The sequence below is a fragment of the Cohnella sp. genome, from assembly GCF_041640265.1.
Taxonomy (GTDB): Bacteria; Bacillota; Bacilli; order Paenibacillales; family Paenibacillaceae; genus Cohnella.
This window is the reverse complement of the sequence record NZ_JBEQAP010000033.1, coordinates 1-57,671: the sequence shown is the minus strand read 5'-3', so window position 1 is coordinate 57,671 and position 57,671 is coordinate 1. Positions and strand designations below refer to the sequence as shown.

At 48.0% G+C, this 57,671-nt stretch carries 53 protein-coding genes (1 of these 53 running past the window's edge); 46 read left to right on the top strand and 7 right to left on the bottom strand.

Translation table 11 applies throughout. The annotated features are described in order from the left end of the window. A protein-coding gene (locus tag ACESLK_RS20420; RefSeq protein WP_373231551.1) for an aldo/keto reductase crosses the window boundary here: on the top strand, positions 1 to 826 show its 3' portion. 155 nt of this gene lie to the left of the window's left edge; only the last 826 of its 981 coding nucleotides appear in the window; its start codon lies off the left edge, out of view; it ends in the stop codon at positions 824 to 826. Next, complete coding sequence (locus ACESLK_RS20415) at positions 810 to 1,394, top strand: DUF309 domain-containing protein (protein WP_373231550.1); 585 nt, start codon at positions 810 to 812, stop codon at positions 1,392 to 1,394. Before ACESLK_RS20420 ends, ACESLK_RS20415 begins: the two co-directional genes overlap by 17 nt. On the opposite strand, the gene ACESLK_RS20410 is transcribed toward ACESLK_RS20415, so the two are convergent. Together ACESLK_RS20410 and ACESLK_RS20405 are read right to left on the bottom strand one after the other, a co-directional pair. After that, positions 1,357 to 1,935, bottom strand: a complete 579-nt coding sequence (locus ACESLK_RS20410) for a beta-class carbonic anhydrase (protein WP_373231549.1) — start codon at positions 1,933 to 1,935, stop codon at positions 1,357 to 1,359. The two genes, ACESLK_RS20415 and ACESLK_RS20410, sit on opposite strands and share 38 nt — an antisense overlap. A 20-nt stretch (positions 1,936 to 1,955) precedes the next feature. Continuing rightward, a complete protein-coding gene (locus ACESLK_RS20405; protein WP_373231548.1) occupies positions 1,956 to 2,297 on the bottom strand; it encodes an iron-sulfur cluster biosynthesis family protein in 342 nt (113 codons plus the stop codon). Between the two features lie 124 nt (positions 2,298 to 2,421). Here ACESLK_RS20405 and ACESLK_RS20400 point away from each other — a divergent pair, with 124 nt between their 5' ends. The 21 genes from ACESLK_RS20400 (at position 2,422) to ACESLK_RS20300 (ending at position 30,200) form a co-directional block, all read left to right on the top strand. Further along, positions 2,422 to 3,951 carry a carboxypeptidase M32 gene (locus tag ACESLK_RS20400; protein ID WP_373231547.1) on the top strand — a complete coding sequence of 510 codons (1,530 nt, stop codon included), beginning with the start codon at positions 2,422 to 2,424 and terminating at the stop codon, positions 3,949 to 3,951. 14 nt (positions 3,952 to 3,965) lie between these two features. Beyond that, positions 3,966 to 4,937 carry an aromatic acid exporter family protein gene (locus tag ACESLK_RS20395; RefSeq protein WP_373231546.1) on the top strand — a complete coding sequence of 324 codons (972 nt, stop codon included), beginning with the start codon at positions 3,966 to 3,968 and terminating at the stop codon, positions 4,935 to 4,937. 98 nt (positions 4,938 to 5,035) lie between these two features. Then, positions 5,036 to 5,599 carry an outer spore coat protein CotE gene (locus tag ACESLK_RS20390; RefSeq protein ID WP_373231545.1) on the top strand — a complete coding sequence of 188 codons (564 nt, stop codon included), beginning with the start codon at positions 5,036 to 5,038 and terminating at the stop codon, positions 5,597 to 5,599. A 189-nt stretch (positions 5,600 to 5,788) separates the two neighbouring features. Beyond that, positions 5,789 to 7,249 carry a putative amidoligase domain-containing protein gene (locus tag ACESLK_RS20385; protein WP_373231544.1) on the top strand — a complete coding sequence of 487 codons (1,461 nt, stop codon included), beginning with the start codon at positions 5,789 to 5,791 and terminating at the stop codon, positions 7,247 to 7,249. Positions 7,250 to 7,267: 18 nt separating this feature from the next. Then, positions 7,268 to 8,323 (top strand): type 2 isopentenyl-diphosphate Delta-isomerase, encoded by a 1,056-nt coding sequence (gene fni, locus ACESLK_RS20380; RefSeq protein ID WP_373231543.1) that lies wholly within the window; start codon positions 7,268 to 7,270, stop codon positions 8,321 to 8,323. Between the two features lie 153 nt (positions 8,324 to 8,476). Then, positions 8,477 to 10,291: a glycoside hydrolase family 43 protein gene (locus ACESLK_RS20375; RefSeq protein WP_373231542.1), complete on the top strand. Its 1,815-nt coding sequence runs from the start codon at positions 8,477 to 8,479 to the stop codon at positions 10,289 to 10,291. Between the two features lie 184 nt (positions 10,292 to 10,475). Further along, positions 10,476 to 13,127, top strand: a complete 2,652-nt coding sequence (gene mutS, locus ACESLK_RS20370) for a DNA mismatch repair protein MutS (RefSeq protein WP_373231541.1) — start codon at positions 10,476 to 10,478, stop codon at positions 13,125 to 13,127. Beyond that, the gene (locus tag ACESLK_RS20365; RefSeq protein WP_373231540.1) at positions 13,124 to 14,548 is read left to right on the top strand and encodes a S41 family peptidase; all 1,425 of its coding nucleotides are present in this window, start codon (positions 13,124 to 13,126) and stop codon (positions 14,546 to 14,548) included. The genes mutS and ACESLK_RS20365 overlap by 4 nt, the downstream gene beginning before the upstream one ends. 17 nt (positions 14,549 to 14,565) lie before the next feature. Next, entirely contained in the window at positions 14,566 to 16,500 is a 1,935-nt protein-coding gene (mutL, locus tag ACESLK_RS20360) for a DNA mismatch repair endonuclease MutL (protein WP_373231539.1), read from the top strand. Beyond that, positions 16,497 to 17,276 carry a class I SAM-dependent methyltransferase gene (locus tag ACESLK_RS20355; protein ID WP_373231538.1) on the top strand — a complete coding sequence of 260 codons (780 nt, stop codon included), beginning with the start codon at positions 16,497 to 16,499 and terminating at the stop codon, positions 17,274 to 17,276. Before mutL ends, ACESLK_RS20355 begins: the two co-directional genes overlap by 4 nt. Continuing rightward, on the top strand, positions 17,269 to 18,252 hold the full coding sequence (gene miaA, locus ACESLK_RS20350) for a tRNA (adenosine(37)-N6)-dimethylallyltransferase MiaA (protein WP_373231537.1): 984 nt from the start codon (positions 17,269 to 17,271) through the stop codon (positions 18,250 to 18,252). The genes ACESLK_RS20355 and miaA overlap by 8 nt, the downstream gene beginning before the upstream one ends. 30 nt (positions 18,253 to 18,282) lie before the next feature. Next, positions 18,283 to 18,525, top strand: coding sequence for an RNA chaperone Hfq (gene hfq, locus ACESLK_RS20345; protein WP_041065833.1), 243 nt, complete (start codon positions 18,283 to 18,285; stop codon positions 18,523 to 18,525). A gap of 196 nt (positions 18,526 to 18,721) precedes the next feature. After that, positions 18,722 to 21,217 (top strand): transglycosylase domain-containing protein, encoded by a 2,496-nt coding sequence (locus tag ACESLK_RS20340; protein ID WP_373231536.1) that lies wholly within the window; start codon positions 18,722 to 18,724, stop codon positions 21,215 to 21,217. 184 nt (positions 21,218 to 21,401) lie between these two features. Next, entirely contained in the window at positions 21,402 to 21,962 is a 561-nt protein-coding gene (locus ACESLK_RS20335) for a ribonuclease FAU-1 family protein (RefSeq protein ID WP_373231535.1), read from the top strand. 153 nt (positions 21,963 to 22,115) lie between these two features. Beyond that, positions 22,116 to 22,622 carry a YdcF family protein gene (locus tag ACESLK_RS20330; RefSeq protein WP_373231534.1) on the top strand — a complete coding sequence of 169 codons (507 nt, stop codon included), beginning with the start codon at positions 22,116 to 22,118 and terminating at the stop codon, positions 22,620 to 22,622. A gap of 71 nt (positions 22,623 to 22,693) precedes the next feature. After that, on the top strand, positions 22,694 to 23,674 hold the full coding sequence (locus ACESLK_RS20325; RefSeq protein WP_373231533.1) for an AAA family ATPase: 981 nt from the start codon (positions 22,694 to 22,696) through the stop codon (positions 23,672 to 23,674). 23 nt (positions 23,675 to 23,697) lie between these two features. Continuing rightward, positions 23,698 to 24,987 (top strand): GTPase HflX, encoded by a 1,290-nt coding sequence (hflX, locus tag ACESLK_RS20320; RefSeq protein WP_373231532.1) that lies wholly within the window; start codon positions 23,698 to 23,700, stop codon positions 24,985 to 24,987. A gap of 90 nt (positions 24,988 to 25,077) precedes the next feature. Further along, complete coding sequence (locus tag ACESLK_RS20315; protein ID WP_373231560.1) at positions 25,078 to 26,328, top strand: methionine gamma-lyase family protein; 1,251 nt, start codon at positions 25,078 to 25,080, stop codon at positions 26,326 to 26,328. 102 nt (positions 26,329 to 26,430) lie between these two features. Continuing rightward, positions 26,431 to 26,844 (top strand): MerR family transcriptional regulator, encoded by a 414-nt coding sequence (locus tag ACESLK_RS20310; protein WP_373231559.1) that lies wholly within the window; start codon positions 26,431 to 26,433, stop codon positions 26,842 to 26,844. A gap of 33 nt (positions 26,845 to 26,877) precedes the next feature. Then, positions 26,878 to 28,206, top strand: coding sequence for a type I glutamate--ammonia ligase (glnA, locus tag ACESLK_RS20305; protein ID WP_373231531.1), 1,329 nt, complete (start codon positions 26,878 to 26,880; stop codon positions 28,204 to 28,206). A gap of 131 nt (positions 28,207 to 28,337) precedes the next feature. Next, entirely contained in the window at positions 28,338 to 30,200 is a 1,863-nt protein-coding gene (locus ACESLK_RS20300) for an LTA synthase family protein (protein WP_373231530.1), read from the top strand. Between the two features lie 82 nt (positions 30,201 to 30,282). Here the strand turns inward: ACESLK_RS20300 and lexA are convergent, their stop codons facing one another. Beyond that, complete coding sequence (gene lexA / locus ACESLK_RS20295) at positions 30,283 to 30,906, bottom strand: transcriptional repressor LexA (RefSeq protein WP_373231529.1); 624 nt, start codon at positions 30,904 to 30,906, stop codon at positions 30,283 to 30,285. A 124-nt stretch (positions 30,907 to 31,030) separates the two neighbouring features. Here lexA and yneA point away from each other — a divergent pair, with 124 nt between their 5' ends. The 4 genes from yneA (at position 31,031) to ACESLK_RS20275 (ending at position 33,176) form a co-directional block, all read left to right on the top strand. Next, entirely contained in the window at positions 31,031 to 31,474 is a 444-nt protein-coding gene (yneA, locus tag ACESLK_RS20290; protein ID WP_373231528.1) for a cell division suppressor protein YneA, read from the top strand. A gap of 122 nt (positions 31,475 to 31,596) precedes the next feature. Continuing rightward, positions 31,597 to 31,782: a DUF896 domain-containing protein gene (locus ACESLK_RS20285; protein ID WP_373231527.1), complete on the top strand. Its 186-nt coding sequence runs from the start codon at positions 31,597 to 31,599 to the stop codon at positions 31,780 to 31,782. A gap of 68 nt (positions 31,783 to 31,850) precedes the next feature. Beyond that, positions 31,851 to 32,369, top strand: a complete 519-nt coding sequence (locus ACESLK_RS20280) for a hypothetical protein (protein WP_373231526.1) — start codon at positions 31,851 to 31,853, stop codon at positions 32,367 to 32,369. Positions 32,370 to 32,381: 12 nt separating this feature from the next. Beyond that, entirely contained in the window at positions 32,382 to 33,176 is a 795-nt protein-coding gene (locus ACESLK_RS20275) for an HAD family hydrolase (protein WP_373231525.1), read from the top strand. 45 nt (positions 33,177 to 33,221) lie between these two features. Here the strand turns inward: ACESLK_RS20275 and ACESLK_RS20270 are convergent, their stop codons facing one another. Continuing rightward, positions 33,222 to 33,761 (bottom strand): acireductone dioxygenase, encoded by a 540-nt coding sequence (locus tag ACESLK_RS20270; protein WP_373231524.1) that lies wholly within the window; start codon positions 33,759 to 33,761, stop codon positions 33,222 to 33,224. Positions 33,762 to 33,905: 144 nt separating this feature from the next. On the opposite strand from ACESLK_RS20270, the gene metH reads away from it, so the two are divergent. Continuing rightward, positions 33,906 to 37,361 (top strand): methionine synthase, encoded by a 3,456-nt coding sequence (gene metH, locus ACESLK_RS20265; protein WP_373231523.1) that lies wholly within the window; start codon positions 33,906 to 33,908, stop codon positions 37,359 to 37,361. Between the two features lie 259 nt (positions 37,362 to 37,620). Here metH and tlp read toward each other — a convergent pair whose 3' ends face one another. Beyond that, complete coding sequence (tlp, locus tag ACESLK_RS20260; protein WP_373231522.1) at positions 37,621 to 37,842, bottom strand: small acid-soluble spore protein Tlp; 222 nt, start codon at positions 37,840 to 37,842, stop codon at positions 37,621 to 37,623. A gap of 177 nt (positions 37,843 to 38,019) precedes the next feature. On the opposite strand from tlp, the gene ACESLK_RS20255 reads away from it, so the two are divergent. The 14 genes from ACESLK_RS20255 (at position 38,020) to ACESLK_RS20190 (ending at position 52,979) form a co-directional block, all read left to right on the top strand. Further along, the gene (locus ACESLK_RS20255; RefSeq protein ID WP_373231521.1) at positions 38,020 to 38,988 is read left to right on the top strand and encodes a metal-dependent hydrolase; all 969 of its coding nucleotides are present in this window, start codon (positions 38,020 to 38,022) and stop codon (positions 38,986 to 38,988) included. Between the two features lie 275 nt (positions 38,989 to 39,263). Continuing rightward, entirely contained in the window at positions 39,264 to 41,549 is a 2,286-nt protein-coding gene (locus ACESLK_RS20250; RefSeq protein ID WP_373231520.1) for a DEAD/DEAH box helicase, read from the top strand. Continuing rightward, the gene (locus tag ACESLK_RS20245; RefSeq protein WP_373231519.1) at positions 41,546 to 42,847 is read left to right on the top strand and encodes a ribonuclease H-like domain-containing protein; all 1,302 of its coding nucleotides are present in this window, start codon (positions 41,546 to 41,548) and stop codon (positions 42,845 to 42,847) included. The genes ACESLK_RS20250 and ACESLK_RS20245 overlap by 4 nt, the downstream gene beginning before the upstream one ends. Before the next feature lie 18 nt (positions 42,848 to 42,865). After that, positions 42,866 to 43,714 (top strand): HAD-IIA family hydrolase, encoded by an 849-nt coding sequence (locus ACESLK_RS20240; protein ID WP_373231518.1) that lies wholly within the window; start codon positions 42,866 to 42,868, stop codon positions 43,712 to 43,714. Between the two features lie 54 nt (positions 43,715 to 43,768). Continuing rightward, positions 43,769 to 44,587: an Fpg/Nei family DNA glycosylase gene (locus ACESLK_RS20235; RefSeq protein ID WP_373231517.1), complete on the top strand. Its 819-nt coding sequence runs from the start codon at positions 43,769 to 43,771 to the stop codon at positions 44,585 to 44,587. 22 nt (positions 44,588 to 44,609) lie between these two features. Beyond that, complete coding sequence (locus ACESLK_RS20230) at positions 44,610 to 45,434, top strand: deoxyribonuclease IV (RefSeq protein ID WP_373231516.1); 825 nt, start codon at positions 44,610 to 44,612, stop codon at positions 45,432 to 45,434. Further along, on the top strand, positions 45,427 to 45,774 hold the full coding sequence (locus tag ACESLK_RS20225; protein ID WP_373231515.1) for a cyclic-phosphate processing receiver domain-containing protein: 348 nt from the start codon (positions 45,427 to 45,429) through the stop codon (positions 45,772 to 45,774). Before ACESLK_RS20230 ends, ACESLK_RS20225 begins: the two co-directional genes overlap by 8 nt. Next, a complete protein-coding gene (locus ACESLK_RS20220) occupies positions 45,767 to 46,087 on the top strand; it encodes a thioredoxin family protein (protein WP_373231514.1) in 321 nt (106 codons plus the stop codon). The genes ACESLK_RS20225 and ACESLK_RS20220 overlap by 8 nt, the downstream gene beginning before the upstream one ends. Beyond that, positions 46,084 to 46,863 carry an ABC transporter ATP-binding protein gene (locus ACESLK_RS20215; protein WP_373231513.1) on the top strand — a complete coding sequence of 260 codons (780 nt, stop codon included), beginning with the start codon at positions 46,084 to 46,086 and terminating at the stop codon, positions 46,861 to 46,863. The genes ACESLK_RS20220 and ACESLK_RS20215 overlap by 4 nt, the downstream gene beginning before the upstream one ends. Next, a complete protein-coding gene (locus ACESLK_RS20210; protein WP_373231512.1) occupies positions 46,830 to 47,882 on the top strand; it encodes an SAM-dependent methyltransferase in 1,053 nt (350 codons plus the stop codon). Before ACESLK_RS20215 ends, ACESLK_RS20210 begins: the two co-directional genes overlap by 34 nt. A gap of 114 nt (positions 47,883 to 47,996) precedes the next feature. Continuing rightward, on the top strand, positions 47,997 to 49,622 hold the full coding sequence (locus ACESLK_RS20205) for a serine/threonine protein kinase (protein WP_373231511.1): 1,626 nt from the start codon (positions 47,997 to 47,999) through the stop codon (positions 49,620 to 49,622). 93 nt (positions 49,623 to 49,715) lie between these two features. Next, positions 49,716 to 50,903, top strand: coding sequence for a chromate efflux transporter (gene chrA / locus ACESLK_RS20200; RefSeq protein ID WP_373231510.1), 1,188 nt, complete (start codon positions 49,716 to 49,718; stop codon positions 50,901 to 50,903). A gap of 10 nt (positions 50,904 to 50,913) precedes the next feature. After that, positions 50,914 to 51,612: a response regulator transcription factor gene (locus ACESLK_RS20195; RefSeq protein WP_373231509.1), complete on the top strand. Its 699-nt coding sequence runs from the start codon at positions 50,914 to 50,916 to the stop codon at positions 51,610 to 51,612. Further along, a complete protein-coding gene (locus ACESLK_RS20190) occupies positions 51,609 to 52,979 on the top strand; it encodes a sensor histidine kinase (RefSeq protein ID WP_373231508.1) in 1,371 nt (456 codons plus the stop codon). The genes ACESLK_RS20195 and ACESLK_RS20190 overlap by 4 nt, the downstream gene beginning before the upstream one ends. A gap of 157 nt (positions 52,980 to 53,136) precedes the next feature. Here the strand turns inward: ACESLK_RS20190 and ACESLK_RS20185 are convergent, their stop codons facing one another. Then, positions 53,137 to 53,625 carry a C40 family peptidase gene (locus tag ACESLK_RS20185; RefSeq protein WP_373231507.1) on the bottom strand — a complete coding sequence of 163 codons (489 nt, stop codon included), beginning with the start codon at positions 53,623 to 53,625 and terminating at the stop codon, positions 53,137 to 53,139. A gap of 407 nt (positions 53,626 to 54,032) precedes the next feature. On the opposite strand from ACESLK_RS20185, the gene ACESLK_RS20180 reads away from it, so the two are divergent. Further along, the gene (locus ACESLK_RS20180; RefSeq protein WP_373231506.1) at positions 54,033 to 54,806 is read left to right on the top strand and encodes an MBL fold metallo-hydrolase; all 774 of its coding nucleotides are present in this window, start codon (positions 54,033 to 54,035) and stop codon (positions 54,804 to 54,806) included. Here the strand turns inward: ACESLK_RS20180 and ACESLK_RS20175 are convergent. Beyond that, positions 54,803 to 55,456, bottom strand: a complete 654-nt coding sequence (locus ACESLK_RS20175; RefSeq protein ID WP_373231505.1) for a thiamine diphosphokinase — start codon at positions 55,454 to 55,456, stop codon at positions 54,803 to 54,805. The two genes, ACESLK_RS20180 and ACESLK_RS20175, sit on opposite strands and share 4 nt — an antisense overlap. A gap of 181 nt (positions 55,457 to 55,637) precedes the next feature. On the opposite strand from ACESLK_RS20175, the gene ACESLK_RS20170 reads away from it, so the two are divergent. The 3 genes from ACESLK_RS20170 to ACESLK_RS20160 are packed head-to-tail and all read left to right on the top strand — an operon-like array spanning position 55,638 to position 57,332. Further along, positions 55,638 to 56,285: a trimeric intracellular cation channel family protein gene (locus tag ACESLK_RS20170; protein WP_373231504.1), complete on the top strand. Its 648-nt coding sequence runs from the start codon at positions 55,638 to 55,640 to the stop codon at positions 56,283 to 56,285. After that, entirely contained in the window at positions 56,282 to 56,761 is a 480-nt protein-coding gene (locus ACESLK_RS20165; RefSeq protein WP_373231503.1) for a low molecular weight protein-tyrosine-phosphatase, read from the top strand. Before ACESLK_RS20170 ends, ACESLK_RS20165 begins: the two co-directional genes overlap by 4 nt. After that, positions 56,751 to 57,332 carry a hypothetical protein gene (locus ACESLK_RS20160; protein ID WP_373231502.1) on the top strand — a complete coding sequence of 194 codons (582 nt, stop codon included), beginning with the start codon at positions 56,751 to 56,753 and terminating at the stop codon, positions 57,330 to 57,332. The genes ACESLK_RS20165 and ACESLK_RS20160 overlap by 11 nt, the downstream gene beginning before the upstream one ends. Positions 57,333 to 57,671: the final 339 nt, after the last annotated feature.

Sequence of the window (57,671 nt, the reverse complement as noted above, 5' to 3'; positions counted from 1 at the left end):
ATATGGTTGGGGTGAGAATGCGGGCAGAACCGAGGAGATTATTGGCCGATGGTTCGCTCAGGGCGGAGGCCGTCGCGAGAAGGTTGTGCTGGCGACTAAATTTTATGGCGATATGAGCGATAAGTCAGATGGCCCGAACTCAGAAGCGGGATTATCTGCTTATAAGCTCCGCCGCCATTTGGACGCTTCTCTTAAACGATTGCAGACTGACCATGTTGAACTATTCCAAATGCATCATGTTGATCGTAGTGTCACTTGGGACGAGCTATGGGAAGCCTTCCGCATTGTTCTTCACCAAGGTAAGATTGGCTATGTAGGCTCGAGTAACTTTGCAGGGCGCGACCTGGTAAAAGCTCAATATGAAGCCAAGTCGAACCGTATGCTTGGGCTTGTCAGCGAGCAGCACAAGTACAGCTTGCTTTGCCGCTTGCCAGAATTAGAGGTTCTGCCTGCAGCTGAAGAGCTTGGTATCGGCGTCATTGCATGGAGTCCTCTAGATGGAGGTTTATTAAGCGGACATGCCCTAAAGCCGATAGAAGGTTCGAAGAGAGCGAATAATCCAGAACGGGTAGAGAAGCATCGCGATCAATTGCATGCCTTCGAAGCCTTGTGCCGCGAGCTTGGGGAAAGCGAAGCGAATGTAGCATTGGCATGGACGCTGGTTCAACCTTCGATGACGGCACCTATCATCGGACCAAGAACGCTCGATCAATTGCAAACCGCACTGCGCGTTGTAGATATCGTACTGGATGAATCTACTTTGACGCGTCTGGACGAAATCTTCCCAGGACCCGGAGGTTCTGCACCGAATGCCTATGCTTGGTAACCATGATCTTATGTCTAAATTCGATTATCCGGAACAATATATTCATTATTTGGCAGAGTATTACGGTTCTCGTGATTATTTTGAATGCCATGAGATTATGGAGGAGTATTGGAAGGCGCATCCTCATTCGCCCTATAGAACATGCTGGCTTGTCCTGATCCGTATATCGGTTTGTTTGTATCATGCAAGAAGGGGCAACTGGACCGGAGCGATTAAACTGATGGGTAAGGCTGCAGAAGAAGCGGAAGCGGAGCTGTTCGATAAGCTGGGGTTGGATGGAGCAGAGCTGGTAAGGCGGATAAAGAATGCCGTTCATGATTGGAGTCTTGCTGCAGCCTCCTATGAGGATATAGAACTACCCATTAGAGACAGCCAATTATTAGAAGCCGCACAGCTGAAATGCCGAGAGTTGGGTTATACGTGGGCAATTCATGGTTTGGAGGCGGGGGACCAAGTGATCCATCGGCACCAGACACGAGATCGCGGCGAGGTTGTGAATGCAAGAGCAGAATCAGCTAAGCGCAAAGCGCTCAGCCGTGTAATTCCAAGTAACGATAGCCATCAATGACAACTTCAAGCTCTCCTGTTCCCGGATGGATTATCAGTCCGTGAACCGGAGTGCTCAGCGGTAAGAGAGGGTGGTTGCGAACGATATCGACACTATTCTCGACGCTCTCCCTTACGCTGTCGAAGCCTGTCAACCAACGATTCAGATTTATGCCCGAATGCCGAAGCGTGTGTATAACATGATCTTGAACTCCTCGTGCTTCCATATGAGCGACTACGTTATTAGGGTCAAGGCCGGTCATTCCGCATTCGTGATGCCCAATAATATAAACCTCATGAGCATTTAATTCATACAAGGCAATCAGAACGCTGCGCATGATGTTACCGAATGGAGAGGTAATGATTGCTCCAGCGTTCTTAATGATTTTCGAGTCGCCGTTCTTCAGGTTCATTGCCTTGGGAAGAAGCTCTGTCAGGCGGGTATCCATACAGGTGACGATAACCATACGTTTCTCCGGGAATTTGTCCGTTAAATATTCCTCGTAGCTTCTATTTTTTACAAATTCTCGGTTAAAAGCTATAATCTCATCGATATTCCGCATTGCTATTTCCTCCTATCTATCTACAGAGCGGCACTTGTTGAACGTTTATCTGTTAATTTCAATCGATTTGTATAAATTTGGCCATCGCTTGCTAATTGAAAGCTATGGTTTTTCGAATGGTAGGAGACACGTAATTGTTCGTCAAAAAAAACGGCGTGCTGCGGCACATACCAGACTTCAAAAGCATTGCTCTCCGCCTTTAATTCTCCGCTCTCAGGGGCACTTACAGCCCAAAAGGTCGGCACTCCGTTAACGGAGCATCCGCAGTCCTCTGAATCAGACACAAGCTTCCATAACCGGGTTTCAGGTCCAAAGCGCGACTTCATTTCTGCGATCGCTTCATCGCTCCAGTGTATGAACATCGGAATAAACTCCTTTCATTAAACAACAAGAATGTTAGCTAGAAATAAATCGAGTAAGTTGATTATAAATTTTACGGAGAGTATGATCAAGGAGACAATACTTAACGTTGAAAGGTTGTGCCCAATGAGTCAGCTTAAACAAGCGCAAACATCACCTTTAAAGCGCTTTAGAGAGTTAACGGGTCAAATTAAACAATATGAAGAAATTTTAGGTGTCGTCTATTGGGATATGCGAACTGGAGCTCCGCGCAAAGGAATTGAAATGCGTTCGGAAGCTGTGGGCGCACTGTCTGCCGAAACGTTCAAGCTCTCTACCTCTGCCGAGATGGGTGAACTCCTAGCCCAATTAAGTGAGCCTGCTCAAAAGGAGCAGCTGGACGATATAAACCGCCGACTTGTAGAAGAGACTGCTAAGGAATATGAGCGCAACCGCAAGATCCCTCCTGAGCTGTACCGGGAATATGTCGTCCTCACCTCTCAGGCCGAATCTGCGTGGGAAGAAGCGAAGGAAAACAATGATTTCCCCGGTTTTGTCCCTTACTTAGAGAAAATCATTGCAATCAACCGCCAATTTATCGAGCTATGGGGTGTGAAGACCACGCCGTATGATACTCTTCTGGACATGTATGAGCCGGGCCTCACAACTGTTGAGTTGGATCGACTGTTTGGCGAACTGCGGGCTAGACTTGTCCCGCTGGCAGAGCAGATTGCGAATTCCAAGCATAGGCCGGATACGACTTTTCTGCAGGGAACCTTCGACAAGGAAGCGCAGAAGAAATTCAGTAAGCTTATTCTTAAGGATATGGGCTACGATTTCGAGGCAGGACGATTGGACGAAAGCGTACATCCTTTCGCTACAGGACTGAGCACAGGTGACGTGCGGATTACGACCCGCTACTTACTCCATGATGTAACAAGCGCATTGTTCGGTACGATTCATGAAGGCGGTCATGCCCTATACGAGCAGAACATTACGCCTGAACTGAACGGTACTCCGCTGAGCACTGGAACATCCATGGGGATCCACGAGTCCCAATCTCGTCTGTGGGAGAATATGATCGGACGCAGTCTTGGATTCTGGCAACGTTACTTGCCAGATCTGCAGGCTTGTTTCCCCGGACAACTGGATGAGGTATCTGCTGAAGATTTTTACCGTGGAATCAATGTAGTAGAGCCTTCCTTAATTCGGATTGAAGCGGATGAACTGACTTATAATTTACATATCATGATTCGTTACGAAATTGAGAAAATGCTGTTTAACGATAATTTATCTCCAAGGGATCTGCCCGCTGTCTGGAATCGCAAATATCAAGAAGCGTTAGGAATTACACCGAGCAATGACGCTGAGGGCGTTCTGCAGGATGTTCACTGGTCCGGTGGAGCATTCGGTTATTTCCCTTCTTATTCGCTGGGGAACATGTACGCGGCACAAATGATGGTTATTGCACGACAGAAGATAACTACTCTGGACCAACAAGTAGCTTCCGGTATGCTGCTGCCGTTGAAGGAATGGCTCACGGAGCAAGTGTACCAGCACGGGAAGCTTCTGCAGCCGGGAGAGATCATAGAGCGTATAAGCGGGAAATCGCTGGAATCCTCTCATTTGTGTGACTACTTGGAAAATAAATATCGAGAAATATACCACCTAGAATAGCGGAGGGATTAAGGATGGGCTTCCGCGTCATCAAAACAGCGGTTGCAACATTAGCTGCCATTTATACAGCTTATTTAATCGGTGTGGATAATCCGTTGTCTGCTGGATTGCTTGCAATCTTGGGAGTGGAAACGACGCGCTGGAAGGGAATCCGAATTGTTTTTACGCGATTTATGGCTTCCGTACTAGGATTATTGATGGCCTCCATCTTGTTTCAATTTATCGGATTTCATATATGGGTGCTGGCCGTCTATATTCTAATTGCTTATCCCATACTAGCACGGACGGGATTGAAGGACGGAATCATTACGGGCTCTGTCATCGTATTCCATCTGTTCGCACGGGGCGAGGTCACGCTGGATGTAATTATGACTGAGCTCCAGCTATTAGCGATTGGACTAGGTTGGGCAACGGTGCTTAATTTAATCTATATGCCCAAGGAAAGCAAGACACTTGCTGCATTGCGCAACAGAACAGAGCAAGGCTTCTCGGATATCTTTCTCCGCCTCGCACAGCATTTACGGAATCCCGATTCTCTATGGGACGGGAAGGAAGTGCTTGAAACAGAGGCAGTAATCGAAAATGGAATAGAGGTAGCCAATCGTGCACGTGAAAATAGACTCATTCCTCAGGACGAGCCTTGGCAGCTTTATTATCAAATGCGTCAGCAGCAGCTAGAATCCATTCAGTTAATGATGGAATCCATTGCATTTGTTTCCAAGCATGTTCCACAGGCGGAGCATATAGCCTTACTGTTCGATCGACTGACCGAGGATGTGAAATCCGATTATTATGAAGGCGAAACGGAACGGATGTTAATTGAATTAGAAGCAAGCTTCAGAGGAATGCCGCTGCCTGCTACCCGCGATGAATTTGAAATTCGATCTTCACTCTTTCAATTATTAAGAGAATTACGTCGGTATTTAGCGATTGCCAGTCGTGAGAAAAAACGGAAGGCAACTTCTGCAAAAGCGGTCATACAATGAAACGTAAAGGCTCTATGCATTATTACATTTTTGTCACTCTAGACGAATGTCCTGCATAGACTTTAAGTGAATTGATCGTATGGAGGAGGTCTACCGAAATGGCTATTGCGGATAAACGGCTGCAACGAAGGGAAATCATCACGAAAGCGGTTTGCGGCAAAGGCCGTAAGTTCTCGACGATTACCCACACCGTAACGCCGCCGCACCACCCGACCAGCATCCTGGGAGCGTGGATCATCAATCACCAGTATGAAGCGGTGAAATCCGGGGACGGAATCGAGGTAATCGGGTCTTACGATATTAACATCTGGTATTCGTACAACAAAAACTCGCAAACGGATGTCGCGAAAGAAACGATCTCTTATGTAGAGCTCGTTAACTTATCGTACGTAGACCCGAAACATCGTACTTCCACGGAAGAGGTAGCTGCGGATGCAACGCAGGAGCCTAATTGCGTGGAAGCAACGATCAGTGCCAACGGTTCTTCCGTCCTCATCCGCGTCGAACGTGAATTCGCCGTGGAGATGGTGGCGGAAACAAAAGTGTACGTCGTGGTTGATCCTAACGGATCCGACGATGATGGGAAAGACGTCGACTTCGGTCTTGAAGACGATGGGGATTTCGAGGATCTCGATTCTGATTTACTGGAAGACGATTTGTAATCGGCTCGGTCGTTAGCCGGTACTTAAGTCTATGCAGAGGCTCAGCAGAATTCGAGGGCGGATGCCCTATCGTGGGCAGCAGGATAAGCCTGATTGTAACAAAGGCGAACATGGGAGAGGGTCATTCGGCTTCGGCGCTAACACGTCGTCCGCGGGAGGACCCTTTCCGTGTATGCGGAGGGATGCCGCATGATGGGCCAAACGGGTAAGTTGTGGTTGAGCATGGAAGGAAATAAACGTATTGCTTGGTTAGAGAAATTGGGGATTCCCCGGATAAATGATCTATTGAGCGCAAGTCCGGATGACTGTGTGATGTTGGTCGGCAAGCAAGGTGAGAGGGAAAGGGCAATCCAGGAGCTAACGGGGGAACATCAGGAGCTGCAAGAAAAGGGTCGGCATAACACTCCTTGGATATTAAATATACAATCGGATCAAATTTCAAGCTTACCGGCTGCGGAAATCGAGAGAAGACTCCGAAGGGAAGGCTTATCGGCAAAAATAGGTGCTTTTGACCTTAACAGCAAGCGAATAACGGTTACAATTTGGGGCTTGGAAGCGGTTGAAATGAGAAGCAGCTATTTGAACTCCTCGAGATTTAACCAACTTAAATTTGGTGCAGACCTGTCAGATCGTGCAATTCTTACTAAGGATCATGTTATTTGGAGACCGGCAGAAAGAATGTCAATTCGTGCCTTATACGTACTCGGTTTGGATTTCGGTCAAGTAGATCTGCTATTCAGTAATCAAGGGAAGCTTATCGTCATAGGTATCTCTTCAAGATTAACCAATATTGGAAATATTGGAAAGCAGCATCTTAGAGAGGTCATTACAGCATTTGCAACAGCATGGAGAGAAGAGATAACCAATGGCGTACAAGCTACTCTTGGAGCGGACCCAGAATTCGTTCTCTTGTCCACAGAAGGGCGTATCGTACCGGCTTCTCGTTACTTCTCTCCAGAAGGAGCTGCAGGCTGCGACTCCGTGCGGATTCGCGGTGAACGCAGATGGCCGCTTGTGGAGCTGAGGCCAAGACCATCAAGCAATCCTGCCGATGTTACTGCTGATATACAACGCCTGCTTAGAGTTGCGTCGCAAAGAACAGCTGGTGTTCCGCTTAAGTGGCAAGCCGGTGCATCGCCTGTACCCGGATTGCCTCTCGGCGGTCATGTGCACCTTAGCGGTATGATTCTGACTGGTGAGCGGCTGAGAGCGCTGGACAATGCAGTCGCGCTTCCGCTGAGAGTGTTGGAGCCGCTTAAGGCAGCAAAGAGGCGTCCACGTTATGGCTCGTTAGGCGATGTGCGGCGACAGCCCCATGGCGGCTTTGAATACCGAACTCCACCTAGCTGGCTCGTGTCGCCGCGTCTTGCATTGGGAGCATTCGCGCTTGCTAAAGTCGCGGCAGAGCATTCTCGCGAGCTTGCTTTCGATCGGCCGTTGGATGAGGAATGTTATCGGGATGCATTCTATGAGGGTGACCGGACGCTTCTGCTTGAGGCGGCGGAACGTATGTATGTTGCAATTAGCCGCACGGCTGGTTATGTTGTATATCGCGAGCCGATCGATTTCGTATTTGACGCTATTAAGCGAAACCGGAGCTGGGATGAGTCTGCGGACATTCGAGTAAAGTGGCGGATTCCGATTTATTGAGGGAAAGAGGCAACAGAGATGACAGAGCAGATATTTTCTTCGGAAACGAATACAGATATCACACGAAGGAAAAAAGAGCATGTCGATATTTGTCTGTATGAGGAAGTAAAAGGACAGGGAGAAGGAACCGGATTTGATCGCTATCGATTTCGCCATTTGGCGCTGCCGGAGATTGATTTCGCAGAGATCGATATTTCAAACGAATTTCTAGGCCGTTTTATGAAAGCACCGCTTATGATAAGCTCGATGACTGGCGGAACGGATGAAGCAACACGTATTAATATACGGCTGGCGGCAACCGCGGAGAGAAGAGGATGGGCTATGGGGCTCGGTTCCGTTAGAGCGTCGATAGAACATCCGCATACCGCTCCTTCCTTCCAAGTTCGCAAATATGCGCCGAATGTTCCGTTACTAGCGAATTTGGGAGCCGTTCAGCTTAATTACGGTTATGGAATTGACGAGTGCCGGAAGGCTGTCGAGCTAACGGAAGCAGATGCGCTTGTATTACATCTGAATGGATTGCAAGAGCTATTCCAGAGCGATGGGGATAGTAACTTCTGCGACCTGCTGGGCAGGATTGAACAATTATGCGAGAATGCGGAATTCCCCGTAGGTGTTAAGGAAGTTGGATGGGGGATAGACGGGGAAACAGCTAAGGCGCTTCTGGATGTGGGAGTATCGTTTATTGATTTGGCAGGTGCCGGGGGAACCTCATGGAGCCAGGTAGAAAAGTTTCGCTCCACGGATCCTATCCGAACGGCCGCTGCAGACGCTTTCGCAGATTGGGGGATTCCAACGGCAGATTGTGTCCGAGAGGCGAGAGTTGTGGCGCCTGACGCTTATTTAATAGCAAGCGGCGGACTTACAAATGGTGTTGATGCCGCTAAAGGAATTGCGCTTGGTGCTAATCTTGCATCGTTTGGGCGTGCGCTGCTTGCTCCTGCAATTCATTCGGACGAGCTAATCGATGAGCTGTTCGGAAGGATTGAGTTCGAGCTTCGGGCTGCGATGTTCGGTATCGGCGCCGTGAATTTGAAGCATCTAAGCGGTACTCGCCGACTTATACAGAAGTGAGACCGAATCCAATCAAACTATCGCGACTCTGCATTAACGCAACGGACCTCTGCAGCATTAAGGGTGCTGAGTCGCGATATGTGATATTATGATAAAATGAGACTTCAAAATACATTATTTTATGCGTCATAACCGCAACAGGAGGACTTTATTTTGTCAGTACATAATCGTAAATATTCAGGTTTTCTTTTGGTGCATTTTATTGGTGAACAGCCTGACGGCGAGCAGGTATATTTCTCCTACAGCGAGGACGGCTTGCATTGGAAAGATCTGAACGCGGGCTTACCGGTTCTGCGTTCCGAGCTGGGGGAAAAGGGCGTGAGAGATCCGTTTATAGTGCGCTCGCTTAAGGAGGACAAGTTTTATCTGATTGCCACGGATCTTTGCATTGCAAACGGAAAGGGCTGGTCCGCTGCGTCGACTGCCGGAAGCCGCGACATTATCATATGGGAATCCGCCGACCTGGTGAATTGGTCTTCGCCGTGGGCAGTCACGCTTGAAGTGCCGGGAGCCGGCTGCGTCTGGGCGCCGGAGGCGATTTATGACGAAGAGGCGGACGATTTTCTAGTGTTTTGGGCCTCCGCGACGCAGGAGCCGCAGGAAAAAGAGCGGAAACAAAAAATCTATAGCGCACGTACCAGGGATTTTCGCAGCTTTACAACGCCTGAAAAGTATATTGAACGGGAAAACCACATCATTGACACCACGATAATTGCCGAGGGCGGTACATACTACCGTTATTCCAAGGATGAAACGACTAAGAATATCCGGGTCGAAAAAGGTACATCGCTGGAAAAAGACTCATTTACCAATCTGCGCGTTCCGGTTTTGGAGGAATTGTTAGGTGTGGAAGGTCCGGAAATTTTCAAGCTCAACGACCGCGAGGAGTGGTGCCTTATTGTGGATCGCTTTGCTGAAGGAAAGGGCTACCTTCCCCTGCTGACCTCCGACCTTGAAGGCGGTGAATTCCGGGTTCTGCCGGAAGGGTCTTTCGATTTAGGGAAAACCAAGAAACGCCATGGCGGAGTTCTCCCTATTACCTTTGCTGAATGCAGCCGCCTTCTGGAGGCTTTTGGCGACGGCCATCAGGTGTTACCCGGGCAATTCGCCGACCCGGACCTTGTGAAGTTCGGTGACCGCTATTACCTCTATCCCACAACCGATGGCTTCACGGACTGGTCGGGCACGCAATTTCATGCGTTTTCTTCGGCTGACATGCGTATTTGGCGAGACGAAGGCGTGATTTTGGATCTTGCGTCGGAAGATGTACCCTGGGCTGTCGGCAGCGCATGGGCTCCGGCCATTGCCAGCAAAGACGGTAAATATTACTATTATTTCTGCGGCAAAATGAAAAGCGGAGAGAGCGCCATGGGTGTTGCGATTGCCGAGACTCCGGCAGGCCCGTTTCGCGCACAGCCGCAGCCGCTTGTTACCATGGAACTGATGAAGCGTCTTGGTATCGCCATGGGCCAGACCATTGACCCATCCGTCTTTATTGAGGATGATGGTACAGCTTACCTGCTGTTTGGAAATGCACACCCTGCAATTGTACAGCTCAGCGAAGATATGGTAAACGTAATTGAGGATACGATGAAAAATCTTGTCGGCCTGGACGACTTCCGGGAGGCGGTCACTGTTCTGAGGCGCGGCGGGCAGTATCACTTCACGTGGTCCTGCGACGACACCGGCAGCGAGGATTACCACGTGAACTATGGCACGGCGGAGCATCTTTACGGGCCGGTAACTTACCGTTACCCGGTACTTGTCAAAAATGAGGAAAAGGATATGCTCGGCACCGGTCATCATGCGATTCTCCAGGAGCCCGGCACCGATAAGTATTGGATTGCTTATCACCGGTTTGTCACGCCGCTGACTCGGTTTACACAGGGAAAAGGCTTTCATCGCGAAGTCTGCATTGACCCGCTCACCTTCGGCGAGGATGGGCTGATGCAGCAGGTGCAGCTATAGATATATAACCTGATTAATATTATGAATAGTTCGTAACATCAAACAGCCCCCATCTTGAATAAGGATGAGGGCTTTGGTTTGTTTTTCTTTTTTAAGGGATCTGACTGTCCGGGCAGATTTAGTTTTTGCTATAATAAGATATTGAACTAAATAAGCAGTCTTTAAGGATCACAGGAGGAAGAGCATGGCTGGATATACCCCTATGATGGAGCAATATCTATCGGTTAAAGAACAAGCCAAGGACGCTCTATTGTTTTTTCGTCTTGGCGATTTCTATGAAATGTTTTTCGAGGATGCGATAACCGCCTCGCGTGAGCTTGAAATTACGTTGACGGGTAGAGGAGCCGGGCAAGAGGAAAGAATCCCGATGTGCGGAGTTCCTTATCATGCCGCGGAAGGTTATATTGCTAGACTTATCGATAAAGGCTACAAGGTTGCGGTGTGCGAGCAAGTAGAGGACCCTAGAGAAGCCAAAGGCGTCGTTCGCAGAGAAATCGTTCGGATCGTGACGCCGGGTACGGTTATGGATTCGAAAATGCTTGGAGAAGCGTCGAATAACTTTATTGTGGGAGCCGCCCAGCAATTGGGGCGCTTCGGAATTGCGGCGTGCGATTTAACGACGGGTGAGCTGTATTTGACTTCATTCCCGGAATCTCGCGAGACGGTAATGAATGTGATGAACGTATACCGGCCATCGGAAGCCGTAGGGGACGAAGCCGCCATTGCTACGATGACTTCGGATAAAAATCCATCATCGAAGAGCTTAGTAACAACAGTAAGAGAGACAGTAGATGTAAGTGAGCTTACCGAGCAATTCCCGAATGAACGCTGGGACTCTCACGAACCTGTCCGCCAGAAAGCGGTGGCTCTTCTCCTCTCTTATCTGAACGAGACACAGAAGCGATCTCTAGCACACCTGCGCTCGGTTAAAGCTTACGATTCGGAATCGTATATGTCGCTTGATGCTTTCACTAGGCGTAATCTGGAATTAACGGAAACCGTGCGCGACCGTTCACGCAAAGGTTCACTTCTTTCGCTGCTGGATAGAACACGAACGGCAATGGGAGCACGCTTGCTAAAGAGATGGATTGACCAGCCTCTTCTCAATCGTGAAGAGGCTGAGCGCAGATTGGATGCGGTCGAGGCGCTAAATCAAGACTGGATGCTTCGTAAAGAGCTTCGAGACGAGCTTGGCGAAGTATATGACCTAGAGCGCCTTGCCGGAAGAATAGCATATGGCACTGCGAACGCAAGGGATTTGAATGCTCTCAAAAACTCACTGAAACGGATTCCTGCAATCCAAGCCATCTGCGGAAGTCTTAATGCTGCGCCTTTAACCGCATTAGCTGACAGAATGGATCCCTGTTCGGATATAGCGGCAGCCATAGATCGCGCGATTGCGGAGGAGCCTCCTGTATCCTTGAAGGACGGCGGATTAATCCGCCCAGGGTATGATGCCAAGCTTGATGAGCTTCGTGAAGCAAGTCAGAACGGCAAGCAGTGGATTGCCGAGCTGGAGCGGCAGGAGCGGGAAGCTACGGGTATTAAGTCGCTTAAAATCGGCTTCAACAAGGTGTTTGGTTACTATTTGGAGATCACAAAAGCCAATCTGACTCATTTACCGGAAGGTCGCTACGAGCGTAAACAAACTTTAGCCAATGCCGAGAGATATGTGACTCCTGAGCTGAAGGAGAAAGAAGCACTCATACTTGAAGCGGAAGATCGCATGTTTGATTTGGAGTATGAACGTTTTATTGCGCTGCGCGATGAAATAGCGGGGCAAATGGCTAGATTACAGCGCTTGGCTGAGAGTGTCTCGGCTTTGGACGTATTGCAAGCCTTCGCCGAAGCAAGTGCAGAACGCAGATATTCCCGCCCGAGCTGGCAAGACGGTGAAGGATATGATCTTAAGATCGATGAAGGTCGTCATCCTGTTGTAGAAGCTGTGAACGAGAATGGCGTTTTTATATCCAACGATACTTCGTTAACGGCATCAGACGGATCGATTCTGCTTATAACAGGCCCTAATATGGCAGGTAAGAGTACTTATATGCGTCAGGTGGCCATGATCTGTCTGATGGCCCAAATCGGCTGCTTCGTACCGGCGAAACGCGCGGTGTTGCCGTTCGTTGATCGAATATTCACCCGGATTGGCGCGGCCGATGATTTGGTTGGCGGACAAAGCACGTTTATGGTCGAGATGAAGGATATTCAAGTGATGACCGAGCAAGCAACGCAGAGAAGCCTTATCATCATCGATGAGCTTGGCCGAGGTACTTCTACAGATGAGGGGATGGCGATCGCGCAATCGGTCATTGAATATGTACATAATCACATTGGCTGTAAGGCTCTCGTATCCACGCATTTTCATGAGCTGGCGCATTTGGAGAGCTCCTTATCCGGACTTCGCAATGGATGTATGGCGGTGAAGGAAAGTGAGGACGGCGTTACTTTCTTGCGAAAGCTCGTACCGGGCGCGGCTGATTCCAGCTATGGCATTTACTGTGCTCAGCTAGCGGGGTTACCAGAAATCATCGTGTCAAGAGCGTACCATTTACTGAGTGAAACGGGCTTGCTTGAGTCTACATTAGTTCCAGCAGTTAGAGAGTCAGCGGCTGCGTATATTGAAACGCCAATCGTCGCTAGTACAAACGTTGAGCAAATCTCACTGTTCGGGGAAGCAGCCAAGCCAAGTAAACCGAATAAGAATACAGCCCACGACAAGCTGCTCGAAAAGCTCAGAAAGCTGGATATTATGCGAATGACGCCTTTTCAAGCGTTAGAATGGTTAAACGATGCGAAGAATCAATTGACAGAGAGTGGGGAAAGTCGATGATACGCTTCAAAAGATGGAGATTATCACTTGCGCTCATCTTATCTTTAGCTATATTCAGTGCTTGGACACCTGTCGTTTTCGGAGAAAGCACAGAACAGCTCCAAGAGGTTCGTGATCTTCTGGAGAAGTATCACCTAAGCAAGCCTGATGACGAGGATCTCAGCAATGAGGCTATTGATGGTATGGTCGATTCTCTTGATGATCCTTACACGGAATATTTCGATGAAGAAGAATGGCAAATATTCAATTCGGCGCTAGAGCAAACCTTCGTTGGAATTGGTATTGTCATGAGCGAAGACAATGGAATCGTATATATCGAAGACATCATTGCTGGTAGCCCCGCGGAATCGGCGGGATTAGTTATCGGAGACTCGATCCTATCGGCGGATGACAAGGATTTGACAGGGAAGACGGTATCCGAAATCCAAAACGAGGTTCGCGGAGTTGAGGGTTCTAATCTCGTTCTTGGTATCTCCAGGAATGGTAAAACGTTGAAATTCAATATCGAGCGTAAATCATTGCACATTCCCATCGTTACCACGCGCATGCTTGGAGACGGTGTCGGTTATTTAGCCTTGTCCGGATTTACTTCTGACGCGGCCAGCCAGGTCAAAAACCGCTTGGCTGAGCTCGAGAAAGAAGGACTTACTTCACTAGTGCTTGATCTTCGCAACAATGGCGGCGGATATGTAACGGCGGCGCAAGACATCGCGGGGCTTTTCATCAAGGATGGCGTTCTCGCCCATATGCGTGATCGGGATGGGAACGATAACCCGCTGATCGTCAGCGGGACTGCTAAGCCATATTCAGTTGTTGTTCTGGTAAATGGGAATTCAGCCAGCGCTTCTGAGCTTCTTGCAGGTGCATTGCAGGATTATGGTGTTGCTAAGATCGCGGGAACGAACACTTTTGGCAAAGGCGTTGTACAATCTCTAATTCCGCTCCAGAGCGGCGGGATGCTTAAGATTACGATTCAGGAATATTACACGCCAACAGGACGCAAGGTCGACAAAGTCGGATTGAAACCAGATATTCCGCTTGAAGGTGCTGCCGAACAGCTAATTGGGGCATTCCGCTCCGTCGGAGGCAAAATAGTTTCCCTAACCGCAGGAAAAGGTTCGTTGACGGTTAATGGTGTACGAATATCTCAACAGGATATTATTTTCAAGGAAACAAATGGTTGGTATATTAATATGAGGCTTGCCGCATATGTGCTTGGAGCTGAGCTGAAATACGACTCGAAGAAGCGTGCCGTAATCCTTACCAAAGGCACCATCGTAAAATGGATTAAAACCAATGATTCTCGACTCAAGATTGTAGACGGGCAATCGAGCATTCATGCGGGCGTTTTGAAAAAGTGGTTCTCGAACGTCAGTTATACGGTATCTGGAGATTCGGTAAAGATTACGGTAAATGAATAAAAAAGGAGTGAGTCGGCATGGGTATTATCCGTCCCCTCGATGAACATTTAGCGAATCAGATCGCAGCCGGAGAGGTGGTCGAACGGCCGGCTTCCGTACTGAAGGAATTAATAGAAAATGCAGTTGATGCGGGTGCTTCCCGCATTGACGTGGCCGCCGAAGAAGGGGGTCTGACGCTTATAAGAGTAGCAGACGATGGATCAGGAATTCAATCGGATGACGTACTGCTTGCGTTCCAGCGGCATGCAACCAGCAAGATCTCTTCCGGTAAAGATTTGTTCCAGATTTCTACACTCGGATTCCGGGGAGAAGCGTTACCGAGTATAGCGGCGGTAGCGAAGGTTAAATGCGTTAGTGCGACTGATGAGAGCGGACTAGGGCGTGTAATTGAGATTGAAGGCGGAACTCTCGTAACGAATCGGGATACGAACGCTCCCAAGGGCACGGAGATGATCGTTAAGGATTTGTTCTACAATACGCCCGCACGATTAAAATACATGAAGACGATACAGACCGAGCTCGGTCATCTGTCCGATGTCGTATACCGACAAGCGCTCGCGAGGCCGGATATTGCCTTTACGTTTGCGCACAATGGGAATAACCTGCTGCGTACGCCTGGAAATGGCGAGCTTCGTCAAGTGATTGCGGCGATCTATGGGACCTCCTCCGCGAAAGCGATGGTAGAGGTGAAGCAGGAGAATCCCGATTACACGATTTACGGATTAACCGCGCTCCCCGTCGAAACAAGGGCAAACCGTAATGCCGTTACCGTCCTGATCAATGGCCGCTACGTTCGAAGTCAAGCTGTCGTGCAACCGCTTATGCAGGCGTATCATACCTTGCTGCCATTACATCGATATCCGCTATCTGTGATACATCTGAAAATGCACCCGACGCTTGTGGATGTCAACGTGCATCCCGCGAAGCTAGAGGTTCGATTTAGCAAGGAGAATGAGCTGCGGTCGTTCGTAGAGGCAGCTGTCAAGCAGGCGTTAAGCAGTGAAGCTTATATCCCGTCAGGCGCGGCTATCCGTTCGACGAAGCCGAATACATGGGTTCAGGATCAAATTCGTTTTCAAGTGCCTGCCGAGGAAGTGACGCAGCACGAATCTGCGGCCTCTGTTCAATTAGAAGAACCTCGGATAAGGGAAAGCAAGCCTGCCTATGAGTTGGATTTGACCCAAATTCGGGACATTGCATTCTCGAATGAAGATATAACACAGCCGAGAGAGCGCAGTAATCCAACCGACAGAGGCGGTTTTTCCAAGGACCGAATAGCTCCAAGGAATCAGCAGCCTGCTGATAAAATTCCGGAGCAGGTCTGGAAGTCGGCTTTTGCTGTCCCGGATTTCAAGCCTCAGGCACCTAGCTTCCCGGAGCTAGGCTGGATCGGCCAGCTGCATGGAACCTATATCGTCGCCCAGAATGGCTCCGGCTTGTATTTAATTGATCAGCATGCTGCCCATGAGCGCATTCATTATGAGTTTTACTATGACAAATTCGGTCGTCCGGAGGAGGCTAGTCAAGAGCTGCTTCTTCCGGTCACGCTTGAATTTGCACCAGATGAAAGCTCAGTGCTAAGAGGACGTCTTGCGGCTTTTCAAAGCGCCGGTGTATACATGGAGGATTTCGGTGGCAATACCTTTATTATACGAGCGGTTCCTCATTGGTTTCCGAGCGGAGATGAGGCGGCAGTCGTCCGAGAGATGGCAGAGTGGATTATTGATGAACGAAGTGTGGATCTGCATGTGTTAAGAGAAAAGGCTGCCATTATGTGCTCCTGCAAAGCCTCAATTAAAGCGAATCAAGCCTTAACAAGGGAAGCAGGTGAAAAGCTGCTGGAACGGCTTGGAACTTGTCGTCAGCCCTATACTTGCCCGCACGGACGGCCCATTGTCGTTAGCTTTAGCACCTATGAGCTCGAGAAAATGTTTAAGCGGGTGAAGTCTTGATCGTAACAACAACGGAGCGCCCGCCGGCGGAAATCGCCCTTCGGGCGCTTCACCTTGCGACAGAGCTTCAAGCCCCCTATGTTCCAAGATCTAATAAAACGATTAAAAGCCTTTATTCCGAGCATGGAGCGGATGAAATTGTTGTCGTTAGCCGTAGAGAAGTGAGGCTATTGTCTGTAAATCAGCAGCCGTTTTTCTTCCATCCCAGCATGGCCATCGTTCGGCTCAAAAGGTTAATAACCGGCGGTACGGATACTCTTCTTACGGTATCTGACGTGAAAGCCGGCGAGACCGTAATCGATTGTACGGCTGGCCTGTGCTCCGATGCGCTCGTCTTTAGTTTCGCAGTGGGGCCGAGAGGGCGGGTCATAGCGATAGAGGCATCTCAAGTTCTCCATGTTGTTGTCCGAGAAGGCTTGCAAATTTATGAAACGGGTCTGCCGGAGGTGGACGCGGCTCTGCGGACGATTGAAACCGTTCATGGTCATCACGAGGAATTATTGCGTGAGATGAAAGACAACAGCGCGGATATCGTCTATTTTGATCCGATGTTCGAAAAGCCGATTTCAACCTCGAGTAATTTGCTTCCCCTTCGATCTCAGGCTCATAACGAACCGCTTACGGAGGAATCGGTCAAGCATGCGATTCGCATTGCCCGAAAGAAGGTAATACTTAAAGATCACCGCGATAGTGGACAATTCCAGCGACTCGGCTTTAGCCGCGTAAGAGTGTCCACGTCCGCGGTCGCATACGGGGTGATAACGATTGATGAATGAGCTGGATAAACGCCCGCCGCTGCTCGTATTGGTGGGGCCTACGGCAGTGGGGAAAACTGCTTTAAGTCTCCTGATCGCGAAAGTCTTCAACGCTGAAATCATCAGCGGGGACTCCATGCAGGTGTATCGCCGAATGGATATTGGAACGGCGAAGCTGATGCCGCAGGAGAGAGAAGGAGTTCCCCATCATCTCATCGACATCTGTGAGCCGGAGCATCCTTTCTCTGTTTCGGAATTTCAAAGCTTATGCAGTGAAAAAATTCAGGATATTTATAGTCGCGGGCGTTTGCCTTTTATCGTTGGGGGTACAGGATTATATGTGGAATCCGTCTGCTACGGCTTTCAATTCCATGATATAGGCGCGAGCAATGAATTTAGGGAAGAGATGCGCGCCTTTGCCCGTAAGCACGGAGCCCAAGCGCTGCATGATCGACTGACAAAGGTTGATGCTCATACCGCAGCTAAGCTTCATTTCAATGACGAAGGGAGAGTTATACGTGCATTAGAGGTATTTCATCTGACGGGCAAGCCGCTTTCTATCGTTCAAGAGCAATCTCGAGGAGATGATAAGAAGTCTCCCTACCGCTTGTGTTTAATTGGACTAACAATGGATCGGGCTGACTTATACCGTCGGATTGAACAACGAATTGATGAAATGCTGGATGCCGGGCTAGTAGAAGAAGTTCGCTCCTTATTGCGGGCGGGCGTCCCTAGAGATGCCATCTCGATGAGAGGACTAGGTTACAAAGAAATCACCGCTTATTTAGCGGGAGAAGTAAATTTTGCAGCTGCTGTAGAAATCCTTAAGCGGGATACCCGCCATTTTGCCAAAAGACAACTGTCCTGGTTTCGGCATATGAAAGAGCTGGAATGGGTCGATGTTGGGGACGGTGCAAAAAACACCGAACTTTTCATTCAGATCTGTGCTATAATAGCAGGAAAGTTTCAGATTGATCTTGAATATAATCTCTCATAAATATTGTGTGGCGATGGAGGTTTACGGCCAATGAACAAGTCCATTAACATCCAGGATACTTTTCTCAATCAACTTCGCAAAGACAGCATTCCGGTCACTGTTTATTTGACCAACGGGTTTCAAATCCGCGGCGTTGTCCGCGCCTTTGACAACTTCACCATCGTGATTGACAGCGAGGGACGCCAGCAAATGGTTTATAAGCATGCGATAAGCACGTTTATGCCGCAGCGTAATGTCTCCCTCATGCAGCAAGAAAGCGGATCTGACAACTAATTCGGTATCGCCTGATGCCGCATTCGTGAAACTTTTCCCTACAAGAAAACGTCTAACAGAATAGGCCGGCACCTGAGCAACCCCTAATCCGGGTTGTTCTTTCTTTATCGAGGTGATCCCAACGGTGAAGCGTGAAGCCGTTTTACTTGGGTAAATATAAACAGATATAGATCTGGATAGAAGGGGAGACACAGAGATGAATCATTTTGAAATCGTTGGCGACAACGGACAACGCGGCAATAAGGTTTCCAAGGGGAAAAGCAAAGGAAAAGGACCTAAAGGTTCGCGTAAAGGAAAAAAAAGCGTAGTGCTCATGTGGCTGTTCTTCGTTGGATTGTTCGCTATTGTGTGCGCAGTTGTTGGCTACTTGCTCATCATTCTTAATGGAGAAAGAATACTAAGCACGAACATTAATAAATTAAATTTGGACCAAGCCTCTGTTATCGTGGATCGCAATGATAAGCAAGTATCTAAATTATATGTCGCTGAGGGAAACAGGGAATTTGTACCGTTCGGAGAGATACCCAAGCTCGTTCAGGACGCTTTCATAGCAACGGAGGATAAACGATTTTACGAGCATAGCGGTGTTGATCTTCTTGGGATCGGTCGGGCCCTCGTGAAGGATATAATCGCGCGGAGTGCTGTTGAAGGTGCGAGTACGATTACTCAGCAGCTTGCTAAGAATTTGTTTCTAAATGCCGATAAAACGTTATTCCGTAAAGGAACCGAGGCTTCCATAGCACTGGCTCTCGAGCAGCAGAAGAGCAAGCAAGAGATTCTCGAGCTGTACTTGAATCGGATTTATTTCGGCGGCGGCCAATATGGGATCAAGACAGCGGCAATATATTATTTTGGCGAGAAAGATCTCAAAAAGTTGAAAGTATGGCAAATCGCGACTCTCGCAGCGATTCCTAAAGCTCCTACGACCTACAATCCAATAAGAAATCCGAATAATTCGATGGAGCGAAGAGCTGTCGTGCTAAAGCTTATGTTAGATCAAGGACTCATTACTGAAGAAGAGAGGGATGAAGCGGCCAAGATCGTATATAAGCCCAAAGCTGTCTCGCAACAAAACAGCAAATATTTGACTTACATCGACTATGTTGTCGATGAAGCCAAGGACAAAACGGGTCTTAGCGAAGAAGAGCTGCTCAGCGGCGGTTATACGATCAAAACAACAATAAACACAAAAGCACAGCTGGCGATGGAAGCACAATTCGCTAAAGAATCCATGTTTGAAAAAAGCAAGGACGATATCCAGGTTCAAGGTTCAATGGTCATCATGGATCAGCATGACGGTTCACTGATTGCCATGGTCGGAGGACGCGATTACGAGAAGCAAGGCTGGAACCGCGTGACCAAAAAACGGCAGCCAGGCTCTGCGTTTAAACCGATTGTTGCTTATGGTCCTGCAATGGAGACGGGACAATTTTTCCCTTGGACGAACGTCGAGGATGTTAAGCAGTGTTTCGACAACGGGAAATATTGCCCTTCCAACTCCAACAAAAATCAATATCTAGGCTCGATCCCGATGAGGCAAGCGATTAAAGAATCCCGTAACGTATCAGCCGTATGGTTGCTGAATGAAATCGGCGTGAGTAAAGGGATGGCTTTCGCAGAAAAGCTTGGGATCACGTTAGATAAAAAAAATGATCACAATCTGGCAATCGCATTAGGTGGTTTGTATAAGGGGGCAACGCCAATCGAGATGGCGAGAGCTTATGCAGCGTTCGCTAACGGCGGTGCGTTGCAGGATCCGCATAGTATATTGTCTATAAAGAACAACGAAGGCGATACAGTATATGAATATGACGCACCAAAGGCCAAGCAAGTCATGTCTGCGAATACGGCTTATTACGTCACCCAAATCCTGCAAGGTGTCCTCCAGAGGGGCGGTACTGGGGTTAAAGCCAACTTCGGAGGCCGTCCGATTGCGGGTAAGACGGGAACGACACAAGCGGCTATTCCTAACTTCGAAACGAGCGGAAACCGAGATGTTTGGTTCGTGGGTTACACACCGGAATGGACGGCAGCCGTCTGGTTCGGATATGACGAGACAGACAAGGATCATTATTTGAAGCAGGGCAGCGGTCAAGCAGCCGCCATGTTCTCAGCGGTTATGTCTAAAGCTATGAATGGTGTAAAGCATAAATCCTTTCCGATTCCTAAAAATCTGCAGCAAGAAGAAAAGCTGAATAGTGTAACAGGTCTTATCGCAGAATACTCACCCGAGTTCGTATCTGTAGAAATGAGCTGGGCACCTGTAGAAGGTGAAGGTATCACTTACAAGATCTATCGTAAAGGAGACGGTGAAGCCGAATTCAAGATGGTTGCGGAAACGGGTGAAGCCGCATTTGACGATCTTGCAATTTTACCGGATCAAACGTTTAGTTACTATGTGACAGCGTTCCATGCTGTGAAAAAGCTGGAAAGCGAGCCGTCTGAACAGGTGAATGTAACCATTTCATCAGGAATGGAAGTCATTCCTTCACCAGGCGAAGGCGAGGGAGAAGGAGAAGGCGAAGGCAACGGAATAGAGATCCCTTCTCCGTCACCATCAGCGGCACCGGGCCAGCCAACTGAACCGCCTATCGGAAATGAGGAGCCGATCCCATCCGAAACACCAAGCCAGCCTGTTTCGACGCCAGAAGAAAGTCCCTCACCTATTCCGATATTGAAGGTACTACCTTAGGTATATATGAAAATGCAGAATCCTTAAAGCAGCTGAACCGGAAATCGGGCAGCTGCTTTTTCCATTAACAGGGAGCTGTAAACTGGTTCATAAAGGCAACTTGTGTTAAGCTTTATATATATGGAGTTGCCGCGTTGGCAACATGGAAACACATTAACGTTGGATAGACGGAAGGGAAATCGGTATGAAGCGTAAATTTTCAGATCGAGCCAATTGGCGGCGTATATTGAAGAAGAGCTATGCATGTATTCCAATGGATGACCAACAATTCAGGGGATTCGTTACCCTCTACCGAATTCACGACCTTCGCGATCCATTATGGAAAGAGTATAACGGGCGGCGCATGTGTTTAGCGGATCGCGGCTACCTGTGGATGCAGCATTTTCCTCGTGGAGAGCATTTCGTGGTAACAACGATGTTCGATGATAAGGGTCAAGTGGTGCAATGGTACATCGATATATGTAAGGTTCAAGGATTGACAGATCAGCAGGTTCCTTGGTTCGACGATTTATTTCTGGATATTGTTGTATTACCGACAGGAGAGAAGCTGCTTTTGGACGAAGATGAGCTGGAAGAAGCCCTGGACGAAGGGCAGATTACACAGCGAGATTCCGCAATGGCGCAGAGAACTGCGGGACGTCTAATGGAGCTGATTAACCAAAATAAGTTCCCCTATTTTGACATGAGCTTGAATCATCGTCGAGTATTATTGGATAAATTAGGTTGGGAGAAAGGAACCGTGTAATGCGGGGGATTACGAAAGGGACACTAAATGCTTCTACGCATTTTCACACTCGTCGTAAAATTCTGCGGATATCGATATGGATCGCCGTTATCGGCTTTATTGCTATCGCAATTTGGTGCTTGATTCTATATTCCCTGATCACTCGGTTTGAGGGTGTTCCTATGGATAACGAGAATCCTAAGGCTGATTGATGTTGGTATCGTGTTAGGTGCCACCCTCTGGAACAACAAGCCAAGTCCGGCATTGCGTGAGCGATTAGATCATAGCCTGCAGTTGTACCGTTCGGGAGCGATTACAAGCTTTATTGTAACCGGTGGATTGGATAACAACGGGGCTGTCCTAACAGAAGCTGAAGGAATGCGTAATTATCTTATGGAACAAGGCGTTCCCGGAGAGATCGTCGTTATGGATTCTCTCTCGAGAAGTACATACGAGAACTTGATTTTCGCTCAAGAGATCATGGAGCAGAACGACTGGGATACGGCCGTTATTGTCACACACAATTACCATGGGTCAAGAGCGGCGGATATGGCCGAAAAACTAGGGTTTAACCCTGTACAAGTAAGCGTAACCGACTCTAGCGTACTGAATATGAACTATCACGAAAGCCGCGAAATATTAGCCTATACGAAATGGTTAGCTCAGAAGCTGTTCCTATGACTAGGGATCGAAGGACCGGAATACATTGATATTGCGGCTAATTCGTCGACACAAGCCATGGGGTGAGCGCGATGAACGTTAAAGCGAGTAAACCGGATGTTAGGGAAGCAACGGCAACGCAGAAGAGGCCATCCCGACAAATCAACGTTATTTTACGCAATGCGGATGATTCCGCTGCAAGCACAATAAGTGCGACAGACGCTGTCACGGCTTTACGTTCCTTGCCTCAGAACGGTCCATGGACCGAATGGCAGAAAGAGCTGGACCGTATGGTAGGGCTGGATAACATTAAAGAATTGGTCTACGAAATTTACGCTCTGTTACAAGTCATGCAGTACCGTAGTGAAGCGAGCCTGCAAGCGCAAGCGCATGTGTATCATATGATCTTCAAGGGGAATCCAGGTACGGGAAAGACGACCGTGGCCAGACTGCTGGCAAAGCTTTTTCAAGGAATGGGGCTGCTGGCCAAAGGTCATTTGATCGAGGTTGAACGGGCGGATCTTGTAGGGGAGTACATTGGTCATACCGCACAGAAGACGCGGGAATTAGTTAAGAAATCACTGGGAGGCATACTATTTATAGATGAAGCCTACAGCCTTGCGCGCGGTGGAGAGAAGGATTTCGGCAAAGAAGCGATTGACACGCTGGTGAAGGCAATGGAAGATTACAAAAACCAGTTTGTACTCATCTTGGCCGGTTATACCCTGGAAATTGAATCCTTCCTCATGACGAATCCTGGACTTCCTTCACGATTCCCCATCCAGATGGAATTTCCCGATTATTCAGTTGATCAGCTCGTTCAGATTGCCGAAAGCATGACGAAGGAACGAGACTATACATTGCTCCCGCAGACGTTGTTTAAACTGCGTCAGCTTCTAATGCAAGAAAAGACGGAATCGATCTATGATTTCAGCAATGCTCGTTATGTACGCAACGTCTTAGAAAGAGCTATTAGGTATCAGGCGGTACGCTTGTTATCTCAGCATCCTTCCGGCTCGCCAGGCCGCCAGGAGCTTATGGCTCTTCGTCCTGAAGATGTTCGGAGTTTATAGATCTAGTGAAGAGGTGTTGGCCGTTGAGACAGAGCACATACGAGGTAGGTTCGAATGAAAAGGAAAAAGCACTGCTTGTCAGCTTGGTTACGGATAGCGTGAAGAGAACAGGTTCAGACCCGCAGCATTCCGTTGTAGAGCTGGCTGCACTTGCCGATACGGCTGGTGTGGAAGTGGTGGATACGATTATGCAAAATCTAGATGTTCCAGATAAAAAATATTTCGTTGGTAAAGGCAAGGCGCAGGAGATTCGAGAGCTTGCAGAGAAGACGGGAGCAACAACCGCGATTTTCGACCAAGAGCTGTCGGGTGCGCAGGTACGGAACCTGGAAGAAACGTTAGATCTGAAAATCATCGACCGTACGCAGCTGATTTTGGATATTTTCGCTGGACGCGCCAAAACGCGCGAAGGGATATTACAGGTTGAATTGGCCCAGTTTTCCTACCTGTTGCCTAGGCTATCCGGCCAAGGCAAGAACTTATCGCGTCTCGGCGGCGGAATCGGGACGCGAGGTCCGGGTGAAACGAAGCTGGAAACGGATCGTCGCCACATTCGCAATCGAATTACAGAGCTTAAGCGCCAATTAGAAGCTGTAACCGCTCATCGTACCTTACATCGCGAACGCCGGCGTAAAGTCGGCGTCGTGCAGGTTGCGCTTGTAGGATACACAAATGCAGGAAAGTCGACGCTGCTTAGGCAATTAACAGAGGCGGACGTGCTGGCAGAGGACAAGCTTTTTGCTACCTTGGATCCAACCTCGCGGAATCTCATTCTGCCCAGTGGCAAAGAGATCATCCTAACGGATACCGTTGGTTTTATTCAGAACCTGCCGCATGATTTGGTTGCGGCATTCCGCGCCACGCTTGAGGAAGCGGCAGAGGCTGATCTGCTCCTGCATGTCGTGGATACCTCTTCACCTATGCGTGAGCGTCAGCAGCAAGTTGTGGATAATGTCCTTCAGGAGCTTGGGGCAGGCGGTAAGCCATCCCTGACGGTATATAACAAAATCGATCTCTGTTCAGCAAGCGCCTTGTCGTTACTAACGGGAGGACCAAGCACGATTCGGGTAAACTCCTTCATCGAGCGGGACATGTTGCGCCTCCGTGAAGCGATTGAGGATAAAATCCTTGGAGAGATCGCATTGTTCCGTATTCCGGCTTCCCGCGGCGATCTAGCAGCACTAGCATACCGCGTCGGCGAAGTGACCGATCAGGACACCGAAGACGATTATCTGCTTCTGACTGTTCGCCTAAACCCTGTTGACATGGCTAAGTCTGGACGCGTCTTGGAAGATTTTCGCGTAACGGAGTAACTCTAAAATTTGGATGATCCTAATAAATGGGTCATCCATGTGTTTTTTACCGATGAAAGGAAGAAAATAATGCAGCAGGACAATGGGTTGATGGAGTTTGACACACAATGGGACAAGTTGGCAGAAGCGGCGGAGGAACAGGTTTCCCCGCAATTTAAGTTCATCGACAAGATCGTCGAGAGCAATCAATGGAAGGTTATTCGGGCATTCCAGAAACATAAGGTGAGCGATTTCCATTTTTCCGGATCGACGGGGTACGGCTATAATGACACGGGACGAGAAGTGCTGGATCTTGTTTATGCAGAGGTGTTCGGCGCTGAGGCTGCGATTGTTAGGCCTCATTTAGTTTCGGGTACACATACTATATCCGCTGCATTATTCGGAGTTCTGCGTCCAGGGGACGAGCTTCTATTCGTAACAGGCAGTCCCTATGACACCTTGCATAATGTAATCGGTAAAGAAGGCGATGGGACGGGCTCCTTAGCTGATTGGGGAGTGAATACTCACATCGTTCCTCTTCAGGAGGACGGAAGCGTCGATTGGAATGGTGTAATGGGTGCTATAACGGAGCGAACAAAGGTTTTTGCGATTCAACGCTCTAGAGGCTACGATTGGAGACCCTCGTTCACAGTGGCTCAGCTTGCTGACATGGTGTCACGTTTGAAGGGCCTTTATCCAAAAGCCATTGTTTTTGTTGATAATTGCTATGGAGAGTTCACTGAAGAACGTGAGCCCACCGAGGTTGGCGCAGATCTGATCGCAGGCTCGCTCATCAAGAACCCGGGTGGCGGACTTGCTGCGAGCGGGGGTTACATCGCAGGCAAACAGAAATACGTAGAGCTTGCGGCCTATCGAATGACAGCTCCAGGCATCGGCGGGGAAGTTGGAGCAATGCTTGGAACTACACGGTCTATCTATCAAGGATTATTTTTAGCGCCGCTGCTCGTAGGACAGGCTGTCAAGGGAAGCATATTCGCTGCTTCCGTATTCTCCATGTTAGGCTTCGAGACCCATCCGAAATGGGATGATCCTCGAACGGATCTCATACAGGCCATTCGATTTTCGTCATCGGAGCCCTTGGTGCATTTTGTTCAATCTATTCAAAAGGCGGCAGCCGTTGACGCGCATGTCGTTCCAGAGCCTTGGGATATGCCGGGCTACGAGCATCCTGTAATCATGGCAGCCGGAACATTTATTCAGGGGGGCAGCTTGGAATTATCGGCCGATGCGCCTGTACGCGAACCCTACATTGCTTACATGCAAGGAGGGTTAACCTACGCGCATGTGAAGTTTGCCGTTATGCAGGCTTTATTGGCATTTAAAAAACATGGGTATTTGTGAGTTTCACCACCATAAACCTCACACGCCTTGACATGTTTTTGTAACAGGGTTACAATGTGAGTGATTACATCAATACAAGTTAAGTTGGAAGGTTGGTATGACATGGGCGACGAGATTCGCAGGAATATGGCGTTGTTTCCGATTGGCATCGTAATGAAGCTGACCGACCTAACTGCCCGCCAGATCCGCTATTATGAACAGCACGAACTAATTCAGCCTGCTCGCACCGACGGTAATCAACGTCTATTTTCCTTTAACGACGTTGAACGTTTGATGGAGATTAAATCCTTGATCGAGAAGGGCGTCAACATTGCCGGAATCAAACAGGTTATGAATCCCGTCGGACAAGATGAGAACGAAGGCACAATTATTAATGAGTTTTCCGAAGTGAAGCGTCGGGAGATGAGCGATTCCCAGCTTCATCGTATGCTAAAGCAGCAGCTAATGACCGGCAAACGGCCAGGACAGGTTTCACTCATTCAAGGCGAGCTTTCCCGTTTCTTCAAAAACAAATAAAACGATGATATGGAATCATTCTAGGAGGATCTCATGAACTATACTCGTGAAGACATAACTCGAATTGCCAAAGAACAGAAAGTTCGTTTCATTCGTTTGCAATTTACGGATTTGCTTGGTTCGATCAAGAATGTCGAAATTCCGTTCAGCCAGCTAGAGAAAGCATTGGATAACAAAATGATGTTCGATGGCTCTTCGATTGAAGGTTATGTTCGGATTGAAGAATCAGATATGTATTTGTATCCAGACTTAAGCACTTGGGTTATTTTCCCTTGGGTTACTGAAAATAAAGTGGCACGGCTGATATGCGACATTTATATGCCCGATGGCACACCTTTCGCGGGAGATCCTCGCGGTATTCTCAGGCGTACCCTTGAGCAAGCAGAAGAGATGGGTTTCTCCACGATGAACGTCGGTCCTGAGCCGGAATTCTTCTTATTCCAAACCGATGAGAAAGGCAACCCTACTACGGAGCTTAACGATCAAGGGGGTTACTTCGATCTAGCTCCAACTGATTTAGGCGAAAATTGCCGTCGAGATATTGTTCTCGTGTTAGAAGAGATGGGCTTCGAGATTGAAGCATCTCACCATGAAGTTGCGCCCGGCCAGCATGAGATTGACTTCAAATACGCACCTGCTATTAAAGCGGCAGACCAAATCCAAACCTTCAAGCTAGTCGTGAAGACAATCGCTCGCCAGCATGGCTTGCATGCAACGTTTATGCCTAAGCCATTGTTCGGAATGAATGGATCCGGTATGCACTGTCACCAATCGTTGTTCCGCGGTAATGAGAATGCCTTCTTCGATTCGAACGACAAGCTAGGCCTTAGCTCAGTTGCTCGTCAATACATGGCAGGCGTGCTAAGGCACGCACGCGGCATTGCAGCGATTACTAATCCAACCGTCAATTCTTTTAAACGATTGGTGCCGGGTTACGAAGCCCCTTGTTATGTAGCTTGGTCTGCAAGTAACCGCAGCCCTATGATTCGAATTCCGGCATCTCGCGGATTAAGCACGCGCATTGAGGTTCGCAACCCGGATCCTGCTGCTAATCCTTATTTAGCGCTTGCTGTCATGCTGGCAGCAGGTTTGGACGGTATTTCTAATAAGCTGTCGATCCCGGCGCCTGTGGACCGCAATATCTACGTGATGAGCGAGGAAGAGCGTATAGATGCGGGAATTCCTAGCTTGCCGATTAATCTGAAGGAAGCACTCGCAGAGCTGTTGCGCGATGATGTTATCTGTGATGTACTCGGCGATCACGCATTAAGCCACTTCTACGAGCTGAAAGAAATTGAATGGGATATGTACCGCACACAAGTTCATCAGTGGGAACGCGATCAATATCTTACGATGTATTAATTAAACGAAAATGAACAAAAACCGGTTCTGTAATCGCGCAAATGGCGAAATAGAACCGGTTTTTTTCTTTTTCATGTTTTGACTTTCCTTGAATATGATCCCATAATAGATGACTAATAGGGGGGGATTAAGTGGATTTAAGTAAGCTTTATAGACGGCCGTTCATTTTATTTTCGATTATTTTGCTCATTAAGAGCCAGCTTGCTTGGATGGTTATTTTCGAAGGGGGACCTTCCTGGCAAACGGTTGGTACTGAGTTACCTTTTATATGGCTTGTGTTTTGCCTGATTGAATGGTTCGCAACGAAACGTAAGCTAGGCATCTATGTAACCGTTAATTTACTTGTAACTATCCTTTTTTTCACAGTCATTATGTATTACAAATACTATGGTGTTATCGCAACGCACCACGCCTTAGATCAAGTGAATCAGGTTACGGCGGTCAGCAATAGCGTTATTTCTCTTTTAGACCCTCAATATTTGCTCATTTTTACGGATGTGCTGGTACTTGGTTATGTACTCATTCGTCAGAATGTTGCGAGGTTATGGAAAAACTACACATCGGTTCGCAGCAACAGGAAAGTATATATCGGATTGTTCACATTTTCGCTTGCGATTAGTTTATTTAATATCCTGCCCCACAGAGCTAGCATGAATGAAATTAAAAAAGCCGAAGAAATGGGCATTCTTAACTACGAAGCTTATACGTTGTTCGCTAAGATCGAAGAAGAGCCAATTGAACCGGAAGAAATAAGTCAAGCTGAAATCAACAAGCTGAAGGGCATATCGAATGCCCCTCAATACAATCAGTTCCAAGGAATAGCCAAAGGCAGAAATGTAATTGTTATTCAATTGGAGTCCTTCCAGAACTTCCTGATCGGGCTAAAGATAGACGGACAAGAAGTAACTCCAGTCATCAATCAATTAGCGAAAGAGAACTTTTATTTCCCTCATTTCTACCAACAGGTTGGGCAGGGTAACACTTCCGATGCTGAATTCGTTGTGAATACATCGACCTACATTCCGCCAAGCGGAGCTGCAACGGGTTCTTACGCATATAAGGAGCTTCCCAGCTTGCCAAAGCTATTGAAGAGTGAAGGCTATTATACATCAACCTTTCACACCAACGTAGTGGAATTCTGGAATCGCGGCGAGCTGTACGACGCGCTAGGGTTTGATCGTTATTATGATAAGGAATATTTCGGCACAGAGGATATTGTCTTTTTTGGTTCGTCGGATGAGGTATTGTACGAGAAGACAGCTGCAGAGCTTGAAGCTTTCTCGAAAACTGGCAAGCCTTTCTATTCTCACGTGATTTCGATGACTGCGCACCATCCCTACACGACGCCGTCCGAGAAGGATCAGATCCTATTGCCCGAGAGATACGAAGGAACGTTCGTCGGAGATTATATAGGCGCGCAAAGCTATGCGGATTATGCATTGGGGCTGTTTATCGAAGACCTTAAAGCTTCCGGAATTTGGGATAATAGCTTAGTTGTCGTCTATGGAGATCATTTGGGGTTGCCAATTCATTCGTTAGACAAAGATGACAAAACCCTCATGGAGGAAATCTACGGACACCCTTATGTATACACGGATATGGTTAACATTCCGTTAGTTATTTCCATTCCCGGTAAAACTCATTCAGCCATATACGAACAAACCGGCGGTCAAGTAGACTTGCTTCCGACTATAGCGAATTTGACGGGAACATCCCTCTCGAATCAGTTATATTTCGGACAAGATTTGCTGAACTATAACCGTAACATACTTCCTGAGCGTTATTATTTACCATCAGGCTCGGTCATTAACGAGCAAGCTTTGTTCATACCGGGTAACGAGTACGAGGACGGTACTTTTTATTCCTTGGATAATTCTATGAAGGTATCGAGTGGATTATCTAGAACGGAATATGAAAATGCCTTGAAGCTGCTTCATTTATCTCACAGCTATGTCAGTCAGCTTCCGGATCGAGAGGGTAAAGGCAAAGAATAAGGTAATGAAAGAGATATAAACAAAGAGGCTGCTGTTCCAGACTAATCCTGGAATAGCAGCCTCTTTGTTTATCTACAAGAGATTACATAAAAGAACGTATTAAGCCGATGACCTTACCCAGGATGCTGACGTTAGAGAGTCTTATAGGCTCCATACTTGCATTCTCAGGCTGAAGGCGAATGTGATCTCGCTCCTTGTAGAACGTCTTAACGGTTGCTTCATTCTCATCCGTCATGGCGACAACAATATCGCCATTGTTTGCCGTAGGCTGCTGTCGGACGATCACATAGTCGCCATTATGGATTCCGGCTTCAATCATACTGTCTCCCATTACGGATAACATGAAGACGGGTTGATCACCGACCATGTTAACGGGGAGAGGAAAGTACTCTTCGATGTTCTCCGTAGCAGTAATGGGGACACCTGCTGTAACTTTACCAACTAAAGGGATCTGGCGAACGGAGGAGGAGAGTTTATAAACATTGTCATCATCGTCTCCAAGGATCTCGATTGCACGCGGTTTAGTTGGGTCCCGGCGTATTAAACCCTTCTTCTCTAAGCGGTCTAGATGACCGTGGACGGTGGAGCTGGAAGCCAGGCCAACGGCTTCTCCGATTTCGCGGACGGAAGGGGGATACCCTTTGTCACGGACTTCGTTCTTAATGAATTCGAGTATGGAATTCTGGCGATTGGACATCTTGGACACGCCAAGCCCTCCCTATGTATCAGTTCATATGACAAATTATAGCACAGAACTCGAGTTCGTACAAACATTCGTTCTTCAGAACAAATGTTCCAAAATATATTGACTCAAAACATATGTTCGTGTTATGATCACGCCAGAACAAATGTTTGGGGTGAACTTAATGGTACATTCATACGTGAAAGTTAGCGGTGTTCCTGTAACTTCTAAAACTAACCATACGACTACTTTTAAGTCAGGACGTGCAGTTCAACAACAACGTGCTATCTCTGCACATAATTGGCGCTTGGCAAGAGGTTTGTTTTTTCTCTTCGCTTTTCTCGTCTTGTTTAGTGGATTTACATTCATGCATACCTCTGCTTCTACTGATCAAGTTGTACCCATATCAAGTGAGGAACTTGTCATTTCTGTGGATAGCGGTGATACGCTATGGAAGGTTGCGAAAACCTACAAGAAGGCTTCTATGGATACGCGAGAGGCGGTTCATTATTTGTTGAAACGCAATAACCTTTCTTCATCAGAGCTGAAGATTGGACAAACACTCATCATACCTTCACGTATTATGGACTAACCTATTAATGGTAATCTATTCAGACCGGGGCTTCCCGGTCTTATTTTGTTGTCCGGCTTTCTTGACAGATCCTCTGCTGAAATGGCAAAGTAGAGGAGGTATGAAGAGGGAGTGAGACAACAGTGGACAAACTTATCAGCAGAATTAACGAGCTTTCCCGTAAAAATAAAGCCGAGGGCTTGAATGAAGCTGAGCTTAAAGAGCGTGATCTTCTCCGTCGGCAATATATAGCCATATTCAAACAAAATTTTCGCCAGGAATTAGATCGGATTGAATTTACAGATGAGGAACCACCGCTAAAGCATTAATTATATAAGAATTGAAATGTAACGCGGTGTTGTCTAACGCAATGTATTGATTATGAGGAGGAAAACGCATGTCCCGATCTTGGGAACGAATGGTATTAAAGAATTCAAAGAACATCAACAAACGGCGTAAAAAAGAAGGCAAGAAATCATTAGGTCCGAATGCTCCTCAGGTCGACCGTTTTGAAGGTCGGAATTATGTCGTTCCAAGTCTTCTGTTTATGCTTATCTTGCTGTATATCACTTTGGCGCAGCCTTGGTCCGATAATTTCACGCAGGATATAACGCTATTCTGGGTAACGATTGGCTGTTATGTCATCCTCGGGGTGTTTTATTACTTCCGTCGCCCGTATTTAGCCGTTACTCGTGATACTCTCGAAACTCGCAAATTCTCTGGTTACAAAATTTTACGCCCTACACAAATTCGCAAAATTACGATAATGCCAGGTTATGTTCTTGTAGAATCTGTTAAAGGCGCGAATTGGGTATTCTCACGCCTAATGAATCGTTACCCATTGGAACGTATGGCAGAGAGGCTTAAAGTTTTTGCGGAGCTTCATCAGATCGATTGGGAAGTAAAAGTGAAGTGAGGAGAAAACCTGATGTCGGTTAAAGCCGTACTGTTTGACTTAGATGATACTTTATTGTGGGATGAACGCAGTGTTACAGAAGCTTTCAGAGATACCTGCCGGATCGCAGCAGAAGCAGCGGGTGTAAATGAAGAGGAGCTGGAAGCTGCGGTGCGCAGTGAAGCCAGAGCCTTGTATGAAACCTTCGAAACCTACACCTTCACGCAAATGATTGGTATTAACCCTTTCGAGGCATTGTGGGGGAATTTCGAAGGCGGCGAGCATCCGATGTTCCGCTCTTTACAGAAGCTAGCGCCTGAATATCGAATTAACGCATGGACAAGAGGACTCGCGGCGCTTGGAGTTGAGAACCCAGAGTTAGGCCGACAATTAGCCGAATGGTTCCCGGCCCAGCGTCGGAAGCTGCCTTACGTGTATGAGGAGACATTCAGCGTATTGGACGAGCTGCGTGACAACTATAAGCTATTATTGCTGACTAACGGTTCGCCTGACCTTCAGCAAGAAAAGCTGGATGGAATGCCAACCCTTATCCCTTATTTCGATTCCATTGTCATCTCCGGCAATTTTGGAGAAGGTAAGCCGTCTCCAAAGCTGTTTGACCACGCAATGGCTCAGATCGGAATTACGGCAGCAGAAGGAATTATGGTAGGGGACAAGCTTACTACGGACATTCTAGGAGCTAACCGAGTCGGCATGACCTCAGTTTGGATTAATCGCCATGGCATGCAGCGCAGCGGGGAAATTATTCCCACCTATGAAATATCAAGCTTATCCGAGCTTCCTGAGCTGCTCAAAAATATCAAATAAAAAAAGTGGTGGTGCAGGTAACTCTCTGCATCACCACTTCTCCGTTTACTTCACGAAACTAGGATCATCATAAGGCTCAGCAACCCAGCCAGTCGGCTCGATGAACAGACGAACAGCAACAATAGCCTTGTTCTCCATCAGCGTGAAGAAGTGAGCCTGACCTTCCGGTACCGAAATAACATCTCCAGCCGAGAGTTCAACGTCGAAGTACCCCGTATCTTCATCTCCCTTGATGATGAAGATACCTTGACCTGCAGTAATGGCACGTACTTCATCCTCGCTATGAGTATGAACGTTCTCGAATTTTTTAAGGATTTCTTCAATATTCGGGGTTGCTTCGGACAACGCTACGATATCCCAGGTTTTGTAGCCGCGTCTTTCGGCTAGATCTCGAATTTCCGAATCGAAAGTCGTTAGAATCGTGTTCTTGTCATCGTCAGACAAGGTGAATTTATGATGGAGATGCTCAGGAAGCTTCGCGGCATCCCAATGCTCATACAATACATTTTGCTTATCCAAGAAAGTCCGAACACTGTTTTCATTTTCAATACGTACATTTGTATTACGAATTCGAATTTGAGCCATCGCTAATTCCCCTTTTCCCAATATGAATTAATGACTTTATTATAATCCACTTCCAATTCCATGTCGATCAAACGCTTTTCGTGCTGTCACGATTCTGATAATATAGAGTTTAATGATTTAAAAGACAGGGGAAGAGATTATATTATGACTTTAACGCATAACAAACCGTCTCTGCAAGAGGCATTGAGTGCGAGAATATTGATATTAGACGGCGCAATGGGTACGATGATTCAACAAGCTAACTTGACTGATGAGGATTTCGGCAGTGATGATCTGGATGGCTGTAATGAAATCCTCGTCCTCACACGCCCTGATATAATATTAGGCATTCACGAGGCTTATCTAGAGGCAGGCTCAGATATTATTGAGACGAACACCTTTGGAGCAACAGCCATTGTATTAGCAGAGTACGACATTCCGGGGAAAGCAAGAGAGATTAATCTGGCAGCTGCTAAGCTGGCGCGTGAAGCTTGCGATAAATACTCGACACCTGAGAAGCCGCGGTTTGTGGCAGGTGCTTTAGGACCAACAACAAAGACGCTTTCGGTTACGGGAGGCGTTACGTTCGATCAACTGATTCAGGATTACCGGGAGCAAGTGCTTGCATTGATGGAAGGCGGGGTTGATTGCATCCTGATCGAGACCTGCCAGGATACACTGAATGTTAAGGCGGCCAGTATAGGTGTTCGTCAAGCTTTCAGTGAAATGAAGCAAGAGCTGCCCATTATGATCAGCGGAACGATAGAACCGATGGGAACTACACTCGCCGGTCAGAGTATCGAATCATTCTACATTTCTCTCGAGCATCTTAAGCCAATCTCGATGGGTCTTAACTGCGCGACAGGGCCGGAATTCATGCGCGATCATATTCGAACGTTGTCGGGTATCGCGAGCTCCGCTGTTAGCTGCTATCCCAATGCGGGTCTGCCTGATGAGAACGGTAATTATCATGAATCTCCGGAATCTCTTGCCAAGAAAATGAGGGGTTTCGCAGAGCAAGGCTGGATTAACATTGCCGGGGGCTGCTGCGGAACGACACCTGCTCATATTGCAGCAATGGTTGAAGTGATGAAGGATATCGCTCCACGGAAAATGGAAGGTCAGCATCCGCCGGCCGTATCAGGTATCGAGACGGTATATATCGAAGAGGATAGCCGCCCGCTCATGATTGGTGAACGTACGAATATTTCGGGCTCCCGGAAATTCAAGCGACTGATCCAAGAAGGCAAGTTCGACGAGGCTTCCGAGATTGCCCGTTCCCAGGTTAAAGGGGGAGCGCACATTATTGATATCAATCTTCAGGATACGGATATTGATGAAGAGTACGCGGTTAATCAGTTTCTGCCCATGGTCACGAAGAAGATCAAAGTGCCTTTAATGCTTGATTCCACCTACGACCATATTATCGAGCTTGGGCTTAAATATTCGCAAGGTAAAGCAATCATTAACTCCATTAACCTCGAGGATGGGGAGATAAAATTCGAGAAAATTCTGCCGCTCATTCATCAATATGGTGCAGCTGTTGTTTGTATACTTATCGATGAACGCGGACAAGCGGTAACTAGAGAAGCTAAAATGGAAGTAGCCACACGTTCGTATGAGCTGTTAGTTAATAAATACGGGATGCAGCCCGAGGATATTATTTTCGACCCGAATATGTTCCCGGTTGGCTCCGGCGATCCTCAATACATCGGTTCCGCAGTGGAGACAATCGAAGGAATTCGGATGATTAAGGAAAAGTTCCCAAGAGCCAAGACGATACTTGGACTCAGCAATATCTCATTCGGACTGCCACCAGCTGGTCGTGAAGTGCTGAACTCTGTATATTTGTATCACACGACAAAAGCAGGTCTTGACTACGCCATCGTGAATACGGAGAAGCTGGAGCGTTATGCCTCTATTCCTTTGGAAGAACGGCAGCTTGCTGAAGATTTAATCTATAATACCAACGACGATACGCTGGCTGCCTTTGTAGCGGCTTACCGTGACAAGAAGATTGAGAAGAAAGAGAAAGTATCGAATCTCTCTCTGGAGGAGCGCCTTTCTAGTTATGTCGTTGAAGGAACGAAGGAGGGTCTTAGCGCTGATCTTGATGAGGCGCTGACTAAATACGCTCCGCTGGAAATTATCAACGGTCCGCTGATGGAAGGAATGTCTGAGGTAGGCAGGTTGTTTAACAATAATGAGCTGATCGTTGCAGAGGTGCTTCAGAGCGCAGAAGTTATGAAAGCTTCGGTTGCGCAGCTTGAGCCGCATATGGAGAAGAACGAAACGGCTGTCAAAGGTAAAATCATGCTTGCGACTGTTAAAGGCGATGTGCATGATATAGGTAAAAATCTTGTTGAGATCATTCTGTCTAACAATGGCTATAAAATTATAAATTTAGGAATAAAAGTACCGCCGGATCAAATCATCGAAGCTGCTCGCAGAGAGAGCCCGGATGCTATCGGACTATCGGGCTTGCTTGTTAAATCTGCACAACAAATGGTTATCACTGCGCAGGATCTGCGGAGTGCAGGAATCGACGCTCCAATTCTCGTAGGCGGTGCTGCGCTTACTCGCAAATTCACTAAAAACCGTATCGCACCGGAATATGACGGCGTTGTGCTTTATGCCAAGGACGCGATGGATGGGCTTGATATCGCAAACAAATTAAGCGATCCGGGACATCGTGCACGGATTATAGAAGAGCATTGGGCTGCGCAAGCTGCACTTGCTGAAGAAGCGGCGAAACCAGCTCAAGAGCTTCCAGAATTAACAAGGGCTCGCCGTTCTAACATTTCACCCGATGCTCCTTTATTCACACCGCCGGATTATGACCGTCATGTGTTGCGGGATTATCCGATGTCGCATGTTCTTCCTTATGTGAACCTGCAAATGCTGTTGGGCCATCACCTCGGACTTAAGGGAAACGTGGATGAACTGCTGGCTGCGGGCGACGAGAGAACAATAAAGCTTAAAGAAACAGTCGACGATATTATGAAGCAGTCGCAGAGTAAGGGATGGTTAAATCCTCAGGCGATGTACCGTTTCTTCCCGGCACAGTCCGAAGGAAATGATATTGTCATCTACGATCCTAAGGATTTGACTCGCATTCTTAAGCGGTTCACTTTCCCGCGTCAGCAGGTGGAGCCTTTCCTTTGCTTGGCGGATTTCCTGAAGTCCGTCGAGAGCGGCATTATGGATAGCGTGGGATTCCTAGTCGTAACAGCGGGACAAGGCGCTCGCGAGCAAGGGGAGCAGTGGAAGGAAAGCGGAGATTATCTTCGTTCCCATGCATTACTTGCTTCTGCGCTTGAGGTTGCTGAAGGGTTAGCCGAGCGTGTTCACCAAATCATGAGGGACAGCTGGGGCTTCCCGGATCCTGCGGATATGACCATGAAGAAGCGCTTCGGTGCTCGTTATCAAGGCATTCGAGTATCTTTCGGTTATCCGGCATGTCCGGATCTTGAGGATCAAGGTCCATTGTTCGAGCTTATGCAGCCTGAGGACATAGGTATTCAACTGACCGAAGGCTTCATGATGGAGCCGGAAGCTTCGGTATCCGCAATGGTATTCGCCCATCCTGAGGCGCAATATTTCAACGTAGAGAAGTCTTAAGTCTTATTCGCACCCTCCGGGGCTGTCCTATGAAGTGAAACACATTGAATAGCGGCAACTATTGCCGTTACTGATCGTGAGACTAAGCTTCGAGGAGCAATAGCGGCAAGTATTGCCGTTATTCTAGATTTAGATTGGTGATGATTGCTTTCACTTAAAGATCAATTAAAAAGATCAGTAGGCAGTAAACAACAAAAACAATGGATGAGCGGCTTCAGCTCAACCATTGTTTTTGTTTCACTTAAGTACAGAGCTTAACCTAGTCATCAGCGTGGGCTTCATCCCGAATCTCGTTTCTAAAGCCTGTAATCGCGTCCCGACGGTTTTCGTTCTTGTTGGCGAGAGTTTGCTGCTCGTCGGGAGCAATCTCTTCGGAGTGCTCGCTTAAGTAACTTTCCGATTCCTCTAGATTGTCAATCGTGTTCTGTACGGCCTCTTGCAGTTTTTCCACGTTATCCGAACGGTCGTCTGGTTTTGCCAATTGAAATCCCTCCAAATGTTGTTTAAGGCCGCTTGCCCGTCGAATAGTATGTTATAAATATTGATTTTTTAGTCGCATTTACAAAAATAATGAAAAGCATACCTCAAGGTGATTTCTCCTTAACATTCATCCGTTATCTTTAAGAAAAACGGTTATGAGAGAGGGGAATCACAAACGATGGATACGGGCTCCCACCTGCTTTTTGGGGTCACATTAGCTGGTTTATCGCTATTCCATCCCGATGTTGCTTCTTCGTCACAGCTGGCTGCGGCTGTATTATCCGTTACGCTTGCCGGATCCCATGCTCCGGATCTGGACTCCGTTGTTCGGTTCAAAAGTCATGACGCCTATCTGAAGCATCACCGAGGCTTGAGTCATTCTATCCCCGCTTGGTTTATATGGGCTGGAATGATAGGAGGCTTAGCTGCATGGGTGTGGGGATTTGGCGAGCACATTCTATTGTTGTCCAGCTTCGCATTACTTGCAGTTGCGATACATGTCCTCTTCGATTGGACGAATGCTTATGGCGTTCAGTGTTTGCTTCCCTTCAGAAAGGCATGGCTTCATCTGGATGCCCTATGCTTAACGGATCCATTCCTGCTCATTATTCATGCTTCAGTCGGAATAGGGGGGTTAATGGGATTATGGCCTTACGCACATTGGGCATGCATTGGAGCATGGGGGATTACGATTGCTTATGTTGTATGGAGAGTTATCCATCATGAGGTAGTTATTTATAGAGTGAAAAGGAGACATCGAGGCTGGCGTGCGATTCATGTTCTTCCTGGCTTGTGGTGGTTTCGATGGCAATATGTTGTACAGACGGACAAAGGGTTTGAGATGGGGGTGGTCGATGGCAGACGGTTATTGCCTTCCCGCAATATCCCTTTCAGCGCGCCTCATGCTTGCATAGAAGCCTCGCGGTATGTGGCTGCCGTCCAAACCTTTCATGATTTCGCCAAACGCAAACACGTGAGCTGGAAAGAGCATCCGGATGGCGGATACTTGGTCACGTGGACGGATCTTAGGTTTTGGCGGGAGAAGGATTGGCCGTACCGCGCGGAAGTTCGACTAGACGACCAACTTAATGTACTCACGGAGCGGATCGGCTGGTACAAGAGAGCTTGGGAAGCCCCATATGTGTAATGAATGAATTAGCTGTTTCCATAAACCATCCCCGTGCAAACACGTTCTCCATGAGCGGTCTGAGCGGGGATGGTTTTCTCGTTTCAGCTAAAAAAAGTTTCCCGGGAAAGCGCATAAGGCGACAGGAAATGTCGCAAGCCCGTGTAATAACTGCGAATGGAGGGAGTTGCGAGAGTTCATTTCTTGATAAAATGTCGAAAACAGACACAGTCTCCCGTTGCTGGGCGAACATATATTCTGTACAATGTAAGATATAGAATAAGAGGTGAATCGCCATGAATCCGTGGACGGAAAAGACGGAGTCGGTGGAGGAGTGGCTGGGACTGCTGCGAAGCCGGCCTGAGCTGATGGAGAATGTGACATTCTGGCATACCCAGCCGGCACGCCCGCCGCGTACGGTCCGGTTACCGGAGCTTGTACACCCTAAGCTGGCACAAGCGCTAGCCCAAAGGGGCATCACAGAACTTTATACCCATCAAGCGGCTTCATTCGAAGCTGTTGCTAAGGGTAATCATGTTGTCACAGTTACGCCTACTGCGTCTGGTAAGACGCTTTGCTATAATTTACCGGTGCTGCAGACGCTGCTGCATGACGACAGCGCTAGAGCGCTCTATTTGTTTCCGACAAAGGCGCTGGCACAGGATCAGGTTGCGGAGCTTCAGGAGCTGGCGAATCTGATGGAAGCCGATATAAAAACACATACATATGATGGAGATACACCTCCAACCGTAAGGCAGGCGATACGTAACGCGGGCCATATCGTAGTCACGAACCCGGACATGCTTCACTCCGCTATTTTACCCCATCATACGAAATGGGTTAAACTGTTTGAAAATATTAGATACATTATTATCGATGAGCTCCATGCATACCGGGGAGTATTCGGAAGTCATGTGGCAAACGTCATTCGCAGGCTGAAGCGCATATGTCGGTTTTATGGGAGCGATCCGCAATTTCTGTGCGCCTCAGCGACGATACGGAACCCGCAGGAGCATGCAGAGCGACTAATCGGTGAAGCCGTCGCTCTCGTGGATGACAACGGGGCACCGGCAGGCGAGAAACACATGGTTTTCTATAATCCCCCCGTAGTGAATAAACAGCTCGGCATCAGACGAAGCAGCGTGCTTGAATCGCAGAAGCTGGCCGCAATGCTGCTCAGGAGCGGCATTCAGACAATTGTGTTCGCGCGCAGCCGTGTTCGGGTCGAGATATTGCTGACGTATTTACAGGAAAACATCAGACACGAGCTGGGCAAGAAGTCGATACGAGGTTATAGGGGCGGATACTTACCCAAGCTGCGCAGGGAAATTGAACGCGGACTCCGCAATGGCGAAATTCGCGGCGTCGTCAGCACGAATGCGCTTGAGCTTGGTATTGATATCGGCCAGCTGCAAGCATGCGTCTTGAATGGATATCCAGGGACAATAGCGAGCACTTGGCAGCAATCTGGCCGGGCGGGAAGAAGACAGGGAAGCTCCGTCACCTTCTTAGTGGCCAGCAGTAATCCGCTGGATCAGTATCTGATCCAAAATCCGGACTACTTCCTTGGGCGTCCGCCGGAGGAAGCGCGAATCCATCCAGATAACCTGCTCATCCTTCTCGATCATCTTAAATGTGCGGCTTATGAGCTCCCGTTCGAGGAAGGAGATACCTTCGGCGGCGAGAAGCTAACGGATCTGCTGGAGTTTCTGACAGAGGAGAAGGTGCTGCACCGAGTCGGTAACCGTTGGTACTGGATGGAGCAAGCCTTTCCTGCTCACAGTATTTCTCTTCGTTCTGCAGCTCAGGAGAACTTCGTGATTATCGATCGGACAGAGGGTCATCGAGTTATTGGCGAAGTGGATCGTTTCAGTGCGCCTACATTAATCCACGAAGAGGCGATATACCTGCATGAAGGGGTACAATATCAGGTGGAAAAGCTGGATTATCCGGAGAAGAAGGCCTATGTTCGCGAAGTAAACGTTGATTACTTCACCGATGCGAATCTGGCGGTCGAGCTGAAGGTGCTTCATGTTGATCTCGAGATGACGAGCGGGGCATTAGAGCGGCAATACGGAGAAGTCACCGTCATGGCCAAGCCAACTATATTTAAGAAAATTCGCTTAAGGACCCATGAGAATATAGGCTCAGGACCCATTCATTTGCCGGAAGAAATTCTTCATACGAGCGGTTATTGGTTTTCCTTCTCCGAGGAAGAATCCGCTCGAAGGAGTGCCAATGATATGCAGATGGCATTGCTCGGATTGGCTAATGTCATGGGACATTTAGCGCCTTTGCATTTAATGTGTGATCCGATGGATATTCGCGTCGTGCCCCAGGTAAAGGCGCTGCACACGAAGAAGCCTACGATTTACTTCTATGACCGTTACCCAGGCGGTATCGGACTTAGCCAGCGATTATATGAGAAGCATGATGAATTGATTGAGGAAGCGCAGCGTTTAATTGAAGGCTGCAGCTGCTTAAGCGGATGTCCGGCTTGTGTAGGACCGATTGAAGAAGTTGGGCTGCTCGGCAAGGATTTGGCATTGTCTCTTCTTGAGCGGACGAGGACAAGCTTATGAGCGGCTTAAGAGAGCGTCTTGGCAGGCTGCGTGCCGATTCGTCTTACCCGGCTAATTCGATTACGGAAGCATTAGACGCAGGAACATCCGATACCTCCCATGAGGATTTCGTTCACCCGGAATTCAGCAAGATCGGAGTAGAGCTTCTTAGTAATGAGTGGGGTCAGTTTCTCCTGCGCCGATGTGTCTATCCGTTTCCCTATCATCATGGCCGTCATGAGTTAGCTGATTTGCTTGACTGTGCCGGGCATCTTCAACCGGTAGCCGCTAGGCAGAATCAGAAGACCGAGCCTGTTGACATCGACGTCTATAACCTGCTGTTCCTGGATACGGAAACGACAGGGCTTGGCGTAGGCACTGGGAATGTTCCTTTTATGATCGGGTTCGGCTATTATACCGAGCAAGCATTCGTAGTCGAGCAGACGCTTATCCGTCACCCCGGTGAAGAGAAGGCCATGTTATCCTATTTACTCGATCATATGAAGAGTAAGAGTCATCTAGTCACTTATAATGGACGAACCTTTGATTGGCCCGTCCTCGTCAATCGTTTCATACTTAACGGCTGGAGAAGAAGCGGTCCAGAGCCGGGACATCTCGATTTCCTGCATCCGTCCCGGGCACTTTGGCGTAACACTCTTCCCTCATGTAGACTTAGTATGATTGAAGAAGCAAGACTAGGGATCCGAAGAGAGCTCGATGTTCCCGGCTCATTGGCACCCGCATTGTATTTTCAATACTTAAATGACCAGAATCCTTCCCATCTTCATGGGGTATATACTCATAATGAGAAGGATGTTCTTACCTTGGCTTCTCTGGCCGTCCATTTCGGATTGTTGCTTAGGGGCATGCCGCAGTTGGAAGAGTCCGGCGGGCCGGAGGGGGAGGAGCTGTTCCGAACCGCTTGCTGGCTGGAGCAGCATGGCAATTCGGCCGAATCAGAGCGTTTGTTCGCGGCGCTTAACAAGCTAGAGGAAGCGGGAGACGGCAGCGGCTGGAGCTTAGCTCTGGCAGCGAGATATAAGCGTGCGGGACAATATGAACAGGCATTGCCTTTATGGATAAGGTCAGCCGAGCATGCCGAGAAATCCGTGCTTCCTAAGCTAGATGCTCATGTAGAGCTGGCTATCTATTATGAGCACCGAGCCAAGCAACTATTAATGGCATTAAGCTACGCAGAAAAGGCGTTAGAGCTCGTAAATCGCCGCTCGAGATTGAGCAGAGATGCAGATAAGCGCAAGGAAGAGAAGGAAGCCTTGCAGCATAGAGTATCGAGGCTGCGGAAGAAAGTTAATGTCTGAAGAAGGGGAACACAATGCATGAGGCTTATACGGGATAAGTTGAAGAGCTGTCCAGCACCGGATGCCCTGTTGTTCGACCTCGATGGCACGTTATACCGCGGGAATGAAAGGATTCCGGGAGCAGGCCGTTTGATCACAGACCTTCAACAGAGAGGAATGGCTTGTTGGTTTGTTACGAATAACTCAACAAGAACCGCAATTGAGGTTGCGGAGCACCTGCACGCGATGGGAATACCGGCAGAGAAGGAGAAGATCGTCACATCTGCATTGGCTGCAGCCTATTATGTACGTGAGCATTATCAAGGCTCCCGTACCTTCGTAATCGGTGAAAGAGGCTTACAGGAGGCTCTCCGCGGAGAAGGCATTCAATTGCTGACGGGCGAAACGGAAGATCGGATTACGGCTGAACTGGTTGTACAAGGGCTTGACCGGAATCTGACCTACGAAAGTATACGTTTAGCGGTTAAGCATCTGCTGGGCGGAGCCGTCTTCGTCCAGACGAATCCCGATCGCTTACTGCCGGTTGATAGGGGATTTCTTCCAGGAGCGGGAAGCATCGGGGCAGCGCTGCAGGCAGCTTCGGGTATAGAGCCTATTGTAATCGGGAAACCCTCTAAAATCATGATGGATTATACACTTAAGCTGGCTGGAGTCACTCCTGCTCGAGCATGGGTCATAGGTGATAATCCTTATACGGACTTGGCAGCAGGCCGCAACGCTGGCTGTCCATCGATTCTGGTTCTGACAGGGTTATGTACTGCAGACAATTGGCAGGAGCATTGCCAGGCTGCGGGAGTAGAGCCGCATGCTGTCTGTGATGGACCTGACGAATTTGCGGCAATACTTGACGAGTGGAATACGAAATAGTAATGATGTAGTTATTGTATTAAATGCAGTTATGATCAGAAGGGAAGAAAGCATATGCCGGAATGGCCGGAGATGGAGCATTATCGAACTCAATTATCGCCGCTGATTAGCGGACAGAAGGTTACAGGTATTGTCGTTAACCGTCCAGCTACCATTAACGAGCCCGTAGATGTATTTACAACTGCTTTAATCGGACGAAGCATTCTATTCGTCGAACGCCGAGGAAAACACCTGTTATTTCATCTAGATGACGGAAATCGCCTTCACCTTCATCTTATGCTTGGCGGCTGGCTCGCTTATGGCGAGCATGGTCCGAAGAAGGATAGCCATTTCCAGGTCATCTTAACCTTCGGGGACGGCTTCTCGCTTTATTTCGGAGGACTGCGCCTGGGGTACTTGCACCGCATCAGCGCCAAGGTCGTCATTGAGCAGATGAAGGAGCTCGGACCCGATCCTTTTGACTCCAGGTTGACGCTTGAAGCGTTCCACAATCGTATGGCAGGGAAGAGGGGGAGACTCAAGACAACGCTTACCGATCAACGTTTTTTGGCTGGGATAGGCAATTGTTACAGCGATGAAATTTGCTTTGATGCCAGAGTCCATCCTGCTTTTGCTGTGAATAAGCTGGACCCTTCCGTCTCCGAACGGATCTATCGATCGATGCATAAGGTGCTTCAAGAAGCTAAGGAAGCGGGAGGATATATGGATCATCCGCTTACCCCTGAAGATACCGTAACAGGCGGCTACAATAACCAATGCCGCGTATATGACCGACAAGGGGAGCCTTGCTACGATTGCGGGAATGAAATAAAGTTCGAGACATTAGCAGGCCGCAAAATGTTCTTCTGCCCCAACTGTCAGAAGGATTCATAAGCTAATGAGGGTCGGTAGTCATGTGAGTACAAGAAACGGGTATCAGAAAGCGGCCGAATATGCCGTGAGTATAGGCGGGAATGCTTTTCAATATTTTCCGAAAAACCCTCGTACCCTTTCACCTAAGACGTTTGACCGGAATGACTCGCAGAAATGTGCTTCATGGTGCGATGATCATGATATCTTGTCTATCGCTCATGGACCGTATCCTGTTAATCCGGCAGCGGAGGGAGAAGCGGCTTTGAAGTCCGCATTATGCACGCTTAACGATCTGGAAATCGCAGAAGCTTGCGGATCCATCGGTGTCGTCGTTCATTTCGGATCTTACAAGGGACAAGAGCCATTAAAGGGATATCAGAATATAATAAAATGGATCAACAGCGTAACTTCTATTTGGAGAGGTAAAGCCAAGATCCTGTTGGAAAATCAGGCAGGCGATCATGGGCCGATGGGGACAACGCCAGAGGAATTAATGCAAATCCGCGCCTTATGCGATTCGCCGGAGCAAATCGGTTTCTGCCTGGACACTTGTCACTTGTACGCTAGCGGAGAGTGGCGGCAGGGAGAATGGCAAGCTTTCGCGGATCGCGCTGCGAAGCTAGGCTTCTGGGATAACGTATCTGCGATTCACTTGAATGATTCTCGATACCCGGCAGGCTCCTGTAAAGATCGTCACGCGCCGATAGCGAAGGGCTGGATTGGAGAAACTGGATTTCGCGAGCTTTTAGCTACACCGGTGTTTAAACAAGTGCCGCTCTTATTGGAAACACCCGCAAGCGAGGACGGAACACATCGTGATCAATTGATTGCCGTACATCAATTGTCTGGGGGGAATTCATATGATTAACGTGTATTTGGATGACGTCCGCCCTTGCCCGCAGGGCTTTGTCGCGGCACGTTCGGCAGAGGAATGTTTATTGTTGCTAGCGGCAAGTGAGGTTAACCTGCTGTCTCTCGATTTCGAGCTTGGGATGGGTCAACCGAATGGACTCGCAGTTGTGCATGGGATCATTGCCAGCGGCAAATATCCGAAGGAAATATATGTTCACTCCTCCAGTCTCTCTGGCAGAGCCCAGATGGTTTACGAATTTAGAGCCGCCAATCCGCTTGGCGTCATTATCCATGATGGACCGATGCCTCTATCTATTCAAGAAGCAGCGGCAACGGGAGAGCCACGCAATGCGTGAATGGGAGCCTGCTAACTGGAAACGGGATTGGACTTTTTCTCCCGCACCGTTTGCACTTTTTGTTCATACACCTCTCTGTGGAACCTGCAAGGCGGTAAGACGGATGCTGGAGGTTGCAACTGAGATTGTACCGGATATACCGATAATGGCTGCCAATGTGAACCATATGCCTGATATGGCTCAGAAGTTTCAAATCGAGAGCGTACCATGCTTGATGTTCAAGCGCAAGGACGGAACCTGGCATAAACAATACCGTTTTCCCTCTGTAACAGAGCTAGTGGATCGGTTGAGAATCGAGAGTGAAAATAAATGATACAATTGAAGGGTATAACCTTCCGGAGGGACGAGCGTAATATACTTCGCGGCGTAGACCTGAACGTGAAGCCGGGAGAGCAGTGGACATTGCTTGGACGCAATGGCTGCGGGAAAACAACTGTACTGGAGATGATTACGGGTTACGAGTTCCCAACATCAGGTACCGTAGAAATACTAGGCAATCGATACGGGAAGTGTGATGTCCGAGAGGTGCGTAAGAAAATTGGATACATCAGCCCTAATATTATTGAGAAAATGACGTTAACGGACCCTGTCTGGGAAATCGTCGCCGGGGGAGCATTCGCTTATTTGCGATTATACGAAGAAGTGTCGGACGATATACGCGAGCAAGCATACATAGAGTTGGAACGCGTTGGGATGCGTACGGTAGCAGAACAATCATTCGGTACATTATCGCAAGGAGAACGGAAGAAAATATTGCTGGCTCGTACAATGATGGCTTCTCCCGAGCTGCTTATATTGGACGAACCTTGTGCGGGTCTTGACCTGTACGAACGCGAACGATTTCTTCATGCGTTGTCTGATTTAGCGACACAGAAATTGTCGATGCTGTATGTGACTCATCATATTGAAGAAATTACGCCTATGTTCACCCACGTTGCATTAATGGCTGAGGGACAGATCATAGCTTCGGGACATAAGCGGGATGTATTAACATCGGCGACGCTGGAGAAGGCATACGATTTGCCTCTCCACATTGAGTGGCAGGATGATCGGCCTTGGATCCAAGTGGGGAGAGTGGAACAGCGATGATTACTTTCGTCGGAACGGCGAACCCGGGTTTCGCTCCTTACGCAATGGAGGAGCTAAGACGCCGTATTAGAGGGACAAAGGTGTCCGGATTGGCACCAGGAGAGACATTCACCTTTACGACAGGTGAGGATGATCCACACGAGGCTGTCAAAGAGTTGCTTCGAGACGAGCCAATCTTTCTTCGTCATATGTTTCCCATAGAGACGGAGAGACAAGCAACCGATAGTTTAGACAGTACTGCTAATGAACTTCAAGAATATGCAAGGACGTTAGCAGATCAAGTGAATGGCCGCAAGGTAGCCATTCAGGTACGTAAAGAGCAGAACAGCCCGTTTCCGTATACCTCTGCAGAAGGAAGAGATTGCATCATCCCGGTAATTCAGGACCTTGGCGGCGAGACGGTTGCTCGCGATGCGGATTGGATCATTTCCATCTATGCCACGAAGAAGCTGCTTTATATGGGCTGCTCCGCTCCTCGTGACAACTTGTCAGATTGGCCGGGTGGAGCTGTTCGCTTCCGGAAGGATGAGGGACTGATATCACGTGCTGCATTTAAGCTGCTGGAGGCAGAACGGGTTTTCAATATTCCACTCGATAAATTCTCCAATGCGTTAGACCTAGGCGCTGCTCCCGGGGGCTGGACATCCGTTCTGCTGGAGAGAGGGTTAAAGGTCACGGCAGTCGATACCGCCGAGATGGACCCTTCCCTGGAAAGGCATCCTATGCTTCGCCATATGAGGAGTAATACTGCAGATGTATCCTTCCCTCCGGGTTCTTTCGACTTACTGGTGTGCGACATGAGCTGGGACCCGTATCGCACCTGCCGCCTAGTATCGAATCTGGCTCCTGCCTTAACAGCTGGAGGATCCGGAATCATTACGTTAAAGCTCATGTATCGTAAGCCTTTTCAGAGCATACAGGACTTGATGGAGGACTATAGCGAGTTCTTCGATATTCGCAAGGTTAAGCAGTTGTTTCACAACCGCGAAGAAGTTACAATGTGGGTGAAACGCAAATAAATAAATTCCGTTACGGGAAAGCATCCCGCATCCGGGAGGAGCCTTGAAAGATGAGGCTGCTCTCAATGGTGCGGTTTTTTGTTGTTTATCTCATGCCGAGAAAGGAGAATGTCTTTGAACAACGGTCGACAGGATGAATTGGAGCTGCAAGCAGGAGAGCTGTATGGGGAACGTTACCGAATTGTTATGCAGATCGGTAAAGGAGGTATGGGACGTGTCTATCTAGCTGAAGATATTCGATTAGGGGGTAAAGCGCGAGCTCTAAAGCTGACGAAACCCTTGACCGATGAACGCCGCTCCTTTCTTCCGGAAGCACAGATGTTAAGTGAGCTCGATCATGCCCATCTCCCGGCTATCGTAGACTATTATCCGCCTAATGAAGCGGGTGTAGCTTGTATCGTTATGGATTATATTGCAGGAGATACATTAGCGGAAAGGTTCGAGCGTTATCGCTTTAGGCTGCCGTTTGATCTAGTTCTGAGAGTTATGGTTCATTTGTGCGACGTGTTAATTTATTTGCATGGACAGAATCCGGCTATTGTGTTCCGAGATTTGAAGCCTGCGAATGTGCTGTTAGATCGACATAATAATGCCATCTTAGTAGACTTCGGAATTGCACGCAGGTTTCAAGCAGAGAGACAAAGCGATACCCTGCAGCTAGGGACACCCGGATTTGCAGCTCCTGAGCAGCTAAGAGGAGAGCAGTCTGATCATCGAACGGATCTGTATGGATTGGGCGCATTAGCCTATCACTTGTTATCGGGCGGTCAATTCGCCTTACGGCATCGTGGAGAGATGAAGCGTGTACTTCAAGGAGATGTCCCGAATGCATTCTGCCTCCTATTGGAGAGAATGTTAGCTCATCGTGCGGAAGACCGACCTCAAACCGCAACAGAGCTAAGTTTAGAGCTAATAAGTATAAAACAACCTAACGTAGGCTTTGAGCTCTTCAACGACATGGCGCATGATAATGACAGACCCCAATCCAAGATGTTTTCTTCATTTTCCGAGCAACGGGAACAAGTTACAGTCATCGCTTTTGCTTCTGCCTATCCGGGAGCCGGAGCGACGTTTGCTTCACTGGCCTTCTCCTCAGCCTTATCACGTTCAGGGATCTCGCATGCTCTTGTTGAATGCCCAGGAGGAGACGCAGAGTTATATGCATGGCTAGACGGATCTAGACGAATGCCCAAAGGGGCAGTGTTCGCAGAAGCAAGCGGCCAACAAGCAGCTGCTCCGGCATGGCGCAAGGGCAATGTTTCTTATTATCCCACGCATCCTGAAGAAGCCGAGATAGCTGAACCGAATGGTCTTTTTGCAAGTTGGCTTAGAAGGCTCGGAGTTCCCATTGTTCTCCTGGATGTATCTGACCTTTGGGAGGGAGGAGCATTTATGGAGTGGCTGGCTAGAACAGTAGACCGAGTTTGGATAGTTGGAGATTGCTATCCTGCCAAATGGTCTAACAGAAGGCAAGTCGCGGCTATGGAGTTTTTTAAGTACGCAGACCAACATGGGTTACAAACGGGCTGGATCGCGAATCGAGACCAAGCTTTCCGGGACCGAAAGCAATGGCTGTCGCTATTTCCCTCCTATCCCCTGGCACTCCTACCGGATCTCTCGAGTCAACCGTTATTAAATGCCTTATGGAGTGGAGAGGGTATGCCGACAGATACCCAAACCTGTCAACTATTAGACACTGCGTTTCAAAAGCTGATCAGCTCGATTACAAAACGCAGATAAGGAATTTAGCATGGATTCGGTCGAATTTCCACAGCTGTGACAGTCATGTTACAATGACTAAGGGAGATTTCGTCGGATTGGGGAGAATACGGAATGGGGAACAACCTTTATCGTTCACTAGAAGTTGGTTGGACTGCACTTAAATTAGGGTTGACATCATTCGGGGGACCTATTGCTCATATCGGTTATTTCCGTGAACAATATGTTATGCGCAAGAAGTGGTTATCAGATGATGCCTTCGGAGATTTAACCGCACTTTGCCAATTTCTTCCCGGGCCTGCAAGCAGCCAGCTTGGTATAGCCATTGGCATTAAACGTGCGGGTTTGCTTGGCGGCTTGTTGGCTTGGCTCGGATTTACGTTGCCATCTGCTCTTCTGCTCGTTGCCTTTGCATTCGGAATGCAGGGAAGCGGGTTCGTTGATACCGGATGGCTGCAAGGACTGAAACTGGCCGCTGTAGCTGTTGTAGCCCAAGCGGTATGGAGTATGTCGCGTACGCTAACGCCCGACCGCCCTCGTATTCTCATGGCGGCATTCACCGCAAGCTTTGCTCTTCTAATTCCGGGTACGATAGGGCAGCTTGCTCCTATAATCCTATGCGGAATTGCAGGAGCTTGGATGGTAAAGCCAATGCCGGTTGCGCCATCAGTCGGTGAACAGAAGGAAGTAAGGTGGCTTATCGCATGGCTAAGTCTTATTATATTTGCGAGCTTGCTTGTCATTCTTCCTTTAATTGCTGCATCTCAGTCTAACCCATTGTTTCAGCTTGCTGACATTGGCTATCGCGCGGGGTCGCTTGTGTTTGGCGGCGGTCATGTCGTATTGCCTATGCTGCATGAGAACATGATTTCCACAGGGCTGGTCAATGATCAGCAGTTTATGGCAGGTTATGGCGCCGCTCAAGCTGTTCCAGGTCCACTCTTTACTTTCGCAGCTTATATAGGCGCTGTTTCAGCCTCTGGCATGGAAGGTATAATAAGGGCGGCGGTTATACTCGGGTTTATATTTCTGCCTTCGTTCTTATTGGTCGTTGGAGTTATGCCTTTCTGGTCTAAATTACGCACACATCGTGTCACAAGGGCCGTATTGGCCGGTGTTAACGCATCGGTTGTAGGCATTTTACTTGCTGCGTTATACGACCCGGTTTGGACAAGCACGGTGAAGGACAAAATGGATTTTGTGTTTGTTCTAATCGGCTTTTTACTTATCGTCATTTGGAGATGCCCACCTTGGTTGCTTGTCATGACGGCTGCTGCCGGAGGATGGATCTTACTTACGTGAGGTGATCGTAGTGAACAATGAAAATATTCTAATAGTTGAAGATGAAGATGCGATCGCTCGGATTCTACAGCTGGAGCTAGAGCACGAAGGGTATGGCGTAGGAAGAGCCTCTGATGGTCGCAAAGGACTTGAGATGGCTGTATCCGGGGAATGGGATCTTGTGCTGCTCGATGTGATGTTGCCGGAATTAAATGGAATTGAAGTGCTTAGACGATTAAGGCAGAACGATGCTGCTGTTCCCGTCATCTTGTTGACGGCTCGAGATACCGTGCCCGATAAAGTAAGCGGCTTCGAGACGGGAGCGAACGACTATATTACGAAGCCCTTCGCAATGGAAGAGTTACTTGCGCGGGTGCGGAACCTGCTTCGAATATTCAAAGCATCCCGAGAGGGAGAAAGTGACGATGTATTGCGGATCGGGGATTTGTCGATAGAGCTTCTAACCCGGAAGGTTTACCGGAAGGATCATTCCATTGATTTAACTCCTCGGGAGTTCGAGCTGCTGCTCTACTTGGGCAAGCACAAAAATGGAGAAAAAACCCGTGACGAAATTTTATCAGATGTCTGGGGTTATGAATATATCGGTGACACGAATGTTGTGGATGTGTATATTCGTTATTTACGGCAGAAGATGGACAAAGGATATAGGCATAAGCTGCTGCACACCGTTCGCGGAGTTGGTTATATGCTGAAGGAGCCAGATGCATGACGCTTCGTTCGCGCTTTACGTTATTTACCGTTTTCTGGCTTATATTTATTCTCATTCTTTACAATATCTTCGTTTACTTCTTCGTCATACGGGTAACGACGCGCGGTGAGCTGCAGCTTCTGGCTAACAAAGCCGACTTGGTTATTGAGACCTTGCGCCAACAGGGGATGGAAGGAATAGAGGACCCCAAGCTTCTGAGCGATTTGTATAATTTCAACGAGATGATGCGGATCGTCACTGGATCCGTTAAAGTTGTTAACATGGTTGGCTCGGATGAGCAATTACTGTCTATTCCACCACAGATGCAGTCGTTCTACCTATCGGAAACCAGACAAATCGGCGGTCAGCGGGTGCTGTATTTATCGGTTCCCTTTTTCGAACAAGGTCATTTAATCGGAACGGTGGAAGCGGCCCGCCGCCTTACTGTTCTCGATAGTTATCTGCAAATCCTGGTCGGCGCGCTAAGCGTGACCAGTATTGGTGCGATCGTATTCGCGATCTTCGGTACCTATTGGTTTACTACGCGGCTGACCGGACCCATCGGACAGATGGTTCAGACGATGCGGGAAATTGATCGAAGCGGTAAATTATATCGGGTGAAGTTAAACGGGCGCGAGGAATCGGTCGAGCTTCAACAAATGGTCCGTGCATTTAACCAGATGATTGATCGCTTGGATCGTACGATTGAACAGCAGAAGCATTTCGTAGCAGATGCGTCGCATGAGTTAAAGACACCGCTGACGGTTATATCGAGCTATGCGGATATGCTAAAGCGGTGGGGCAGAGATAATGTTGAAGTGCGCGATGAAGCTATTGAAGCGATAGCTAAAGAGACGGAACGACTTCAGAAGCTTATTCGATCGATGCTGACCTTAGCAGAAGCGGAGCAAGATAGCTGGCTGAGTATTTCCCGATTTGATGTTGCCATTGTCGTAAGAGATCTCTCCGAGGTGCTTGGAACTACGTTCCAACGTGACATACGGGTACACTCCGACGGCCAATCGGTGATGATGAGAGCAGACAAGGATAAAATTAGGCAGCTCCTGATGATCTTGATAGATAACGCGATCAAATATAGCAAGGAACCCATTGATATCCGCATCAGAATTAACAAGCAGGGGATAAAGCTAGAAGTGACAGATTACGGTATCGGTATACAAGAATGCGATATCCCCTATATGTTCGAGCGGTTTTACAGGGTTGATGAAGCGCGTCATCGTTCTACAGGAGGCAGCGGTCTTGGTCTTTCCATAGCTAAGAAGATTGTTGATCTCCACGATGGCAAGGTAGAAGTGTATAGTAAGCCAGGTCATGGCACGACGATTTCCATACAGCTGCCTCGTAATGGCAAAGTCTCAAGCACATAAACAAATAAAAACCGGCGATTCGGAATTTCCCGAATTTGCCGGTTTTTTGAATGCAACTTTATTTCGAATCTAAGCGTTTATTAGCTATAAGATGAACATTTTGGATTGATTTCATTCATTATCTGATTCCTCTGCCAAGGAATTGGTTAAGAATGAATTAGAGGACACGACGAGCGGTAACGTAATGTGAACTCCAATAGCCCGATTTTATTGTCGAGAACTTGACACCGCCTGCACCGTAAGTGTGCAACATTTTGCTGTTTCCGACATAAACGCCAACATGACCGATTTTGCTGCCCGTACGAGCAGTATTAAAGAAAACAAGATCACCTTTTCTCAAATTTGCTTTTGCAACTCTGTAGCCTTTTTTGGCTTGATTGCTCGATACGCGCGGTAATTTCACACCATATTTACCATAAATATATTGTGTGAAGCTGGAGCAATCGAATGCGGAAGTGGAACCAGACGGTGCTCCAAAACGATATTTAACTCCTAAATATTTTTTGCCTAGGGTAATAATCTTGTCCGCTTTGCTAGTTGCTGCGGAAGCTTGAGGAGCTTGTCCCATTGCAATGCCTGTAAAACCAATGACAGCACAAAGGCTGAAGCTGACTACGTTTCGGACGATTGTGTTTTTGAAGCTCATGATGTGATTCCCTCCATCGTAATTGTTTTCAGGTGCCATGTTGTTGAGTATAACAAAACCATAGACTCCTACTAATTCCCAAGGAGAGAGAAAAAGTAGGCATGAGAACGCTTTAAAGCTCTTTCTTAGAAATGAATGAGAATTTTCTCATAATATTCACACATGCCATGCAATCGGATTCGAACTTGCTCCGTATCATCCACCTACTATATTATAGGGGATGAGAACGGTTTATTTGTGTTTTACAACGCTCATCAGTCGAACGAGGAAGGCGCGTTCACCTAAGAGGGAGTTAGAGAAATGGAGTATATACGTGTAAGTTCGATAGAAGATTCGCATTCTGCAGCTATGCATCAATTAATGAGTGTGAGAATCATTCCGACATTTTGTTATTACCCATTTAACCGATGAATATCACATTTCTGGGTACAGGCGATTCCATGGGAACACCAAGAATTTATTGCGATTGCTTTGTATGTGAAGAGGCGCGGACCGGAGGCAATAATATTCGTTTTCGCTCTTCACTCTGGTTGGAGGCGGAGGGAGAAGAACCGCTTCTTCTTGATTGCGGACCAGATTGGCGGATGCAGATGGAGCGGATGGGTGTTCGTCAAGTGTCACAGGCCTTGATGACACATGCGCATTTCGACCATATTGGAGGATTGACGGAGTGGGCGGATAGCTGCAGGTGGACGGAAAAGACTGCACGGCTTTTTGCACCACAGGAGGTTCTGAATGATATAAGGATTCGATTCCCATGGATTGAACGGCAATTGATTATGAATGACAATGATAAGGGAATGCCTTATGGAAAATGGCTAATTACGCCATGGAAAGTTAATCACGGGAAAAACGGTTATTCCTACGCCTACCACTTCGAGAATAAGGAAGAGGGAACCAAGTGGGTATACTGCTCGGATTCCATTCATTTAACGGAACAGCAAAAAGCACCTTTAAGCGGATTGTCGCTGCTGGTGCTCGGGACAAGCTTTGCGGAGGAGCCTTATCCGATGGATACTCGTTCTGTATACGATATGAAGGAGGGTTTGGAGCTGGTTGAGGAGGTAAATCCGAAAGCGGCTCTATTTACTCACCTATCCCATGATGTAGACGTGAACAAGGACTATAGATTACCTAGCAATGTCAAATTAGCATTAACCGGTATGAACATTGTTATTTAGTCTCGGCTGCGAATAACAAGGAGCATACCGGAAGTAACAGTGATCAAACCTGTAGGCGCATCTAGTACATTACTTATTCCAATTGAATAGCCCAATTTTAATGTGGCGTCATAAAGAGGGTAGCGGAAGCCTTCCAAGGTTACGCCAGTGACCTCAGGAGTGATTGGAAGCAATGAGGTGTACGGAAATTCAGCATGGGCCTTCAAGTGGAAACGATCGATACAAAGGCTAATGATATTATTTTCATCGATGAGTGTTAGTTCGCAGCCGTGTTGCGCAGCTTGTCTAAGTAAATGGACATTAGCGAGGCCGTGATCGAAACGAGTCCCGAGAGCCCCAAGTATGAGAATTTCACGATAACCTCTAGTCATGGCCTCTCTTAACGCCAGCTCTGTATCAGTCCAATCCTTATGAATTGGATCACAGGTTATTAGTTCTATTGCGGTATCGGCTATTCGTTGCAATTGATCCGGAAAAACGGAATCGAAATCACCTAAAGCCAAATGAAGGGGATATCCGTTCCGAATTAAGAACTCGGCCCCGCGATCAGCCCCGATAAGATAGTCGTTGGATTTCAAATAGGTGAAAGCCCATAGTCCAAGGTTACCACCTGTGAAAATGAGGGCGCGCGTTTCTGGTTGCGAGGACATGAGGTAATACCTCCCTAGCTGGTTTAGTACATAGTCCGTCATTCCAGTATAACGGTAAAAAGACCGTTGCGGAACTGTCGGATTTCCCGCTACAATGTTTAATAAATGTCGAAACAGATTAGAAATACTGGCGGCAATCTGCAGCTAGAACTGCAACTGGAATGTGCGAGGAGAGCTTAAGTTGGAAGAATGGGATATTTTTCATGTGTTTAGCTTGATTGGAACGATTGCTTTTGCGGTGAGTGGGGCTCTCGTGGCAATGGAAGAGGAATACGATATTCTGGGCGTATTCGTGCTAGGATTAGTAACTGCTTTTGGCGGCGGAGTTGTACGGAATTTGCTCATTGGAGTACCCGTAACGACATTATGGAGTCAAGGTCTCTTCCTTAAGACGGCGGGAATCTCGATCCTTATTATATTTATATTGCCGATCCATTGGTGGATCCATCACTGGAAGCGAAGCGAAGCCTTCTTCGATGCGATCGGTCTTGCTGCTTTCGCCATTCAAGGCGCGTCATTCGCGATACAAGCCAATCTTCCTTTAAGCGCCGTGATGGTTGCTGCGATGCTTACCGGGATTGGCGGAGGAATGATCCGGGATATCATGGCAGGCCGTAAGCCTCTAGTTCTCCGGGATGAGATCTATGCAATGTGGGCAATCGGTGCGGGACTGGCGATTGGTTTAACCCGTATTCAAAGGCCTTGGGAGCTGCTTACGCTATTCCTGATCGTCGTATTGTTCCGTATGTTATCCGTGCATTATAAGTGGAAGCTGCCTCGTCGCTCCTTGCATACAGCTGCGCGGAAAAATGTTGGAGGTCCATTATGAGCTACTCCGTGTTATTCGTTTGTTTAGGAAACATTTGCCGTTCGCCTATGGCAGAGGCTGTATTTCGCGACCTAGTTAAGCGTGAACAGCTTGATAAGCTGATTACAGTTGATTCCGCAGGTACAGGTGATTGGCACTTGGGTCGTCCTCCGCATGAAGGAACTCGGGAAGTGTTGGATCGCTATACGATTTCCTACAGCGGAATGAAGGCACGCCAGCTTACTGCTGCAGACGGTGGCAGCTTCGATTTAATTGTCGCGATGGATACTCGCAATGAACAGGATATTAGGGAGAAGCTTGGCTTGTCCGCTAAAGCTGAGATTATTCGATTTCTTTCATTACTTCCGGAGTCGGGAATTATAGATGTTCCCGATCCTTATTATTCTGGCAACTTCGACGAGGTGTATGAGCTTGTCAAGGATGGCTGCATCAAATTGTTGGAAAAGGTGAAGGAGAGGCTTGATAATGGAAGATAAGTCCGAAAAGCCCGATGTGCGCGAGAATTCCGGTAAGTTCGAGGACGATATTAACGAGACGGCCGAGAAGCTTCCTTCCGCGCCTTTACCCTTGTCTTTCCTGCATTTCCGGGTCGTTACACAAGAGGAGTTATCTCGCCGTTTAGTTCCAGTTAAAGATTTAACCCAAGATGCTGCGCAGCTCTATCGTTTGGTGAAAGATTCAGAAACGGGAGAGCATTATTTGCATTACGGGGTTTTTCATTTGAATATAGCCGGCGGCGGTATAGAGGAGGAATACCACCATCTGCTCCCATTGGAGCATGATGATGTAATTGCGCTTGCACTTGGAGCACCCTTGTTCGAGTATCCGCAGCAATGGGGAAAGCCCTATCTGCGCAATGGACCCCATGGAGGATTCGTTTGGTACGATCCAAGCGGTGTCTCCGATGACGAGCGAGGATTGGCTGAAGCTGAGGCTTATATTAAGGAACAGCTGATCGCCTTTCGGAAGCAAGGGGAGCATAGCGAGGAGGCTGTGAAGAAGTTTCTTGAAGAAATGGACAAACACCTTCCTCCTGATCGGGAGTAAATGCGCCGGGATGTTGGTTGCTGATTCTCCAATGGCTCCTCATTGCCAGACTCCCATCAGAGATGGGCAATAGCAACGTATAGCCATAAGTCGAACAGAACCAACATCCCTTTGCATACATAGTGAAGCAAGTTCGCTCATTGTCGTAAAAAGTGACAATGGAGAGCCGAAAGACACATACTGCTTGCTCATTGTCGTAAAAAGTGACAATGGAGAGCCGAAAGACACATACTGCTTGCTCATTGTCGTAAAAAGTGACAATGAAGAGCTGAAAGCCACATACCGCACGCTCATTGTCGTAAAAAGCGACAATGAAGAGCCGAAAGACACATACCGCAC

Coding starts and splice junctions, on each gene's coding strand:
- ACESLK_RS20415 (WP_373231550.1), top strand. CDS start 810: ATGCCTATGCTTGGTAACCATGATCTTATGTCTAAATTCGATTATCCG.
- ACESLK_RS20410 (WP_373231549.1), bottom strand. CDS start 1,935: ATGCGGAATATCGATGAGATTATAGCTTTTAACCGAGAATTTGTAAAA.
- ACESLK_RS20405 (WP_373231548.1), bottom strand. CDS start 2,297: ATGTTCATACACTGGAGCGATGAAGCGATCGCAGAAATGAAGTCGCGC.
- ACESLK_RS20400 (WP_373231547.1), top strand. CDS start 2,422: ATGAGTCAGCTTAAACAAGCGCAAACATCACCTTTAAAGCGCTTTAGA.
- ACESLK_RS20395 (WP_373231546.1), top strand. CDS start 3,966: ATGGGCTTCCGCGTCATCAAAACAGCGGTTGCAACATTAGCTGCCATT.
- ACESLK_RS20390 (WP_373231545.1), top strand. CDS start 5,036: ATGGCTATTGCGGATAAACGGCTGCAACGAAGGGAAATCATCACGAAA.
- ACESLK_RS20385 (WP_373231544.1), top strand. CDS start 5,789: ATGATGGGCCAAACGGGTAAGTTGTGGTTGAGCATGGAAGGAAATAAA.
- fni (WP_373231543.1), top strand. CDS start 7,268: ATGACAGAGCAGATATTTTCTTCGGAAACGAATACAGATATCACACGA.
- mutS (WP_373231541.1), top strand. CDS start 10,476: ATGGCTGGATATACCCCTATGATGGAGCAATATCTATCGGTTAAAGAA.
- ACESLK_RS20365 (WP_373231540.1), top strand. CDS start 13,124: ATGATACGCTTCAAAAGATGGAGATTATCACTTGCGCTCATCTTATCT.
- mutL (WP_373231539.1), top strand. CDS start 14,566: ATGGGTATTATCCGTCCCCTCGATGAACATTTAGCGAATCAGATCGCA.
- miaA (WP_373231537.1), top strand. CDS start 17,269: ATGAATGAGCTGGATAAACGCCCGCCGCTGCTCGTATTGGTGGGGCCT.
- hfq (WP_041065833.1), top strand. CDS start 18,283: ATGAACAAGTCCATTAACATCCAGGATACTTTTCTCAATCAACTTCGC.
- ACESLK_RS20340 (WP_373231536.1), top strand. CDS start 18,722: ATGAATCATTTTGAAATCGTTGGCGACAACGGACAACGCGGCAATAAG.
- ACESLK_RS20335 (WP_373231535.1), top strand. CDS start 21,402: ATGAAGCGTAAATTTTCAGATCGAGCCAATTGGCGGCGTATATTGAAG.
- ACESLK_RS20325 (WP_373231533.1), top strand. CDS start 22,694: ATGAACGTTAAAGCGAGTAAACCGGATGTTAGGGAAGCAACGGCAACG.
- ACESLK_RS20315 (WP_373231560.1), top strand. CDS start 25,078: ATGGAGTTTGACACACAATGGGACAAGTTGGCAGAAGCGGCGGAGGAA.
- ACESLK_RS20310 (WP_373231559.1), top strand. CDS start 26,431: ATGGGCGACGAGATTCGCAGGAATATGGCGTTGTTTCCGATTGGCATC.
- glnA (WP_373231531.1), top strand. CDS start 26,878: ATGAACTATACTCGTGAAGACATAACTCGAATTGCCAAAGAACAGAAA.
- yneA (WP_373231528.1), top strand. CDS start 31,031: ATGATCACGCCAGAACAAATGTTTGGGGTGAACTTAATGGTACATTCA.
- ACESLK_RS20280 (WP_373231526.1), top strand. CDS start 31,851: ATGTCCCGATCTTGGGAACGAATGGTATTAAAGAATTCAAAGAACATC.
- ACESLK_RS20275 (WP_373231525.1), top strand. CDS start 32,382: ATGTCGGTTAAAGCCGTACTGTTTGACTTAGATGATACTTTATTGTGG.
- ACESLK_RS20270 (WP_373231524.1), bottom strand. CDS start 33,761: ATGGCTCAAATTCGAATTCGTAATACAAATGTACGTATTGAAAATGAA.
- metH (WP_373231523.1), top strand. CDS start 33,906: ATGACTTTAACGCATAACAAACCGTCTCTGCAAGAGGCATTGAGTGCG.
- ACESLK_RS20255 (WP_373231521.1), top strand. CDS start 38,020: ATGGATACGGGCTCCCACCTGCTTTTTGGGGTCACATTAGCTGGTTTA.
- ACESLK_RS20250 (WP_373231520.1), top strand. CDS start 39,264: ATGAATCCGTGGACGGAAAAGACGGAGTCGGTGGAGGAGTGGCTGGGA.
- ACESLK_RS20245 (WP_373231519.1), top strand. CDS start 41,546: ATGAGCGGCTTAAGAGAGCGTCTTGGCAGGCTGCGTGCCGATTCGTCT.
- ACESLK_RS20240 (WP_373231518.1), top strand. CDS start 42,866: ATGAGGCTTATACGGGATAAGTTGAAGAGCTGTCCAGCACCGGATGCC.
- ACESLK_RS20235 (WP_373231517.1), top strand. CDS start 43,769: ATGCCGGAATGGCCGGAGATGGAGCATTATCGAACTCAATTATCGCCG.
- ACESLK_RS20225 (WP_373231515.1), top strand. CDS start 45,427: ATGATTAACGTGTATTTGGATGACGTCCGCCCTTGCCCGCAGGGCTTT.
- ACESLK_RS20220 (WP_373231514.1), top strand. CDS start 45,767: ATGCGTGAATGGGAGCCTGCTAACTGGAAACGGGATTGGACTTTTTCT.
- ACESLK_RS20215 (WP_373231513.1), top strand. CDS start 46,084: ATGATACAATTGAAGGGTATAACCTTCCGGAGGGACGAGCGTAATATA.
- chrA (WP_373231510.1), top strand. CDS start 49,716: ATGGGGAACAACCTTTATCGTTCACTAGAAGTTGGTTGGACTGCACTT.
- ACESLK_RS20190 (WP_373231508.1), top strand. CDS start 51,609: ATGACGCTTCGTTCGCGCTTTACGTTATTTACCGTTTTCTGGCTTATA.
- ACESLK_RS20185 (WP_373231507.1), bottom strand. CDS start 53,625: ATGAGCTTCAAAAACACAATCGTCCGAAACGTAGTCAGCTTCAGCCTT.
- ACESLK_RS20180 (WP_373231506.1), top strand. CDS start 54,033: ATGAATATCACATTTCTGGGTACAGGCGATTCCATGGGAACACCAAGA.
- ACESLK_RS20175 (WP_373231505.1), bottom strand. CDS start 55,456: ATGTCCTCGCAACCAGAAACGCGCGCCCTCATTTTCACAGGTGGTAAC.
- ACESLK_RS20165 (WP_373231503.1), top strand. CDS start 56,282: ATGAGCTACTCCGTGTTATTCGTTTGTTTAGGAAACATTTGCCGTTCG.
- ACESLK_RS20160 (WP_373231502.1), top strand. CDS start 56,751: ATGGAAGATAAGTCCGAAAAGCCCGATGTGCGCGAGAATTCCGGTAAG.